The 57,671-nt window shown below is 52.3% G+C and carries 49 protein-coding genes, 4 tRNA genes and 1 pseudogene (2 of these 54 only partly in view); 18 read left to right on the top strand and 36 right to left on the bottom strand.

Annotated elements, in window-relative coordinates; translation table 11 throughout:
- From CPH80_RS01275 to CPH80_RS01240, 8 genes are all read right to left on the bottom strand, one after another.
- Positions 1 to 1,044, bottom strand: partial view of an IS4 family transposase gene (locus CPH80_RS01275; RefSeq protein ID WP_096281295.1) — the 5' portion only. 228 nt of this gene lie to the left of the window's left edge; 1,044 of the gene's 1,272 nt are visible here — the first part of the coding sequence; the start codon lies at positions 1,042 to 1,044; its stop codon lies off the left edge, out of view.
- 94 nt (positions 1,045 to 1,138) lie between these two features.
- Positions 1,139 to 1,483 carry a hypothetical protein gene (locus tag CPH80_RS01270; RefSeq protein ID WP_096275251.1) on the bottom strand — a complete coding sequence of 115 codons (345 nt, stop codon included), beginning with the start codon at positions 1,481 to 1,483 and terminating at the stop codon, positions 1,139 to 1,141.
- Positions 1,484 to 1,561: 78 nt separating this feature from the next.
- Positions 1,562 to 4,744 (bottom strand): UvrD-helicase domain-containing protein, encoded by a 3,183-nt coding sequence (locus CPH80_RS01265; protein ID WP_096275250.1) that lies wholly within the window; start codon positions 4,742 to 4,744, stop codon positions 1,562 to 1,564.
- Positions 4,741 to 7,383 (bottom strand): PD-(D/E)XK nuclease family protein, encoded by a 2,643-nt coding sequence (locus CPH80_RS01260; RefSeq protein ID WP_096275249.1) that lies wholly within the window; start codon positions 7,381 to 7,383, stop codon positions 4,741 to 4,743. The genes CPH80_RS01265 and CPH80_RS01260 overlap by 4 nt, the downstream gene beginning before the upstream one ends.
- Positions 7,384 to 7,412: 29 nt before the next feature.
- Positions 7,413 to 8,366, bottom strand: a complete 954-nt coding sequence (locus CPH80_RS01255; RefSeq protein ID WP_096275248.1) for a metallophosphoesterase — start codon at positions 8,364 to 8,366, stop codon at positions 7,413 to 7,415.
- 21 nt (positions 8,367 to 8,387) lie between these two features.
- Positions 8,388 to 9,035 (bottom strand): hypothetical protein, encoded by a 648-nt coding sequence (locus CPH80_RS01250; protein ID WP_096275247.1) that lies wholly within the window; start codon positions 9,033 to 9,035, stop codon positions 8,388 to 8,390.
- Positions 9,032 to 9,289: a hypothetical protein gene (locus tag CPH80_RS01245; RefSeq protein WP_096275246.1), complete on the bottom strand. Its 258-nt coding sequence runs from the start codon at positions 9,287 to 9,289 to the stop codon at positions 9,032 to 9,034. The genes CPH80_RS01250 and CPH80_RS01245 overlap by 4 nt, the downstream gene beginning before the upstream one ends.
- A 79-nt stretch (positions 9,290 to 9,368) precedes the next feature.
- Entirely contained in the window at positions 9,369 to 11,477 is a 2,109-nt protein-coding gene (locus CPH80_RS01240; protein WP_096275245.1) for an AAA family ATPase, read from the bottom strand.
- 175 nt (positions 11,478 to 11,652) lie between these two features.
- Here CPH80_RS01240 and CPH80_RS01235 point away from each other — a divergent pair, with 175 nt between their 5' ends.
- Together CPH80_RS01235 and CPH80_RS01230 are read left to right on the top strand one after the other, a co-directional pair.
- Positions 11,653 to 12,786 (top strand): PcfJ domain-containing protein, encoded by a 1,134-nt coding sequence (locus CPH80_RS01235; RefSeq protein ID WP_157746834.1) that lies wholly within the window; start codon positions 11,653 to 11,655, stop codon positions 12,784 to 12,786.
- Between the two features lie 38 nt (positions 12,787 to 12,824).
- A complete protein-coding gene (locus CPH80_RS01230; RefSeq protein WP_096275243.1) occupies positions 12,825 to 14,042 on the top strand; it encodes a DUF4236 domain-containing protein in 1,218 nt (405 codons plus the stop codon).
- A 154-nt stretch (positions 14,043 to 14,196) separates the two neighbouring features.
- Here the strand turns inward: CPH80_RS01230 and CPH80_RS01225 are convergent, their stop codons facing one another.
- Positions 14,197 to 15,159, bottom strand: a complete 963-nt coding sequence (locus CPH80_RS01225) for an IS1595 family transposase (RefSeq protein WP_096275242.1) — start codon at positions 15,157 to 15,159, stop codon at positions 14,197 to 14,199.
- Between the two features lie 120 nt (positions 15,160 to 15,279).
- Here CPH80_RS01225 and umuD point away from each other — a divergent pair.
- From umuD to CPH80_RS01210, 3 genes and pseudogenes are all read left to right on the top strand, one after another.
- Positions 15,280 to 15,730, top strand: a pseudogene (gene umuD / locus CPH80_RS01220) (translesion error-prone DNA polymerase V autoproteolytic subunit).
- A 67-nt stretch (positions 15,731 to 15,797) separates the two neighbouring features.
- Positions 15,798 to 17,084, top strand: a complete 1,287-nt coding sequence (gene umuC / locus CPH80_RS01215) for a translesion error-prone DNA polymerase V subunit UmuC (protein WP_096275241.1) — start codon at positions 15,798 to 15,800, stop codon at positions 17,082 to 17,084.
- A gap of 81 nt (positions 17,085 to 17,165) precedes the next feature.
- Positions 17,166 to 17,831, top strand: a complete 666-nt coding sequence (locus CPH80_RS01210; RefSeq protein WP_096275240.1) for an SOS response-associated peptidase — start codon at positions 17,166 to 17,168, stop codon at positions 17,829 to 17,831.
- 185 nt (positions 17,832 to 18,016) lie between these two features.
- Here the strand turns inward: CPH80_RS01210 and CPH80_RS01205 are convergent, their stop codons facing one another.
- The 3 genes from CPH80_RS01205 to CPH80_RS01195 form a co-directional block, all read right to left on the bottom strand.
- A complete protein-coding gene (locus CPH80_RS01205; protein ID WP_096275239.1) occupies positions 18,017 to 19,000 on the bottom strand; it encodes a hypothetical protein in 984 nt (327 codons plus the stop codon).
- The gene (locus tag CPH80_RS01200; protein ID WP_172898575.1) at positions 18,993 to 19,688 is read right to left on the bottom strand and encodes a hypothetical protein; all 696 of its coding nucleotides are present in this window, start codon (positions 19,686 to 19,688) and stop codon (positions 18,993 to 18,995) included. Before CPH80_RS01200 ends, CPH80_RS01205 begins: the two co-directional genes overlap by 8 nt.
- A gap of 515 nt (positions 19,689 to 20,203) precedes the next feature.
- The gene (locus tag CPH80_RS01195) at positions 20,204 to 21,202 is read right to left on the bottom strand and encodes a helix-turn-helix transcriptional regulator (protein WP_096275237.1); all 999 of its coding nucleotides are present in this window, start codon (positions 21,200 to 21,202) and stop codon (positions 20,204 to 20,206) included.
- 340 nt (positions 21,203 to 21,542) lie between these two features.
- On the opposite strand from CPH80_RS01195, the gene CPH80_RS01190 reads away from it, so the two are divergent.
- Positions 21,543 to 22,505: an IS1595 family transposase gene (locus CPH80_RS01190; RefSeq protein ID WP_096275236.1), complete on the top strand. Its 963-nt coding sequence runs from the start codon at positions 21,543 to 21,545 to the stop codon at positions 22,503 to 22,505.
- A gap of 202 nt (positions 22,506 to 22,707) precedes the next feature.
- Here CPH80_RS01190 and CPH80_RS01185 read toward each other — a convergent pair whose 3' ends face one another.
- The 4 genes from CPH80_RS01185 to CPH80_RS01170 are packed head-to-tail and all read right to left on the bottom strand — an operon-like array spanning position 22,708 to position 25,295.
- Positions 22,708 to 22,911 carry a hypothetical protein gene (locus CPH80_RS01185; RefSeq protein WP_096275235.1) on the bottom strand — a complete coding sequence of 68 codons (204 nt, stop codon included), beginning with the start codon at positions 22,909 to 22,911 and terminating at the stop codon, positions 22,708 to 22,710.
- Between the two features lie 6 nt (positions 22,912 to 22,917).
- Positions 22,918 to 23,868: a TraI domain-containing protein gene (locus tag CPH80_RS01180; RefSeq protein ID WP_096275234.1), complete on the bottom strand. Its 951-nt coding sequence runs from the start codon at positions 23,866 to 23,868 to the stop codon at positions 22,918 to 22,920.
- Positions 23,855 to 25,057, bottom strand: a complete 1,203-nt coding sequence (locus CPH80_RS01175) for an Arm DNA-binding domain-containing protein (RefSeq protein ID WP_096275233.1) — start codon at positions 25,055 to 25,057, stop codon at positions 23,855 to 23,857. The genes CPH80_RS01180 and CPH80_RS01175 overlap by 14 nt, the downstream gene beginning before the upstream one ends.
- Positions 25,050 to 25,295, bottom strand: coding sequence for a hypothetical protein (locus tag CPH80_RS01170; RefSeq protein ID WP_096275232.1), 246 nt, complete (start codon positions 25,293 to 25,295; stop codon positions 25,050 to 25,052). Before CPH80_RS01170 ends, CPH80_RS01175 begins: the two co-directional genes overlap by 8 nt.
- Positions 25,296 to 25,447: 152 nt before the next feature.
- On the opposite strand from CPH80_RS01170, the gene CPH80_RS01165 reads away from it, so the two are divergent.
- The gene (locus tag CPH80_RS01165) at positions 25,448 to 25,654 is read left to right on the top strand and encodes a helix-turn-helix domain-containing protein (protein WP_096275231.1); all 207 of its coding nucleotides are present in this window, start codon (positions 25,448 to 25,450) and stop codon (positions 25,652 to 25,654) included.
- A 251-nt stretch (positions 25,655 to 25,905) separates the two neighbouring features.
- On the opposite strand, the gene CPH80_RS01160 is transcribed toward CPH80_RS01165, so the two are convergent.
- Both CPH80_RS01160 and CPH80_RS01155 read right to left on the bottom strand, forming a co-directional pair.
- Positions 25,906 to 25,982 (bottom strand) — tRNA-Met (locus CPH80_RS01160).
- 90 nt (positions 25,983 to 26,072) lie between these two features.
- The gene (locus CPH80_RS01155; RefSeq protein WP_096275230.1) at positions 26,073 to 27,434 is read right to left on the bottom strand and encodes an acetyl-CoA C-acetyltransferase; all 1,362 of its coding nucleotides are present in this window, start codon (positions 27,432 to 27,434) and stop codon (positions 26,073 to 26,075) included.
- A 178-nt stretch (positions 27,435 to 27,612) separates the two neighbouring features.
- On the opposite strand from CPH80_RS01155, the gene CPH80_RS01150 reads away from it, so the two are divergent.
- A complete protein-coding gene (locus tag CPH80_RS01150) occupies positions 27,613 to 29,019 on the top strand; it encodes a 3-oxoacyl-ACP reductase (RefSeq protein ID WP_096275229.1) in 1,407 nt (468 codons plus the stop codon).
- Between the two features lie 24 nt (positions 29,020 to 29,043).
- Here CPH80_RS01150 and CPH80_RS01145 read toward each other — a convergent pair whose 3' ends face one another.
- Positions 29,044 to 32,343 (bottom strand): carboxyl transferase domain-containing protein, encoded by a 3,300-nt coding sequence (locus tag CPH80_RS01145; RefSeq protein WP_096275228.1) that lies wholly within the window; start codon positions 32,341 to 32,343, stop codon positions 29,044 to 29,046.
- A 166-nt stretch (positions 32,344 to 32,509) separates the two neighbouring features.
- On the opposite strand from CPH80_RS01145, the gene CPH80_RS01140 reads away from it, so the two are divergent.
- Entirely contained in the window at positions 32,510 to 33,160 is a 651-nt protein-coding gene (locus CPH80_RS01140) for a TetR/AcrR family transcriptional regulator (protein WP_157746830.1), read from the top strand.
- A gap of 67 nt (positions 33,161 to 33,227) precedes the next feature.
- On the top strand, positions 33,228 to 34,892 hold the full coding sequence (locus CPH80_RS01135) for an AMP-binding protein (RefSeq protein ID WP_096275226.1): 1,665 nt from the start codon (positions 33,228 to 33,230) through the stop codon (positions 34,890 to 34,892).
- 67 nt (positions 34,893 to 34,959) lie between these two features.
- On the opposite strand, the gene CPH80_RS01130 is transcribed toward CPH80_RS01135, so the two are convergent.
- The 5 genes from CPH80_RS01130 to CPH80_RS01110 all read right to left on the bottom strand — a co-directional run bounded on the left by CPH80_RS01130 (position 34,960) and on the right by CPH80_RS01110 (position 37,414).
- Positions 34,960 to 35,035: transfer RNA gene (locus CPH80_RS01130), tRNA-Val, on the bottom strand.
- A gap of 25 nt (positions 35,036 to 35,060) precedes the next feature.
- Positions 35,061 to 35,137 (bottom strand) — tRNA-Asp (locus CPH80_RS01125).
- A gap of 69 nt (positions 35,138 to 35,206) precedes the next feature.
- Positions 35,207 to 35,282 (bottom strand) — tRNA-Val (locus CPH80_RS01120).
- Between the two features lie 130 nt (positions 35,283 to 35,412).
- Positions 35,413 to 36,297, bottom strand: a complete 885-nt coding sequence (locus CPH80_RS01115) for a DUF2846 domain-containing protein (protein ID WP_096275225.1) — start codon at positions 36,295 to 36,297, stop codon at positions 35,413 to 35,415.
- Positions 36,298 to 36,448: 151 nt separating this feature from the next.
- The gene (locus CPH80_RS01110) at positions 36,449 to 37,414 is read right to left on the bottom strand and encodes a hypothetical protein (protein ID WP_096275224.1); all 966 of its coding nucleotides are present in this window, start codon (positions 37,412 to 37,414) and stop codon (positions 36,449 to 36,451) included.
- A gap of 150 nt (positions 37,415 to 37,564) precedes the next feature.
- On the opposite strand from CPH80_RS01110, the gene purE reads away from it, so the two are divergent.
- The 3 genes from purE to sodB all read left to right on the top strand — a co-directional run bounded on the left by purE (position 37,565) and on the right by sodB (position 39,849).
- Positions 37,565 to 38,059 (top strand): 5-(carboxyamino)imidazole ribonucleotide mutase, encoded by a 495-nt coding sequence (gene purE / locus CPH80_RS01105; RefSeq protein WP_096275223.1) that lies wholly within the window; start codon positions 37,565 to 37,567, stop codon positions 38,057 to 38,059.
- Entirely contained in the window at positions 38,056 to 39,180 is a 1,125-nt protein-coding gene (locus tag CPH80_RS01100) for a 5-(carboxyamino)imidazole ribonucleotide synthase (protein WP_096275222.1), read from the top strand. The genes purE and CPH80_RS01100 overlap by 4 nt, the downstream gene beginning before the upstream one ends.
- Positions 39,181 to 39,270: 90 nt before the next feature.
- Positions 39,271 to 39,849: a superoxide dismutase [Fe] gene (sodB, locus tag CPH80_RS01095; protein ID WP_096275221.1), complete on the top strand. Its 579-nt coding sequence runs from the start codon at positions 39,271 to 39,273 to the stop codon at positions 39,847 to 39,849.
- A gap of 232 nt (positions 39,850 to 40,081) precedes the next feature.
- Here sodB and CPH80_RS01090 read toward each other — a convergent pair whose 3' ends face one another.
- From CPH80_RS01090 to CPH80_RS01080, 3 genes are all read right to left on the bottom strand, one after another.
- Positions 40,082 to 40,999, bottom strand: a complete 918-nt coding sequence (locus CPH80_RS01090; RefSeq protein ID WP_172898574.1) for a hypothetical protein — start codon at positions 40,997 to 40,999, stop codon at positions 40,082 to 40,084.
- A gap of 200 nt (positions 41,000 to 41,199) precedes the next feature.
- Positions 41,200 to 41,910 (bottom strand): hypothetical protein, encoded by a 711-nt coding sequence (locus CPH80_RS01085; protein ID WP_096275219.1) that lies wholly within the window; start codon positions 41,908 to 41,910, stop codon positions 41,200 to 41,202.
- A gap of 42 nt (positions 41,911 to 41,952) precedes the next feature.
- Positions 41,953 to 42,924: an IS1595 family transposase gene (locus CPH80_RS01080; RefSeq protein ID WP_096275218.1), complete on the bottom strand. Its 972-nt coding sequence runs from the start codon at positions 42,922 to 42,924 to the stop codon at positions 41,953 to 41,955.
- 314 nt (positions 42,925 to 43,238) lie between these two features.
- On the opposite strand from CPH80_RS01080, the gene CPH80_RS01075 reads away from it, so the two are divergent.
- Together CPH80_RS01075 and CPH80_RS01070 are read left to right on the top strand one after the other, a co-directional pair.
- Positions 43,239 to 45,299 (top strand): putative bifunctional diguanylate cyclase/phosphodiesterase, encoded by a 2,061-nt coding sequence (locus tag CPH80_RS01075; protein WP_096275217.1) that lies wholly within the window; start codon positions 43,239 to 43,241, stop codon positions 45,297 to 45,299.
- Positions 45,300 to 45,322: 23 nt separating this feature from the next.
- On the top strand, positions 45,323 to 45,910 hold the full coding sequence (locus CPH80_RS01070) for a LemA family protein (protein ID WP_096275216.1): 588 nt from the start codon (positions 45,323 to 45,325) through the stop codon (positions 45,908 to 45,910).
- Positions 45,911 to 46,343: 433 nt separating this feature from the next.
- On the opposite strand, the gene gspD is transcribed toward CPH80_RS01070, so the two are convergent.
- From gspD to CPH80_RS01035, 7 genes are all read right to left on the bottom strand, one after another.
- Positions 46,344 to 48,287: a type II secretion system secretin GspD gene (gspD, locus tag CPH80_RS01065; RefSeq protein WP_096275215.1), complete on the bottom strand. Its 1,944-nt coding sequence runs from the start codon at positions 48,285 to 48,287 to the stop codon at positions 46,344 to 46,346.
- A gap of 32 nt (positions 48,288 to 48,319) precedes the next feature.
- Positions 48,320 to 49,177 (bottom strand): type II secretion system protein N, encoded by an 858-nt coding sequence (locus tag CPH80_RS01060; RefSeq protein WP_096275214.1) that lies wholly within the window; start codon positions 49,175 to 49,177, stop codon positions 48,320 to 48,322.
- On the bottom strand, positions 49,177 to 49,968 hold the full coding sequence (gene gspN / locus CPH80_RS01055; RefSeq protein ID WP_096275213.1) for a type II secretion system protein N: 792 nt from the start codon (positions 49,966 to 49,968) through the stop codon (positions 49,177 to 49,179). The genes CPH80_RS01060 and gspN overlap by 1 nt, the downstream gene beginning before the upstream one ends.
- A 127-nt stretch (positions 49,969 to 50,095) precedes the next feature.
- Positions 50,096 to 51,739, bottom strand: a complete 1,644-nt coding sequence (gene groL, locus CPH80_RS01050) for a chaperonin GroEL (protein WP_096275212.1) — start codon at positions 51,737 to 51,739, stop codon at positions 50,096 to 50,098.
- A 78-nt stretch (positions 51,740 to 51,817) separates the two neighbouring features.
- Positions 51,818 to 52,105 carry a co-chaperone GroES gene (gene groES, locus CPH80_RS01045; RefSeq protein WP_096275211.1) on the bottom strand — a complete coding sequence of 96 codons (288 nt, stop codon included), beginning with the start codon at positions 52,103 to 52,105 and terminating at the stop codon, positions 51,818 to 51,820.
- A gap of 227 nt (positions 52,106 to 52,332) precedes the next feature.
- A complete protein-coding gene (locus CPH80_RS01040) occupies positions 52,333 to 52,875 on the bottom strand; it encodes an FxsA family protein (protein ID WP_096275210.1) in 543 nt (180 codons plus the stop codon).
- A gap of 42 nt (positions 52,876 to 52,917) precedes the next feature.
- Positions 52,918 to 54,138: an RNA-guided endonuclease InsQ/TnpB family protein gene (locus CPH80_RS01035; RefSeq protein WP_096275209.1), complete on the bottom strand. Its 1,221-nt coding sequence runs from the start codon at positions 54,136 to 54,138 to the stop codon at positions 52,918 to 52,920.
- A 23-nt stretch (positions 54,139 to 54,161) separates the two neighbouring features.
- Between CPH80_RS01035 and tnpA the strand changes: the two genes are divergently transcribed.
- From tnpA to CPH80_RS01020, 3 genes are all read left to right on the top strand, one after another.
- On the top strand, positions 54,162 to 54,572 hold the full coding sequence (tnpA, locus tag CPH80_RS01030; protein ID WP_096275179.1) for an IS200/IS605 family transposase: 411 nt from the start codon (positions 54,162 to 54,164) through the stop codon (positions 54,570 to 54,572).
- 168 nt (positions 54,573 to 54,740) lie between these two features.
- On the top strand, positions 54,741 to 54,983 hold the full coding sequence (locus CPH80_RS01025) for a helix-turn-helix transcriptional regulator (protein ID WP_096275208.1): 243 nt from the start codon (positions 54,741 to 54,743) through the stop codon (positions 54,981 to 54,983).
- Positions 54,973 to 56,139, top strand: a complete 1,167-nt coding sequence (locus tag CPH80_RS01020; RefSeq protein ID WP_096275207.1) for a type II toxin-antitoxin system HipA family toxin — start codon at positions 54,973 to 54,975, stop codon at positions 56,137 to 56,139. The genes CPH80_RS01025 and CPH80_RS01020 overlap by 11 nt, the downstream gene beginning before the upstream one ends.
- On the opposite strand, the gene CPH80_RS01015 is transcribed toward CPH80_RS01020, so the two are convergent.
- Entirely contained in the window at positions 56,114 to 56,431 is a 318-nt protein-coding gene (locus CPH80_RS01015) for an MGMT family protein (RefSeq protein WP_096275206.1), read from the bottom strand. The two genes, CPH80_RS01020 and CPH80_RS01015, sit on opposite strands and share 26 nt — an antisense overlap.
- A gap of 5 nt (positions 56,432 to 56,436) precedes the next feature.
- Positions 56,437 to 57,671, bottom strand: partial view of an AmpG family muropeptide MFS transporter gene (locus CPH80_RS01010; protein WP_172898573.1) — the 3' portion only. 112 nt of this gene lie beyond the right edge of the window; 1,235 of the gene's 1,347 nt are visible here — the last part of the coding sequence; the start codon falls outside the window, past its right edge; the stop codon is at positions 56,437 to 56,439.

The raw sequence follows: 57,671 nt of genomic DNA, 5'->3' as shown, positions 1-57,671 counted from the left end.
GCGCTCAATGTCGGGCTGCTGTAGGGCCTGCATCAGCAGGGCCAGGTTCTTGAGCAGTTGGCAGGCGTGGATGTCCTGCTGTACGGCACAGACCGTCCGGCCACTGACGTTTTCCAGGCTCAGGGTTTGCTTAAGCCGGCGGTAGTCGGTTTCAATGCCCCAGCGCCGGTGATACAGGTCGGCAAAGAGCTCGGCGGGGAAGGCCTCGGTGTCCAGGAGCGAGGTGGCCAGCACTTCCGTTTCCCCGGTGGGCAGCGTCACCCGGATCAGCCGAATCCGCAGGGGTGTGTCCGGATCTAAACCGGACTGCCTACAGACCTGTCGGGATAACCGGGATCGGCACGTCATGGAGACGGTGTCGTCGTCTTTTCCAGAATCCACAAACGCGCGGACTTCTCGGGAATGGGTCAGTGTCAGGCGCATCAGGAATTGCTGTTCACAGCGCTGTAGCTCAACAAAGAGCCAGTGGGCGGGATAGCCCCGGTCAAACAGAATCAGGCTGTGGTCAGGAGCATGCTTCAGGTGCATGCTGGCACAGCCCCGCTCATCCACATCCGGCGTGATCAGGAGGGTGTGCAGAGCCTGATCGGACAGCAGGTCTTGCAGGACCGACACCCGGGCCACCGGCAACCCGTTGTGGGTTCCGAAATGCCGGGCCAGTGGGTCTTCCAGCGGCAAGTGCATGCTGGAGCCGTCCACGGCCAGCAGGCGCAGGCCCTGCCAGGTCTTGTGCAGCCCCAGCTCATCCATCTGGGCATGCAGGGCGCTGTTGAGAGCCTCAAAGACGGACGCGCTGAGCTTCTGGCGGGCTTTGCTGAAGGCTTGGGCGGTGACCACTTGGGTTTCAAAGGCCGAGCCATTGAGGGTCTGAAAGAAGGCATCCAGTTCGGTTTGCAAGGCGCTTTTAGGCTGATTCAGCAGAAACAGGATCAGATTGGGGAAGGTCAGATGGCGTTTGCGGGTAAAGTGCTTCGGATGGGTGCGATGCTGGGCAATAAAATCGGGGCAGCTTAGTAGGTTGGTTAATTTATGTACAATTTTCAGCCAGGACCTCGGTTGGGTTGTCAACCGTTGGTTTTTTATTGCGCTCCATAGGGCATTTCCTCGTTGGTGGTTGAGCTCTAATTATATGATATTTTTAGGGAAATGTCTTAAGTTGATGACATTGGCCTCCTACCAGCTGTGACCCTGAAATAATTAGTGCTTTGAACTGATCCCCTGGGTACATCTCAGCCATCTCGTCTAAAAATGGGAAATCGTTAATTTCTGCCTTTGCTTCGTAAAAAGAAGACCAGCTTGAGCTAAATTTGTCGGAAGCAAACATCGCCTGATCCGGCGATTCCTGGTCGAGGATAGCAACTATGATGGTTCCAACCGGAACCTGATCGTTTTCCCACTCGTCCACGTCAAAGTCAATAAAACGCCCGGTGATTGGGCAATTAATGCCATTGTGCTGATTGTAATCTATTTTAATGATTTCCATAATTACTCCTGACTAAGGCCTTTTAAAGTTAGTTTACGTACCGTGTCCATTCACCAAGCATGCATCTTCTCGAACTGGTCATAAACGGTTTATCTCAAATGTATTTTGCGCAGCCCAATTGATGGCAATCTTTTCTATGCCAGAAATAGCACTGTAATAACGCAACTGATGCCAATAGCTTGTATTTTTGGAACGTCTATCCGTTTTATGATCCACCAACCAACTTTCATTTTCTCCAACCAGTATCAAGTCTATTACCCCGCTACATACTTGTCCCTGTTGGTTCATTCCCACTACAGGCACTTCGTTACGCCACTGCACCACGCCACCCATGAGTTGATTCATGTGGGTTGTGAATGCCTCAAAATGCAGCATCAAAGCATTTTTTTGAACCTCGTCCGTGAGATAGCAGGGGTGCATAGCCATGGCTTTATCAATCAAGGCTGGTTCCGTTAGATAGACCTGATACAACCGATGCACCCAGATGCCTAGCTCATTAGCCGGTATCCCACTGAACGTATCGAGGTTAAGCCCTGAGCTGTAGGCAGTGGTTTGCGTCTCAGGCAGTTCCTGTCTTTCCTCGTCTTTGCTTAGTGAAGGGCTGATGGTGTGCTGGAGTTTCGTTGGCTGCTCGTTTTGGGCAATCAGCAGTTCAGTCCGCTCTACTGTTTTTACGGTGTCCTCACGCAAGTCGGCATCTGAGGAAATCACCTTCCTTTCCTCATACAGCGCACTATTACCCTGTTCCGCCCGCGCGCTTAGCAGCGGTTCGATATAGGTAAGCATCGAGCCATCGGTATAACCTTCCCAGCAAGGTAGGATGATCTGCTCTCGCGCCCTCGTTAAGGCCACGTAGTACAGGTTTTTTGTTGTCTCCGTTTCATCTTCTGCCAGTAATTCCGAGCAACGCTCTTTGGTGGCTTTATTGTCGAACTGGGGCAATATCTGCACAAAGCTTTGTTCGAGCATGGTGTCGATGCCACCATCGGGATAGGCCATGCTGATGTTGGGGAAGCGAGGCTCTGACGCCTTTTCAGCATCCAGCACCATAACCACCGGCCACTCCAAGCCTTTGGAGGAGTGCCAGGTTTTAAGCACAACGGCGTTCTCCGCCTGAGGGTCTGCCCCTGGTTGGTCATCGATGCCGTCTTTGCTCTGCTTCAGCCAAACTTGGAAGGTTGCGACGTTCTTGCCCGCAATGCCCATGGCGTTGAGTGTTTCAGGCTGCAGCGCCTCGAACTCATCTGCCAAGCCGATCAACTTGATCAGGTTTGCTCGATACTGCGGCCCTTGGGGTTGTGTACGCAAACTCTCAAAAAGCTGAGTTTCTTCGATGATGGTTAACAGCTGTGTTTTAACCGGCTGAGTCCGTAGAAATTTACGCAGCGGTATAAGTTGTTCGGTTAATTCGTTTTCAAATCTGAATTTTTCACGATAGCCGGTCAGCAGTGCCTGCAATCGATCGGTGTTTTGTCCTTTGATCAAGGGCGAGGTCAGTAAATCCAACCAGGCGTATTGATCTCGGCTGTTATTCAATCCTTGCAGGGCATTCAGCACCCACTGCACCGCATCGCAGTCTAGAAAACCCGGTTGCTGGATTTGAACGTCTATTCCTGCTGTGCGTAAGGCATCCGCAAACTTACGGAGTCGGCGGTGCCCTCTTGCCAATACGGCGATATCCGCACCGCGAATCGCTCGTTTGGTTTTTGTTTGCCGATCGGTGATTTCTTTACCACTGCACAGCAGATCTACAATGTGGTTAGCCAGCGCCGTGTTGCCCTCGCTCGTAAAGCCGAGCTTGGAGCTTCTGGAGTTGGCATCCAGGTTCCAACTGTCTTTGTTAAATCGTAGTGCTTGTAAGGCGGGCAAGTCAGATTGATAGCCGGCTTTGGGTGCCAATTTCTTATACTGGGCAGCGTAAAGCGTCTCGCCCATATCGTTGATGAAATCCATCAACTCCGGCGTGCTACGCCAGTTGCTATCCAATTCTTTAACCACCTCAGGCTGCTGATCGCTGTCATCCAACAAGGTGGCGAACAAACGGCTATCCGAGCCTTGGAAACCCATAATCGATTGCTTCAGATCACCCACTATGAAGGTGTGTTTACTGCTTTTTTGGAAGCGGCGCAGTAACGCGTACTGCAATGGGTTGGTGTCTTGGAATTCGTCGATTATCAGGCAATCGTATCCACTGGCGATTTCATCCAGCCATGCCGGATTGCTGGCCAGCATATCGTTGGCGAGGTGCACCATGTCGCCATAGTCCACTAAGCCCGCCTGTTCTTTTGTCTGCTGATACTCTGCCAAAACTTCCAGCACACCCTCTATAAGGCACTCGATGTGTTGTAAGGCATCGTTTAATGGGCCTGGATGCACACTGAGTTTTTCGGCAGCATTCCAAACAGCCTCCGCCAAGTCTGCGCGGGGGTGCTTCTCTTGGATTTTTTTAAAGTCTTCAGAGTGTTGAAGGCTTGCCCACAGCTTCCAATCACTCTCTAAACGCTGTTGGCTGGCCGCATAGATATCGCCTACAAACGCGCGAGTTTGTTTGTTGTTGCCCCACTCACTCTTTTGTTCAAGCTCTTTCTGATATGGATACTCAGTTTTAACGGCCTCAATTGCCCGCCACAGGTCGCCGGTTAATGCAGCTCCGTCATTCTGAACGTGGCCGTATACCTTGGTAATAACCGCTTTCGCCTGGCCGAGCAGTGCTTGCCGCTCCTCTGGCGACGTAGCAAAGCCTTTACCAAGGGAACGGAGTTTGCCGATAACGCTCAAAATGGTGCTAGTAAGCTGATCGACACCCTCTTGGTACTCATCCCCAGCGTGACCGCCGGTATACCCAAAATGCTGCAAATCCTCGAGCAGGGGCTGGATGGACCTCGCCTTATCTAGGGCCTCCCTTAGTAGGAAATTTTGTTCCTGTTCGGTTAGCTGTCTAGGTGTGGGTGAATTACCAGCTTCGTAAGCGAAGGTTTTCAGAATCTCAAAGCCAAAAGCGTGGATCGTCGAGATGGTCGATTTCCGCAGCAGCCGTGCGTCCTTCATCAGTCCTTCTTTTAAAAGGGCCAGGCGAATTCTCGTGCTCATTTCGCTGGCTGCATCGGTGGTGAAGGTTACTGCGAGTATTCGGTCGGCTTTTACCTGGCCCCGCTTGACCCATTCAGCAAGAGTGTTCTGAATGGTGTAGGTTTTTCCGGCACCCGCACCGGCTTTGATCAATGTGAGTTCTTGCGGGGAGAGAATCGCTGAATGACTCATACCGCCTCCTCCTCACTGTCTCGGGTGAAGCGCGTCACCACAGGATTGTTAGTCAGGGCGTACGCTTTTATGCCGCGCTTGTCCCAGGTTTTATCATCTGAGGTCTGATTGAGTTTAATCGTGCCGCTTTCCAGCTCACCGAGCCTTTGTTCGACCAGTTCAACGGCACTGGCAGACTGCTCATCTAATGAGAGGCTCGGCTGGACGACACTCAACCGATCGCTAGCACTCAATGATCGGTCGGCAAGCAGGGTGGTGTCATTCAGGGTGTAGTATCCACTCATGACTTGGCTGCCGGCATTCTTCTGTTGATACAGTTCGCGATAAATCAGGGTCTGCAGGTCGTAACCCGCTTCAAGCTGCTTCAACCGCTGCTTATGTTTTGACGTTTTGTAATCTACGATCAGCGTTTGATTGCCATTAGTGAGCACGGCATCTACAAATCCTCTCAGAGGCGTTCCCCATAGTTCGCCCTGCAGCTCTAGTTCGGTGTCCGAAATATCCCACTTTTCCTGTTCACACCAGCCACAAAAACCGTCCAAGGCTTTGTAGACCTTATTTCTGAGCTGTGTTCGCTTAAGTCGCCATTGGGGTGAATCCAAAAAGGACGCCTCTTGCTCTACTGACTGACTGAACAGCTCATCGAACAGCGCTTCGCTCCAAGGATCTCCTTGCTTGACCGAGAACAACTCAAACACCTTGTGAGCTACTGTCCCCTGCACAGAAATTGTGGGCGTTTGTGGCTCCCACACTTGAGGCTTGATGCCTAATCGATACAACAGCCATGCCAACGGTGATTGCATCAGTTTCTCAAGGCTACTGGTGGATTCCGGCTTGATCGTGCCATCCTGCTGGTGCCTGACAGCGTGTAAAAGTTCCTGTTCAAGCTGGAGGTTTTCCAACTTTGGTTTGTCTTGCTCATCCAGCTTAGAGGAGATGGTTCGTAGCAATGGATGACTAGACTGCATGACGGGTCGTTCTAGCTGTTCAGGGTCGAGTTCTGCCAAAGGCTGAAAACAAAGAGCCATATCTAGCAGTGTTTCACTTGGCTCCAAGCTTTTACCTTGATAGTCGTTCATCGCCCGTATGAATGTTATGCGGCTATCGACTCTGCCAAGCAGTTCCGTAAACTCTTTTTGCCATTGCTGCAGGCTCGTTTCTGCTGTTGGAATGGCGAGACCAACCGTGCTTGCCAGCTGGTCCCAAGCATCTCGGTGGATCGGGGCGGTATGCTCTGGCTGGTAACTGTAATGACCTTGATTGAACCCAATGACGAACAACTCGTCTACCTGAAAGGGTAGTGGCTCGCCTTCTTGGATGATATTGATCGCATGCAGGTAACGAACCCTGTCATCTTGTGATTCTAGGGTCGCCACTGGTGTTTGACGGACAACTCGTTTGAGCTGTTCCTCGAAGGGGAAGTCCCCGTAGAGCGCTAAGAGTCGGCGGGTGCTCTCTACAAGTGCTTTTAACCGCTGTTTGCCTAGGCCTTTTATACGTGCAGTGCCGCACTGCGCAACGACAGCGTTCAACCAACTCATAATCGCGGCCGGAGTCTGCTCAGGAAGGTTCTGCAAGAGTTCAAGCATGGCTTGGCCTTCGGCACTTAACTCTACTCCTGGGTCGAGCTCTCGCCCTTCTCCCAACTGTTCCGCCAGTTTATGGCCAATACTGGCGCTCCAAGGCATCAACGGATTGATCATTACGCTCATGCTGGCCATGGGAATATCGTTTTGAATCAATCCGGTAAGGAGGTCGTGAACTAGAGCAGATTGCCAATCAAAAACACCAGAATTAGAGCGCAGGTTGCTGGCAATAATGCCTGCATGCTCAAAGTGCTTTACCAACCAGGCCTCGTAGTCTCCACCTCGGGGTACAGTGACTGCGATGCACTCTGGGGCTGTGCCGTTATCTAGGGCGCTTTGAATCAAAGAAGTTACCGCTTCTACTTCTTGAACCTGGTCACGACAGGTTAGCCAGTACAGGTCATCGTTCGCGACGATGCCTGACTCGGGGCGAAAGAGCGTTTGGGCAAACTTCTGGATCGGTGCACTCTCACTCGCAGGTATCGGCTGCTGAATAAAATTGTACTTTTCTGGCTCCGGCGCTAACCAGCCCTTTTCCGCCAGGATATCGAGAACCTGTTGCTGCCAGGGATATAGACACTCGGTGTTTACCGGCTGATAGACATACAACGACTCAATACACAGCCCCTCGTGCTCTATCACCCACTGTTCCGCCAACTCGTCCTGCGCTGGGCGCTCCCCGATGTTCTTCAGCAGGCACACCAGGTCGTTGTAATAGCGCTCGTACCGACTAGCCGGTTCCAAGATTTCTACTGGCTGAATACCAAGAGGCAAATGGTTGAGCAAAAACCGCAGGCTGGCCTTTAACTCCGCAACGGTTGCTGGCTCGTCTACCTGAATGCTTCGAGCCCAAAAAGCACCCTGCATGGATAGCGCATACTCTTGGAGCGCAACATCCCAGTCCAACTCCGATGGTTCAATAAGCCATAGCTCGGCCAACGCTTCGAGTAGTACAGAAAAGCTGCCGACTTTTGCGCCCATGGTATTGCGCTGGGCGAGTGCATAGCGAGCTTCGCTGGCGGTTAATGCATCCGAGACTAGGATGAAGTCCATTTCGGTTCCTTTTTTTGTGGTTCTAGCTTCTAACTTTTTTGGGTTGGGCGTGTCATTCCATCAACCCATACAAAGCCCTGTGGACGTAAACTTGCTTCGCCATCGAAACGATACGCACAAAGCTTTCCACCGCGATCGCCCCCAGCCACGCTGTAATCTAAACAAGCAATGTGGTCGCTCAAGGGGGCCGGCTCGCCTTTTAGCCAATAATGCCCAACAAACACCGGCTTTTCGCCGTCATATCCAGGAAGGATGTCCGCTTCAACTGGGTCATGAGGAATTTTGTCGATCTCAGATCCCGGAACCATGGCAAGGTCGCGGTAGGTCAACTTTTCGGTTTGCCACCATCTGGTTCGTACATCAGTACGTTTATTTTCATCTTTGTCCAGAAAGTAGTGCCCGGGTGGCAAAGGAATTTCGAGGCCTTTAAGCAGGGTTTCGATCGTATCGTAGGCTTCGCTGCCTTTTCGGCTGCTGGCTTCCCATGCTTCTGGTAACAGTCGATTCTGATCATCCGTAAACTTGCCAATGGTTTTTAGATACTTGGGGTGCCAGCAGGCATGCACCACTCGCAGACCTGTCAAATCGAGATATATTGGCAATGTTTTAAACCATTCAGTCATGCTTCGGTGCAGATCACTCCCCTCACCTACTTGATCCAGAAACGCCTGGTGCTGGCCTAGATTCTTAGCGGTGTGGGGCCGTAGATATTCATCGGAGTTTTCGGGGTCTGGCGTAGCCCAACAAACAGCGTTGAATTCATGGTTTCCCATCACGGCTAGGGCGTTACCACTTTCGACCATGTTCCGAGCAACCCTAACGGTTTCTACCTGTTCTGGCCCACGATCCACGAAGTCCCCGAGGAAAATCACCTTGCGTTCAGGGTGCTGCCAAACGCCGTCGATTTCTTGGTAATCCATTTTAGCGAGTAGTGCTTTCAGCTCGGTAGCATAGCCGTGAATATCACCAATCAAATCGTACATTGTCAGTATTTCCTCAGGCTATTATTGCTGGGCTTCACGGGTGCTAGGTGCAATCACATTAAGCTCTCGGCTACCTATGGCTTGGTTTGGCACTGGGCCAATTTGCTTCCCAATCACCTCACCATTACGAGCTAATAAATAGGCAGCGTCTTTTTTATAGTAAAACCAATACTGCTCGATCCCACCCCAAATTCCAAGGTCTGTGCCGGTTCTATAGACATGTTCACGAACCATACACTGCGCACGACCCAATTGTTGGTCGAGCGCCATACGCCAAAACCCCTTTGCAAAATGCAAATAACGCTGGTGTTCGCAGGCTGCCAGCGCAAAAAGCGGCTGACTTTTACGTTTGAAGCCGGTATCTACCCAGAGGTAAGGCTTAAAGGCCGTCTTCTCTTCTGCAAGGCGCTTTTTCAGCCGGATGATACGCTGGTTCGTCAACGCCATGTCCATGCCGACAACCGTGCACATGGCTCTCAAAAAGCCTTCGCTACTAAACTTAAAATCAAAGCCTCCATCGCTCAGCCCAAAATCTGGGCAGTCCATTACACCCTGCAGGCGTTCTAGGTTTGCCGAGGTTGGCTTTTGATAGCCCACAGCTTTAAGGAGTTCTTCTCGGGGTATGGCGGCCACACGAACCACCAAATCGGTTTTGAAGTTATCGATCATTGCCAATCCTCCCTGAGTAGCTTGAAAGCAAGGGTCAGCCTACTGACATCGAAGTGCGCGCCGTCAAAAAACCATTTCGAGACTTCTTCGACCAATGCTTGGTCGAGACTCAATCCCTCGGCTAGCCTCTCTGTCACCGTTTGGGCAACGCGGTCGTACTCATCGAAGCAATCGTTCTCTCGGCAGCAGGTGTTCATGGGATCGGCTTCGAATAGAGCTTTGGAGATTTGCTTAGGCGTGAAGTTTGCGTTCATAAGACCCTCCTGTTTGATATGATCATTATGCAACGCGGATGTGACGGCTTATGTCGCACATTACGCGCTATCGCTTAGTTCACTGCACAAAGCCAATTGGTTGGCCAATAACACCATCGGTCTGCTGGCTCTGTTCGGCTTTTAGTGCTTCCAATAGCCGTTCTGTACGCGGCTTGAAACCTCGTAAGCGAAGGCCCTGAACCGCTCCTCGCACCAGGCCCGGTGTCAGGTACACAAATTGCGCGAGTTGATCAGGTCGCAACGCTCGGGCTTTGTCCTTGTCCATCACGCAGGCTTCGATAAGCTCCTTCAGTTGGTCGGTACTGAGGTATCCGAGCTTCACCTTCAGGTGGAAGCGGCGCAGGATGGCTTTGTCCAGGCTGTCGAAGCGGTTGGTGGTCGCCAGGAGAACACCTTCAAACCGTTCCAGGCGAATCATGAACTCATTGACTGCGCTCACTTCCCAACTGCTCTGAGCCATACCCCGGCTGTAGAGGAACGTGTCGGCCTCATCGAGCAGCAAGACAGCACCGGTTCTCTCCGCTTTGTCGAACATAGCGGCGATATTCTTCTCGGTCTCACCAATGAACTTGTCCAAAAGGTCACTTCCGGACTGGAGCATAAAGGGCTTTTCCAGACGCTTGGCCAGCTCCTGAGCATAGGCGGTTTTACCGGCGCCGGGCGGGCCATACAGGCACACTTTAGCGGCCCCTTCCTTGCGAACCAGGCGTTCCACGTTTTTCAGAGTCGGCTTGGTGTTAATCCATTCCTGCCGGAATTCGGGGAAGTCCTGTGTTTGTTTTCGTTTCAATAACTGTGCTGGCTTGCGCTCTCCCATGGCAGACAGGCGCTGGTGCATCAGGGTTTCCAGACGCTGCTGGTTACGGATGATCTGTCTTGCGGGCAGGTACTGCGCGACTTCTAACAGGTTTTTGGCCAGTGCCGGGGTCATCCAGGATGTGCGGGCCGCTTCTGTTATCCAGGCTTGGCTAACGGGCAGAGCCGACAGATCACGTTCAAGCTTTTCGGCCTGTTGATCCGTTCCAGACCCCTCCACTTCAAAAATGAAATCAAAGCGGCGCAAGAAGGCCGAGTCCACCGCGCTGATGTTGTTGCTGATCCAGATCGCAGGGGCTTGGTTTTCTTCCAGTAATTGGTTGAACCAGCCTTTTGCAAGATCATCCGCTTTACGGAAGGCGTCTTCCATTTCATCGAACAGCAATATTGCACCCAAGCGATCTTCCAGAAACATCTGAGCCAGCTTGGCCGCGTCCAGTCGAATACGGCCGGTCATAGCACCGGAGCGACCGTCTTTGGTTGGTACTTCGTATAGAGGAGCCGACAGCTTTTCGGCCATGGCCCGGGCCAGCTGGGTTTTGCCAGTGCCTGGCTTGCCGTAAAGCAGGATGTTCTTGCCTCTGGCCTTGGTGGCGAGCGCATTCTGCAAATAGTCGAGCATCAACTGTAGTTCCGGCACGCCCTGAAACTCGCTGATCTGGTGTTGAGCTTCCGGCCCAGGCGGACAAACATGGCGAAACAACATCTGCTCAATGTCACTTTCGCTTTGGCCTTTCTCACCGTCAGAAGTAGCCAGTACCAGCTGGCCAAGCAACGGGCCGGCTTCCACCAAATCCCAGATATCACTGCCGCGATTGGGAGTTTCAAACAGCCGAATCTGGCGCAGCATGGAATCGTCCTCCAGCGCACGGGCAACTGTGCGGGAGGATTCACGCATAGCCCTGGCCAGTGCATTCACGGAATTGTTGAGCTCACTTATTTCGAGCTCCCGAAGCACCGACTGAGCCTGCGGGTGTTTGAGCAGCAACATCGCATAAACCAACAGCTTGGTCTCCACCAGGTTGGGTTTTAAGAGCTTCACCAAGCTTGCCAGTAGCGGCTCGAAGGAAAGTTTCGGCTTGCCTTTGAGCGAGAATGTCAGCGCCTTTTCCCGCTTGCGTATGATGTTCAGATGCGCTCGTGTGCCCAGGGTATCAGCGTCTTCCGGCGGTTTAATACCGAGAAACGCCAAGCTTTCTTCAGCGTTAAACAAGCTCAGGGTGTTCTCGTATGCGGGGGTGAGGTAAAGCCTGCAGAGATAGATCTGAAGCAGCCTCAGATCATCTTTGGACGCGGTCGTGTCTTGTTCCAGTTCGCGGGCTTCATTAATGAGTTCGTTCCACAGCAGCATAGGCAGGCCTCCAGAATCGTTAGGAGTATTGTACGATCCGTATGCGACAGAAAATGTCGCTACCCTCCTATATCATCTGAATTATCGAACGCTTTTGGCGCAAAGAACGTTTATTGTCTATCACGGTAATCAAACCCGACGACGGAGCTATGGAAAGGTGGTCACGAAAAAGGCAATGCATCCAAAAAGCCAGGTGGTTTTCGATCTCAGCGCCATCCTCAACTACCCCATTCAATTGGTTGTTCACAGTTGGCATTCCGCCCGGCCGCTTCGTTGGTTCAGCAGGAATGACGACGGCATCGTGGCCGAGGGTCGTTTTCTGGAGGCGCCAGGGCTGCCCTTGTTTACGCTGGAAGATGACAGGGGAGCGCGGGTTTCAGACGGCATACCCGAAGGCATATTGGTTATTGCCAGGTTAATGCCTGCGATGGATTTCGAGCTCGCACAGGCCTGTGCGGTATCAGAGGCTGCCTGGGAGTTAGCTGAAAACTCCCCGCTGCTGTTCATCCTTCTGGTGGATTACGCACGCAGGCAAGCGCTCTGTGTTGAAGAGTTCGAGCAATTGTTAGCCCTGAAGCGCACCGTCATTCTTGATAAGGTCGGCCTGCCAGCCAGCAAATCTTTGGTTCGTTTGATTAATCGGATTGAACTCTCCCCGCTGCTTCCTTGGGAGCTTGAAGATGTTGTCAAATCGCTGAGTCAGCCTGAGTTTCTGTCGCTGCTCAGGCACCATCCGAGCGTGCACCTGAATCACCTGCGCTTTCTGCTCCGTCAACGGCAGCCTCTTTGGCCGGGCATGCTGTATCTGGTCGATAAGCACTCTTCAGCTTTGGACATCACATGGCTATGCCGAATGATTCGGGACACGCTGAATATGGCGGCAGGCAATAGGCAGATGCTGGAGCGGGTGAGCTCACGGCAGGCGCTGCAAGAACTCCACGACCTTTTGGTCGGAAGGTTTAACAGCATGGGATCCGATGCCAAACGCGCCGCCCATGCTGAGGCGCTGGTGCAGGAACATGGAAACTTCCCGGCTCCACCCTTCCCTATCATTGACGGCATTGAGCCTCTGGCGTCGTGGCTAGAGTTGTTGGAAGAAGGCTCTTCTATGCGTCACTGCGTGGGTAGCTACGATACGTTCGTCGCGCTGGGTGAGGTGTTTATTTACCGCATGATGCAGCCAGAGCGCTTGACCATTTCACTGGAGTACCGCAATAACCGCTGGATTGTTGGCGAAGTGCGGGGGAGCCGTAATGCTAATCCCTCGCCTGGGGCACTGGATATTATTCGACGTTGGGTCGAGCGTTGATAGTGAGGTTTTTCGTTTAATAACAGGCAAGGTTTTTCATGGCTTTTAGATTTCGCAGAACAGTGTCGATTTTCCCTGGGTTTCGCCTCAACCTCGGCAAGCGCGGGGTGAGCGTTTCGGCGGGAATGCGCGGCGCCAATGTCACTTTAGGGCGCAATGGGCTTTACGGTAATGCGGGCATTCCAGGCACCGGTTTCTCTTATCGTGAAAAACTTTCAAAGCCAAATACTGCGGCTGGCAGAGCCGGAAGCCGAAACGCCCGGTCGACGAAGCCGGCGCCGGCGCTGCCACCAATTGCCGAAAAGATTGCTCAGGTGCAGCTGAATACGAAAACCGGTGACATCACCATTCTGGATGCCAACGGTGATGATCTTGGCGATGAGGCCATTGAGGTAGCTAAAACCTACGCTCGGGAAGATCTAGAAAATACGCTACAGCAGCATGTGGATAACCATAACCGGATGATGGCACAGATCAGTGATATTCATCTGGGTACACCACCGCCCCATACTTTCCCCACGTTTGTGCCCACGCCATTTGAGATCACCGAGCCCAAACCGCCAGGGTTACGAAAACCGGATTGGCTGGCGTACTTGTGCCCTGCCCGGCGCAGAGCTTTTTCCGATTCCAATGAACAGAAACGTAACCAGTATCGGCAACTGCGCGAGCAATGGGAAAACGAGAAGCGCTCCTTTGAGCAGGTCGAGTCTGAACGTGAAAACCTCTACAGGAACGCGCGGCTTGGGGATGTCGCAGCAATGGAGTCTGTGCTGGACGATCACATGCAGGATATTGACTGGCCCCAGGATACCGAACTCTCGTTCGAGCTGTCCGACGACGGCAAAGCACTGATGCTGGATGTGGATTTACCGGAAATTGAAGACTTTCCCACGACCGAGCTGCGCACGTACAAACGAGGTGTTGGCGTTTCTGTTAACGAGCTTTCAGATACGGCCTCTCGTAAGCTCTACATGGCCCATGTTCACGGTATGGGTGTTCGGCTAATGGGTGAGTGCTTTTCTTGTGCGCCTTCAGTTGAGCGGGTGATTTTGTCGGCATTCACTCAGGTATCTAACGCCGCTACCGGCGGAGTTGAGGACAAGTATCTCTATAGCGTGAAGGTAAGCCGTGAAGCCTGGGGCCGGATCCATTTTGGTAATCTGGAAGCGGTGGACCCGGTGGAAGTACTCGCTGCGTTTGACCTGCGACGGGATATGACCAAGACCGGCATTTTCAGGGCTGTTGAGCCTTGGTAGCCGGGTTAGAGGAATCCAAAAAATCCGATATGCTGACAAGCGGCATTCAGCTCTCCTAGATGTGGTCCTACCAATCTCAGATAATATGCCAAGTTTCTCACGTTACTGAATTGACCCAAGGGGAAAATCACACCAGAATACTGTACATATAAGGCTATGTTGGTATCTGCTGTTGTTTTATTCCTATCGCAGAACGAAGCCATGCCTCTTCTGATGAATCTCCGTTTTCAAAAAGCCGCCGCCAAGCTAGGTAGTTAGGCAAATATGCTGTACCCACGCCACGGAAGCGCGCAATCCAACCCTTCAGTCGGCTGATATAAGCGTTGACGTTCTGAATGTGGTATTCCTTGCCAATCACTCGCTGATGATCGAGTGTGATCAGTCGATGATGCGCGATGTCATGCTCGGCAGAGAAGGTTTTATACCAGCTGTGCCCGTCCGAACACAAAATCGAATCATGGTCTATGATCGGCTCCAGAAATGCGTGGACAGCTGATTTACTGAGCGTCGGACCTACCAGATCACTGATATGGCCGTTGCGATCACGAGCAATAACTACTTGAACCTTATCCGCTTTCTTCTTTTTGCTGCCTTGCCCACCGCGCTTCCGTGTCATCCGATGCGTGAGGCGACGCTTTCCCTTACAAGATTCAAGAAACCACGTTTCATCGACTTCAATGATCCCCGATAAGGCGTTGGCATTGGTTTTGGCGGCAGAGGCTAAAAACCGGTGCCGCCAGCGAAATGCGGTTTTTAGATCGATGCCCAAGCGCTTCGCCGTGATGCGTAGCGTTAAGCTATCCAGCATGCAGCCTAGATACGCAAACCACTTATCACGGTGATGCAGTTTGGCTAGGGGCGTACCGGTGAGGGTGTTAAATGTTTTGAGGCACACTGGATTGTGGCATCGATATCGCTGTAAGCCACCAGAACGACCCCATTTGACTGGGTGCTCATTGCCGCAGTGAGGGCATAAAGGATGAGGTCTAGCCGTTTCGATTAGGGTGTCAGCCTGAGCGTTAATTTGCCCAAGAAGTTGATTGGCGAAGTATTTTTTGAGCTCAACAGGGAGGCGGGACAGTAACTGTTCAATGGCGTTGATGTCTGTTCGCTTCATGACGTACTCCAGGGAAAACTGGATATACAGTATTTTATACAGTATTTTATACAGTAATGTATAAATACGCCAACAGCAGATACCAACATAGCCACATATAAACAGTATTTAAGGTGAAGTATGCCCTGCACATTTCTTGGTGACTACCAATCTTTCTCCCGTTTGGGTATTCCTCTTTTTTTGGAGCGCGTGTCGGCTGGTTTCCCATCTCCGGCTGAAGATTACGTCGAGAAGACCCTCGACCTGAACGAACTGTGCATCCAGCATCCAGCATCCGGCAGCCACCTTCTTTGTGCGGGTTCAGGGAGAGTCCATGATCGAAGCGGGAATTTTTCCAGACGATGTGCTGGTAGTTGACCGGTCGTTACGAGCCACACACGGCGACATCATCATCGCCAGCCTGGAATCAGAGATGACGGTGAAGCAGTTACACCTGACACCTCCTCCTGTTCGACTGCTGCCCAGAAATCCCCTCTACCATCCCATTACCATTGAAGGCGACATGACGATGGAGGTGTTTGGTGTAGTCACTAACGTGGTTCGATCACTCAAGCGCGGAGGTAAGTCATGATCAGTCACAGCCCGGCTTCCTTCGTCACGGTACGACGTGGGTTTTATCAGAAACAGGCTAAGGCGGGATGAAACAACCAGTCTTTGCATTGGTCGATTGCAACAACTTCTATGCTTCCTGCGAGAAGCTGTTTCGGCCCGATTTGCGGCATACACCGGTCGTCGTACTGTCCAACAACGACGGTTGTGTCGTTGCACGCTCGAAGGAATCCAAAGACCTGGGTATCAAAATGGGTGTACCAGTACACCACATCAAACAGGAGATTCGACAGCATGGAATTCAGCTGTTTTCCTCCAACTACACTCTCTATGGCGACTTGAGCCATCGGGTGATGATAACGCTGGAAGCGCTGGCACCCAGAGTGGATGTGTATTCGATTGATGAGGCTTTCCTGGATGTCACCGGTATTGACCGGTTGGTGTCCCTTGAGGACTTTGGCAGGCAGATAAAACACACCGTGTACCGGAACGTGGGCCTTCCAGTGTGTGTTGGCATTGCACCCACCAGAACTCTGGCGAAGCTCGCCAATTACGCCGCCAAGAAATACCCAGCAACCAAGGGTGTCGTAGACCTCACTGATCCAGCGAGACAAAGAAGGCTTTTGGCCCGAGTGCCCGTGGAAGAAGTTTGGGGCGTAGGCCGCAAGATCTCAGCGAAGCTTCATGCCATGGACATTGTCACGGCTTTACAATTGGCCGACACCGATTTCGGTACCTTACGAAAACGCTTCTCTGTTGTGCTAGAACGTACTGCCCGGGAATTAAACGGTGTGCCCTGTCTGCCGTGGGACGATGCACCGTCACCTAAAAAACAGATTATGTGCTCCCGCTCCTTTGGTCAGCCCATCCAGTCTCTGGCGAATCTGGAAGAGGCCGTGGCACACTTTGCAGTAAGAACCACCCAAAAGCTTCGGAGCGGTCATCAATACGCCGGCGAGCTGATGGTGTTTATTAGAACGAACCCCTTCAAGACTACTGCACCACAATACTCAAGAAGTGCGAGTGTTCGTTTGATCAATGCGTCCCAGGACTCCAGAGTGATCGTGCAGCAGGCTCTCAGGCTTCTTCGGCCTATGTATCATGAAGGGTACGAGTATGCGAAAGCTGGGGTAATGCTGAGTGAATTAGTGGATGAAACGGGGTTGCAGGACGACCTGTTTGAGTCAGTGGCAACCAATACACCGGACAGTGCCAGATCAGAACGCCTGATGACAGTGATGGATGAGATCAACCGGAAATCCCAGGCAACGGTCTACATGGCTAGAGAAGCGGGACCTGCGGTTTATGCAATGCGAAGGGGACATTTATCGCCGGCCTACACCACCGCCTGGTCCGAGCTGCCTACAGTCCGCTGATCTACACTCTATGGATGCGCTGAGTGTTTCTCACAGCCGGCAAGTATCAGAATGATTTGAGTGTTTGATTGAGAGGATTCTATGTGCGGCCGATACAACGTTACAGACTCACCTGAAATCAGAATACTGATGGAACAACTGGGCCTGCCTAGCATAACACCCAGGTTCCAGCACAACGTGCCACCCGGAGGCACTGGTGAGTTCGTGATTCAAGCGGCCGATGACCGGTATCTGCTTCCAGGTATTTGGTCTTTGCTGATTGAACCCAGACCTGAAGGCCACAGTTACCGACCCAATCCGAAATTTCACACCTTCAATGCCCGAAGTGATCGACTGACCAGCAGCGCGCTCTGGAAGAAAATATATCCCTCAAAACGTTGCATCGTACCGGTAAGTGCCTTCCATGAATGGCAAGGCAAGCAGGTCTACAATATTCATCCGCAGAATGAAGCTACAGCCCTGGCAGGCCTCTGGCAGTCGTGGCACTTTGGGGATGAGCAAGTAAATTCTTTCACCGTAATCACGCTTCCACCGCATCCTAGGTTCAGCCACATCCATGCCAAAAGTATCCCGCTGATGCTAAGGCCTGATGATTTTGATCTTTGGCTGGATCCCGATTTCCATCAAATGGATGCGTTTCAGAGTCTGATGCAGACGCATATTCCCGCGCCATTGGTGTGTGAGCCAGTGCACGGCCCGAAGGATTTGAAACTGACAGGGAAAGCGGAACTGCTGCCTGGAGATTAGGGTGGGAAGGCGCTTGTCTCGAGCGCTGGGTAGTTGTAAACACGAATATATGAGCAAACTACTTTTCAAACATTATGCTTATTATAAGCAGCTAGAAGCACTCTCAAAAAAGGTGGTGCTGCACCTATTACTTGAACTCAGGAGTCCGGAATAGAAACAATCTGTGGGATCAATATCCAACACTGCTAATCTGAAAACTGTAACAGAACAATGGGCTCCTTGGTTTCGTTACGTAATGCAGAAAGGTAATCTGATCCAGCTATGCCTCTTCGCCCAAGCTCTTCTATAAGCACCGGTTTGCAAAACGCTGAATCAGTGATATCTCGCAAGCCGGCTACAAGGTGACTAGCACCCACAGTGATGTTCTCTGCCGTCTCTCTAGCTTTTTCACGAAGATCAATACTTCTCAAACGCTTTTTTTGCTTCAGGTCAAACGGTGTTATGTCATCGAACAAATTACAATAAGATTCAGAAATCGAAGTGGCAGCATGATGGGCAGAATCGTATTCTTCAGCCACGATATACGCTTCAACCCTCGCATTGTCACTCATCAACATTGCCCGAGTGAGCTGAGTAAATAAATATTCATCAAACGCCGGTAGTTGAAGCTGATACTCCAACTGACCTCGCATTATAGAACTGATCTCTGTAAGTCTGGAGCCTGCAGACATAAGTTCAGATTTTGGTTTAGATTGCCTTCTTACTGACTCAATATGTTCTAAAACCCCACGAAGGGTGTAAAAATCTCTGCGCAACTGATGTTCGTACAATTCGACAAAGCGTTGATCAATTTTACTAGAAACCCTTTCAATCGAAGATTGAATGTTCTTGAGCTTCTTATTGACCACTGCAAAGCCAACAACACTAACACCGACACCGGTTAGCGCAACGCCTAGATTGGCATATTGCAAGACTTGTAAACCTTCAACCATCCTTTTTAACTGGCCTAACTGCACATTAGCGGCAAGCGACGAAACAGCTTCGAGGGGTGAAAAGGGAGAAGACGCCAACGAGCTGAATATTTGCTGCCCCAGCCCAGTTTCTTGCACGTGTGCCACAATTTTCCCGGTCTGGGTATTTTTTATAATTGAGCCAAATCTCGTCAAGCTTCTATCAGCAATGCCTGGCATTAAAAATTCTGGAATTTTGAAGGTAAACTCATTAAGCACTCTTCAATTCCTCCATATAAGCGGCTGCCGCTGTTCTTATTTTTTCTTGAAGACTAATCGTTAGTGAAGATTTCGTACCATGAGTTGCCAATACAGCTGACCGAAGTCCAGCTTCTACTGATCCCTTGAAGTCCTGAATAGCCTTCTCTCTGTGTCTCGCTAACTTGGTGCCGCCGAATACAGCCATTGTCCCTAGAACAGCTGCACCTCCCAATATAGCAGGCCAGCTGATCACAGTTACACCAAGCAGGCCAAGCCCCCACCCAGCAGACACCGTTGAGAAAGCTTGAACCACAGGTATGCCCAATACCGCCGCACCAGCACTCCCCGAAGCAATGCTCAGATTTACGACATTTTTACCTGATGTGTCCGATGCAATCCAATATTCAAGATTCGAGTTGTAGTCAAGAATGTGCCTATCTATCGACTTCAGATCCTTATGAGCCAGATCCATGATATTCTGAGACGCTCTTACGACCCAGGACTTATAGATTGGCTGAATATTTTTCTCTGCGTATTTTCCAGCTGACAGTGTTTCTTTAAAAGAGATCTGATCAATCTGGGCATTGAGTAGCGCTAACAGACACGAAAGCTCACGATCCAGCACTACAGGAATCTGTTCCATCCACTTGTCACGCCAATCTAGAACCTGACGGCGCAAGATCGCAACCTCAACATTTTGCATCATTCTCCTCACGATGCTCTGCTTAATAAATATGGGCTATATGCCTGACTATGAAGACAAACATATCCAACTGTCAGGTTTCATTAACTTTTTATAGCCTGATCATAATGCTTGATCCGCTTTAAAATGCCAAGATTTTACCCGCTGTAAAACGCATGATGTTCCCGTCTATTCGACGGCTAAAAACCATCAACAACCGATTTTCGGACAAATATAGCGTTTCAACAAACTTGGGTTCTGCCTCGCTTCCATGGTGTCGAACCCATTCATGGTTGACCGCTAGAACAATGGCTTGCTCAAAGCTCTATGCAACCATTGCGCAGTACGACGAAATGGCCAAAGCTTCCTCAGCTACCTGGCCTGCTCTCAGCAGTCTTATGGCTCCGGGATTAGAGACGCCCGCTGTGCTGAGGCAAATGGCGTCATTGAGTGCTCGCAGAGTTACCACAACCCGCCCAGTTGGTGATTTCGCCTAAATTCATATCAGATTGAGAGGTATGCGAGTTGTTATAACACGCTCAGGTTTTCCTGACGCGCTCCAGCCCCTCGGCTAAAACCGCTTCAATCTCATCTCGCAGCCACCCAGGCTCTAAAATGTCACAGTGAATTGCCTGTGCCGTCAACCACCAGCGCAGATCCTGGGTATCGTCTACAGTTACCGAGATTTCAAAGGTGTCGTTATCAATCTCAGTAGTGAGCTGATCAAAACCCAAGGGTGACTCGATCAGATGGTTCAAAACGGGCTTGTCACAGCGAAGCCTCAGAAATACTGGCTCGTTTGATTTGAGAATTCCCATGGCACCCGAATGGATATAGAGGTCCAAGTCAAAGTCTTCCGGGCGCTCTACCGGCTGTTCGACCAACTCCCCGGTTGTTGCTCGGTGCAATACCAGCTGGCGTACGCCTTCCCTGCCCTCAATGGTTCCGATTAGATACACATTCGGATCCCGGAAGACCAGACCCAAAGGGTGAACGATAATATCCTCAGGTTCCGACCAGTTGCGTGCCTGGTATGTCAGTTTGCATTGGTACTCACGCAACAGAGCTTCGGTCACAGTTTCCAAAACATCCGCATCTATGGCTGGGCGACTCCCGCTTAACCCTCGGTTGATAACACGCACGCGGTTCGGCCATTGCCCCAGAGGGTTACTCTCTCGCGACAAGGTACGGTGCGCTTCTTTAAAGTGAGGTTGGAGATGCGACAAAGCCCTGGGCGGTAGCATGGGTGTGAGGTAGGCCTTGGCCAGCTCAAAGGTCAGTGCCGCTGGTAGATCCAGAGCCGGGATGATGTCCATGGTGGCATCCCGGTCGAATGACCAACGGAAAGGTCTCGCGCGCTCGTCCACCAGAAGTGGGAAATCCGCACTCAGCTTTTCCAAGTCCCGCTGAATCGACCGCATCGTGACCGAGAAGTCCTGCTCGTCCAGACGCTGTGCCAGCTCAGTTGTGGTAATGGTCTTAGGAAAGCGAGGCACCATTCGTAGCATGGTGAGATAACGGACAGCGGTGCTCGACATCACAGGATTCCTTGTCTGGCTCGAAGACGGGACGCTCGACTTTTGATCGCAAGACTAACCCACCTACCGCAACGGCTTCCAGTGACATGTACGCTCCGGCGACAATTATGTAGAAACCAGGCCAAACGCCGCGAATTTCACGAGCCCTATTGCCTTCACTAACGAAGGTGGTTGACGGGATCATTTAGGACAACTGAAATTTTGTAAAGACCAAGCGGGTGGGGGTCACCTGCTTTACATAAAATACTGTCTGCATATGGCTATGTTGGTTTTCGTTGTTGGTGCGGCTCAATAATACTGTATATACTACTGTATAAACAGTCCTTCGGTGGAGAGCACCATGAAGCGAGCCAACATTACTGCTATTGAGAAAACCTTAGCCAACCTTCCCGTTGACCTCAAAAAATATCTTGCTGATCAGCTTCTTGGGCAAATCAATGCTCAGGCTCATGCATTGCTCGAAACGGCCACCTCGCACCGCTCCTGCCCTCATTGCAGCAGTCAATATTTCGTAAAATGGGGCTATTCTGCCGGCCTGCAGCGCTACCGCTGCCAGAACCCGGTCTGCCACAAGACTTTCAATGCTGTTTCACGAACACCACTGGCTAGGTTGCGCCACCGTGATAAGTGGTTTGATTATCTACGGTGTATGCGAGACAGCCTGACCCTTCGGGTGTCGGCGGCCAGGGTAGGTATTGATTTGAAGACGGCTTTTCGGTGGCGCCATCGTTTTTTGCTCGCCAGCGCCCATGCAAACGCAAATGACCTTTCCGGCATTATTGAAGTGGATGAGACCTTCTTTGCTGAGTCCTGCAAAGGTAAGCGTAAGCTCACGCATCGCAGTCCCAGAAAGCGTGGTGGGCAGAGTAATCGGAAGTATAAAGCGGACAAAATTCCGGTACTTATTGCAAGAGATCGCAACGGTCATATTAGCGACCTAGTAGATCCGGCGTTGAACAAATCGACGGTTCATGAGTTTCTGACGCCGATCATTAATTGTGATTCGATTTTGTGTTCAGACGGCCACAGTTGGTATAAAACCTTCTCGAAAGACCATGGTATTGCGCATCATCGACTGATCACGCTCGACAATCAAAGGGTGATCGGCAAGGAATACCACATCCAAAACGTAAATAGTTATATCAGTCGATTGAAGGGCTGGATGGCTCGCTTTCATGGGGTGGGGACTGCTTATTTGCCGAGCTACTTAGCTTGGCGACGGCTGTTTGAAAGTGAACAACCTTCTGAAGAGGCTTGGCTGCGCACTGCGATAAGTGCAAACCAACAACGAAAACCAACATAGCCCTGCATATACAGTGTACTGAATGACGGCAGTGACCGGGTCAAATCAAGAGGCGACTCGGGAAACGATCATTCACTCTAAACTAAGAACCTGTATCGCGGGGCGAGCTCTATGAACAGCATCATTTTGATGTTTGGTGGCGGTTTGGTTGGCGGCATGATGGGGCCCATTCCTGCACTTATTGGCGCCATAGCCGGCTTCCTTATCGGGCGGCATGTTCCCGAAGCATTTCCAAGGACTCTTCCATGCGTTCAAACCGATGACTGCCGCCCGGGAATGCATGAATAGAGTAATAGTCGCCAAGAACACCGGCGGTAATTGAGGTAGGCAAGAATGGGCGAAAGAGGTGTGGCACGTCGTTGGCCCACACCTCTTGCCTGTGGAGTTTTGTTTTGACTTTGGCCATCACAAGTCAACGGGCTTCCAGCGAAGGCAACCAGTAGGCATTTCTTCCCAAACGGGCAAAACCTTGGGGTTCGCGGCGCTTGAATGCCTTTCTCTGGTTATCGGCCATAGCGCTTTGTCCGTCCGCATCGCGAACATAACGCGCCAGCGTCATGGCAGCCGGCATTCCGTAGCGGGCCCCTGGTGACGCACTGGTCCAAATGTGACGAAGCGTGATGGCTGCCTGCGGATCCACCTTGTCGAGGTATGCGAGGCCAAAGGCGCAAACTTCCAAGGTAAGATCATCGTGTGCGCAGAGGCGAGCAGCGGCGGTCGGTCGACCTTTAACATCGCAGGTAAAGGTTTTGCCAATGTCGTGAAGGAGCCCCGCGACAAAGCCGACTTCTTGCAACGCCCTGGGCATGTCTGGCTCATTAATTCGGATCATGTTCAATACGCCTTTGGCGACTTCCAGCGAATGCACCAACAAGCCACCTGGATCGTTGTGGTGGTAGCATTTACTTGCCGGTGCTTTCAGAAAAATCTCCAGCCGATCCCGGCGCTCCAGCACTCGCTTGATAAAGACCTGCAGGTGTTCGGACTCCAGTGCTCGCACGCTCTCAATCAACTGATCTAAGTGTTCCGGTTGTGGGCAGAAGGTTCGCGGCAATGTTTGCAGGGCTGGCAACCGGGCTACTTCGGTTCTAAGAGGCCGGCGAATGTCCGTCAGCAGAATCGCGCTTTCCTCAACCCCAATACAGACGTGTCCTTTCACCACGACCAGTTCCATATGGCTCAGTCGCTCGGGAATGGCCATCGCATTGATAGCCGCAAGCACCACAACATCGTCAGTACAGCTGCTCAGGCGTAGTTTTGAGTACGGGAAGCCATCGTCATCGAAGCACGTGACTCGTCCAGTCAGACGATAGGTGCCAGTGAAGGTCTTCTTCTGAATCGGGCGTAGATCATTCAGTTTCATTGTCCATCTCCCCATTGGTGGCGCGACCTTGCAGCAAGCGCTCGAATGCCGAACCGTCCATGCGAGTGACGTTCGGGATATAGCGTGAATACACTTTGAACAGCATTTCGGTAGATGAGTGGCCTAAAACCCTGGCAACCCATTCTGGGTTTTCGCCGGAAGCCAGCAGTAACGTGGCTGCGGTGTGGCGAGTCTGATACGGCCGCCTTTTCGTCAACTTCAAGACTTCTAGGAGCGGGTACCAAACCCGCTTGGTCACGTTGTTGTGATCCAGTGGTTTAGCCTCGTTATTACAGAACACAAACTTGCTCAGTTTGCCTGTTGCCTCGTATTGAGTTTTTAGCGCGTTGTAGACTGGGCCAAACATGGGAACCTCACGTTGGGAGCCATCTGTTTTGGTGTACTCAGTCTCACCGTTGATCAGTGTTTCCCGTACGAGAATTTCTTGCCTGGCAAAATCCACGTGCTCCCACTTCAAACCGTCAATTTCGCCGGTACGCATGCCGGTGTAGAACCGCAACAGATAATAGATGCGGTAGTCTTCTCGGACGTACTTACAGATGCGTTCCACCTCCGCCAGCGAGAACGGCTCGATATGAACTTTCTGTTGCTTCAGTGGTTTGATATTCCGGTAGGGGTTATCAAACTCAAACCGCTCTGCCGCTTCGGTCAGGATCATTCGCAGAATGGTCAAATGGCTGTTAATGGTCTTGGGAGCCATCAGACCACTGGCTCCCCTACCCTTGCGCTTGGCCATTTTGGTGCGGGCGGCTAGGATGTCTGCCTTTGTGACGTCCCCTACGCGCTTGCCCTTAAAGGACGGTTTCAAGGAGCTTGAAAGAATCGACTCCACGTTGCGCGTATGGGAGTTGCGCCATTGGACTTTGGACTCCGCAAACCATTGATCAGCAAAATCTACGAAGAGTGGAGTCTGATTCTCCCCTGCGTCTTCAGCCGCTCTGGTATCTCCAAACCTAAGTTTTTTAAGATTACCGCTATCCGGAAACTGCTCTGCATAGTCGAAGTTCCCCAACAGAATTTTTGCCTCAATTTTCTGAAGCAACGCTTCAACCCTCTTACGATTTGCAGATGTATCTGGCAAAGCAGTTTGCTCGCGACAGCGAACGCCCTGACACATGAAGTCTAAATAAAGCCTGCCGGTCTCTTTGCGGGTTCTTACCTTACCCATGGCAAACCACCCCACTGGCCATCGGAATAGCCAAGGCTTCATGAGCACGAGCCCCTGTCAACATTTCTTTCTCAACCTCTTCCCAGAGAAAAAGGATTTTCCGGCGGCCAAACGGCTTGATGTAGTGACGTCCCTCCAGCAGTACGGTGTCTTTCAGGCATTGGCGAATCGTGCGACTGTCGTACTTAATACGACCAGCTAGTTCTTCGGTCGTCAGATAGGTATAGGAGTTATCCATCGAAACATTCCTTCTGTTGCGCTATCCTAAATAGCGAAAAGACATTCCTCGTATCAGAATGCCACTCTAAAATACATTTTAGACAACAAAAGTACATTTGCAAGCGTTTTTTGTCATTCTGGATAACATTTTTATATTAAGGGTAGCTTTTAATGATCCGTTGCCACCTAGCTCGACTGATGGGCGAGCGCAAAATGAAGATCGTGGATGTAGCAAAAGAGACGGGATTGAACCGGAATACGGTGACTCTGCTATACAAAGAAACAGCACAGCGCATCGATCTGGATGCGCTCGATAAACTCTGCAAACTTTTTGAGTGCGAAGTCGGCGAGCTTCTGGAATTTCGACAAGATGACTAACTGGCTGGATTAGCCAATTTGGACAAGGCGCAAGCGAAGGGAAAAGAGAAAATGAGCGGGGTTACGAAACGTACTTTGAGCTCGATGACGCTTGTGCCACAAAGTGACTTACGGTCGTTTCGACCGGTACATCAAATTATACTGCTAGAGCGTTTGGCACATATGTGTCACATATACGTCACAGAGCTTTTTTGACGCCCCAAACGCAAAAAAGGCAGACCAGTAAGTAACTGATCTGCCTTTCTTTTATATGGTAGCGGGGGCAGGATTCGAACCTACGACCTTCGGGTTATGAGCCCGACGAGCTACCAGACTGCTCCACCCCGCATCAAACTGGTTGGTGTCTCTCGATCACCGTGGCGCGCATACTACGGCGCCGAACCGAGCCTGTCAAAGACTATTACGGCTTTCTCGAAATTTATCGCTCCAGAATAGCCGTTACGCCCTGGCCGCCCGCAGCACAGATGGAAATAAGCCCTCGGCCGCTGCCTTTTTCTTCCAGCAACTTGGCCAGCGTGGCCAGAATGCGCCCGCCGGTCGCGGCAAACGGGTGACCTGTCGCAAGGCTGCTGCCCTTTACGTTCAGCTTAGCGCGATCGATGCTGCCTAGCGGCTTGTCCAAGCCCAGCTTGTCTTTGCAGAATGCAGGATCTTCCCAGGCTTTGAGCGTTGAAAGAACCTGAGAAGCAAACGCCTCGTGAATTTCATAGAAATCGAAATCCTGTAACGTAATTCCGGCTTTCTCAATAAGCTGAGGCACAGCGTAAGCTGGCGCCATTAACAGCCCTTCTTTCTTTTCAACGAAATCCACAGCTGCGACTTCTGAGAACGTAAGCCAAGCTTTCACTTCAAGGTTATTGGCCTTTGCCCACTCTTCGCTAGCCAGCAGCACGCAAGAGGCGCCGTCCGTCAGTGCGGTGCTGTTAGCGGCTGTCATGGTGCCATTCTCACCACCGAAAACAGGCTTCAAGCTAGCCAACTTCTCAAGCGTTGTGCTTGGGCGCAGTATGTTGTCTCTATCAAGGCCGGCAAGCGGCGTGATCAAGTCGTCAAAGAAGCCCTCTTCATAGGCTTTCATCAGCTTCTGGTGGCTTTCCCACGCCAGCAGGTCCTGCTCGTCTCGGGGGATAGACCATTCACTCGCAGTCACCTGCGCGTGCTCGCCCATGGACATGCCAGTGCGAGGCTCGCCGTTCTGCGGCAGCTCGGGCTTCAGGTCGCTCGGACGAAAACGGGTTAGAATTTTTAGTCGCTCACCGGTGGTTTTGGCCCGATTCAGATCCAACAAAATTTCCCGCAGGCCTTCACCCACTCCGATTGGTGCATCGGATGTGGTGTCTGCACCACCCGCAATCCCGCATTCAATCTGCCCCAAGGCGATCTTGTTGGCCACCAGAATGGCCGCTTCCAAGCCAGTACCGCATGCCTGCTGAATATCGTACGCCGGCGTTTCCGGTGCAAGGCCACAGCTCATCGCCGCTTCGCGGGTAAGGTTAAAGTCTCTGGAGTGCTTAATCACAGCACCGGCAACCACTTCACCAAGACGCTTACCCTGAAGATCATAACGGTCTACCAACCCACGCAAGGCCGATGTCAGCAATTCCTGATTATTGATCTTGCTATAGGCTGTATTGGAGCGTGCAAAGGGAATACGGTTGCCACCAATAATGGCAACGCGGCGAACGCCACTGGTGCCCTTCTCTACCGCTTTCGGGGCTGCAGATTTCCTCTGATGAGTCTTCTGATGAGTCTTCTGGTTGGTCTTCTGAGCCTGTGCCATGATGCTATCCTTTCTTTAGCAGTTTTCTGGAGATGAGGGCAGTCTAGCGCCAACTACCAATGTCTCATTGGCATGCCTGACAAAGCCTTACATGCATTGAGTCAATCACATAGCTGGTGGAATCTTTACTCTAGCAACCAACATGCTCCACACATCAAAGCAACGCAAGGACGAAGCCATGTCTGATATCTATCTAAAACTTGTAAATACACCCATAGGAAAAACCGCCGCGCAATCCCTTGGATTACCCTCACCAGTGCCTCTCAAACGACTCAAGCGCGCGGATCAGCCGTTTATTGAAGGCGATGTTTTGGTGGGCGCTGGTAACGGCGGCAAAGCCATATCGACCATCGGCAATGTTTTAGGCGCCAGTGCCGCGACGCTTTATCACGCCAGCGGTAAAGAAACTCTGGAAGATTCAGCAAAAGCCGGAAATAAAGCGCAAGCATTGGATTTGGCTTCGGGCACCGAAACCAAATTTTCAGCCCTAGTGTTCGATGCCACAGGCTTGAAAGGGCCAGAGGATCTGCGCGCCCTATACGACTTTTTCCACCCTACCATCAAAAAACTCGGCGCTAACGCCCGTGTTGTGATCATCGGCCAGGATCCGGCAACGTGCCGCAAAGCACCCCAGGCAGCAGCACAGCAAGCTCTGGAGGGCTTCACGCGCAGTGTGGGCAAGGAAATTGGCAAGAAGGGCGCAACCGCTAACCTACTCTGGATAGCACCCAACGCCGAACCGCAGCTGGAATCCAGCCTCCGCTTCTTCCTCTCTGTTCGATCAGCCTATGTTTCCGGCCAGGTTGTGCGCATTGGCAAAACCACCAGCGCGCCAGCCACAAACCCGGTTGCACCACTTACTGGAAAAGTTGCGTTGGTAACGGGTGCCTCGCGGGGCATCGGCGCTTCGATTGCAGCTACCCTATCTCGGGATGGCGCTACGGTTATCGGGCTGGACATTGAGCCTGCCATGGAAGAGCTCGAGAAAGTCACAAACGCCATCAAAGGCAAAGCCCTAGCCTGCGACATTACCGCGGCAGATGCCCCCAAGAAGATCGCAGACTTTGCGGAAAAGCACTTTGGCGGGCTGGATATTGTTATTCACAACGCAGGCATTACCCGTGACAAAACATTGGGCAACATGCCAGAGCACTTCTGGGACATGACCATCGCCGTGAATTTGACAGCCGAAGAACACATCAACGATGCACTGATGGAACGGGGACTGCTGAAAGAAGGCGGCCGTATTGTGTGCATCTCTTCCATCAGCGGCATTGCCGGTAACTTTGGACAAACCAATTACTCCACCGCAAAATCCGGTGTGATTGGTTATGTAGAAGCCATGGCCAAGCAGGTAAAGAACGGCGTTACCATCAACGCGGTAGCCCCGGGCTTTATTGAAACCCAGATGACGGCTGCTATGCCTCTGACCTTGCGCGAAGCCGGTCGACGCATGAACAGCCTGTCCCAAGGCGGCCAGCCGGTAGACGTGGCAGAAACCATTGCCTGGTTCTGCAGCCCCGCCTCCGGTGGCGTTAATGGCAACGCTGTACGCGTGTGCGGCCAGTCGCTGATCGGAAAGTAACGCTCAGCTCTGTGATTTGGACGTTTACCAGGTATCCACCATCGGCCGGCGACGGCCATGGCGGGGGCCTGGTTTTTTCACGGATTTCAGCCCGCGCAGTATCCAGTTGCGGGTGTCTGCTGGATCGATGACAGCATCGATCTCTAGCGACACCGCCATGCTTAAGGCTTTGCCTCTCTCATATTGTTCCGCAACCAATTTCTCGAACATGGCTTTTTGGGCAGCTTCGTCGCCAGCGTTGGCGATTTCATCGCGAAAGCCCAAACGCACGGCACCTTCCAGACCCATCCCACCAAACTCACCCGTAGGCCAGGCAGCCGTGAAGAAGGGTGCATGGAAAGAGCCAGCCGTCATACCCATGGCGCCTAAACCATAGCCTTTGCGCAGCACCACTGATAGCACGGGGATCTGCAGACTCGCAGCGGTTACGAACATGCGAGTGGTGTGACGTACCAGCCCGGTTTTCTCCGCCTCTGGGCCAACCATGAACCCCGGTGTGTCGCACAGGCTAAGCAAGGGTACGTCGTAGGCGTCGCACAGCTGCATAAAGCGGGAGGCTTTGTCCGCGCCATTAGCGCAAATCGCACCCCCAAGATGCCTAGGATCGTTTGCAATCAGGCCGATTGGCCGACCTTCAATACGAGCGAAGGCCGTGACCATTCCTGGGGCGAAACTCGGGCGAAGCTCTAAGAGGCTGTCTGTGTCTACCAGAGTGCTGATGAGCGCACGAATATCATAGGAGCGCAGGCGGTTTTCGGGAATGCTGGATCGCAGTAGCCGCTGATCGGCACATGTCGAATCAGGGAGACTGCCCTGAAAATAAGACATTAGCTTGCGGGCAACCTGGGCCGCTTCCCGCTCATCCTCAACCAGGCAATCAACGACACCATTGGGCACCTGAACCGACATGGGGCCAACCTCTTCCGAGGTATACACACCCAGCCCTCCGCCTTCAATCATGGCGGGGCCCGCCATGCCCAGCGTGGCGTTCTTGGTGGCAATCAGCAGGTCACTACAACCGGCAAACACTGCGTTGCCCGCAAAGCAACGCCCGGCGACAATACCAATTCGGGGAGCTAAGGCAGTCAGTCGGGCGTATCGCAAAAAGGTGGCGTAGCTGAGCCCCGCCACTATGGTGCCATCGTCTGTATCGCCGGGCCGACCGCCACCGCCTTCGGTGAAAAATATGACCGGCAGCTGCTGCTCTTCAGCCACCTGCAACACTCGGTCAGTCTTCCTGTGGTTCATCGTGCCCTGAGTGCCCGCCATTACGGTGTAGTCGTAGGCCAACACGGCACAACGCGCTTGGTCTTCATCAAACGTTTCGCTATTGACCGCACCTATGCCGGCAACCAACCCATCTGCTGGTGTTGATCGAATCAAATCTTCAACGTCTCTGCGCCGGCGCTGAGCGGCAAACGTAAGCGCCCCATATTCCATGAAGCTGCCCGGGTCGCAGATATTGGCAACGTTCTCCCTGGCGGTGAGCATATTCAGTTTGTGGCGTTTGGCGACAGCACCTGGGCGAGCCTCATCCAAGGTCAAGCGGTGCCGTTCGAAAGACTCCGCCAGGTCTGGCCGGATATAATCTAGGTCGATTTTTTGTTCAATAACTTCTTCTTGTGAATCACTGTCACTAGGCTCGATAAAGGCAATGACTTGGCTTTCGCTGACATACTCACCATTGGTTATCGGCAAGCCACGGATAATGCCGGCGGTGGGCGCCTTAATCTCATGCTCCATTTTCATGGCTTCGAGAATGGCTAGGGTCTGGCCATTGGCAACAATATCTCCCTCAGCCACCAGTGTGGCCACCAGCTGGCCCTGCATGGGTGCTGGGATTGACGTTGAGCCTTCTGGAGCTATAACGGCTTGAGTCCCCGCACGACTACCTGCGGTGGTTGGAGTGGCTCGAAACAGCCGAGGGTGCTCCTGTTCACTTTCCGCCACTAGGCTTGCCATCTGGTCATCCACATACCGTGTGTAGACCTGGTTCTTGCTTACTTCCTTCCGAGATAGCAGGGCCTGCAAGAAGGATGTATTGGTTTTCACTCCCTCTACCCGGAACTGGCACAGGGCACGATAGGCTTTGCGAACGGCTTGAGTGTAATCACTGGAACGGCTGTGAACGATAACCTTTGCGAGCAGCGAATCGAAGTGAGGGCTAGTGGTATAGCCGCTGTAGCCGAACGTATCCACTCGCACGCCGGGCCCCGTGGGGGGCTCAAAAGCCTGAAGCGTGCCACCGCTGGGCTGGGTGGCACCAGAGGCGTCCATGGTCTCCATGTTGACTCTGCACTGAATGGCATAGCCATTGGCTGCGGCAATCTGATTCTGGGTGAGGTTCAAATCCGCCAGGCTGGTGCCGCCCAGAACGGCGATTTGTGACTGAACCAGATCAACCCCGGTGATTTCCTCGGTAATGGTATGCTCAACCTGAAGCCTGGGGTTAGCTTCAATAAAGAAGTAGTCGTTGCCATTGGCTGCCACTAAAAATTCAAAAGTGCCTAGACCGGCATAATTGACCTTTCTGGCCATTCGCAGAGATGCTTCCAGCAGGTTCTCTCGGGTGCTCTCAGAAAGCGTGGGGCTGGGTGCGATCTCGATCAGTTTTTGGTTGCGCCGCTGCAGGCTGCATTCGCGCTCCCAAAAATGTACGGCATCACCTTTACCGTCACCAAGAACCTGAACTTCAATATGGCGACCGTGCTGCACCAAGCGTTCTACATACAGGCTATCATCTCCAAATGCCGCCTTGGCCTCACGCGCGCACGCCTCATAAGCCGCCTCTACATCCTCATTTGGCTGAACAATACGCATGCCCCGGCCACCGCCACCGGAAATAGCCTTGATGACAACAGCCACATCGCCACCGAGACCGGCCATGAAGTCCTTGACCTGCTCGACCGTGGTTTGGCCTTTGGAACCAGGCACCACGGGAACGTTACAGAGCTCGGCCAACTGACGTGCCGCGGCTTTATCGCCTAGCGTGTCGAGGGTTTCTGGCTCGGGCCCAATAAAGGTAATGCCCTCTGCCTTGCAACGCCTAGCCAGTTCAGAATTCTCACTGAGAAAGCCATAGCCAGGGTGCAAAGCGTCCGCGCCAGATTCTTTGGCTGCGGCAATAATGGCATCGATATTCAGATACGCGTGGGCACCCTTGCCTGGTATGAGCACCGTATGGTCAGCGTGGCTGAGGTGAAGTGAGGCACTGTCATCCTCTGAGTATACGGCTACGGATTCCAGCCCCATATCCCCAGCGGCCCGGGCAATACGTACGGCAATTTCCCCACGATTGGCAATGAGTAACTTATTGAATTTCACAGGAGCCTCTTGTCTATTTGTCGTTGTTGTCGTTGTTGTCGTTGTTGTCGATCAAGCTTCACACTTACTTGTATGTCAGTAAGCTTTGTACAAAACCAACTGACTTGCAAGTAAGTAAGCAAGTTGCAATGATAAGAACTCAATAGCAATGCTTACAGGAGAGCTCATGACACCGGCTTCAGCATCACCAAGCCCAGCTCAGCGAAAGCCCGGACATGCCCGGGCTCGATTACTCGAGGTGTCTCGGCGACTCTTCATTATGCGGGGAATTGATGCCGTAAGTTACGGTGACATAGCCAAAGAAGTAGGGTCTACCAGAGCAAATCTCCACTACCACTTCGGCAACAAAGCTGAACTGATAAAAGAGGTGTTCGCGGTAACCTTTCAGGAGGTACGGGCGGGCCTTGCGGACATTTGGCTAGTACCTAGCCTGTCACTCGGGGCACGTATCGACTTGTTATTCGAAGATGCCAAAGCACGCTTTGAGAAATTCAATCAGCCCGAAACTGAACGCACCCCCTGGAGCCTTTCATCCCGAGCCCGCCTGGACTTCAGCGCCATGGATGCGGAAGTGGCTGAGGGAATCTCCGAGATGTCAGAGTACTTCGAGAAATGCGTGGCGCACGCGGTGCAGCTGGCTGTTGGCACCGGTGAACTTCGAGCGGATACACCTGTTGAGGATGTCGTTTTGATGATCACACCTCTGTGGTATTTCGGCTCACCGATTACCCAGTTCTCCGGAATCACGCGACTGCAAAACCACTACGAAGCCGCAAAGCGAACCCTCAAGGCTGCCTATGGAGCTCCCGCCAAATAAGAGCCGAGCCCGGCCAAGAAGGGCCTGCAGTCTTCTCAATCAAATCACAAAAACAAGGAGTGCGAGAATGAGTCTTTCTAATGCGCAGTTTTCTGAAGCGGCAAAACAAGTGGCCTATCGCCGCGGCCCCAAACCGATGCACGATTACCTATTGCTCAACGCCGCCGAGGCGCCGCATCAAATTGCGTACGTTTTCTACGGACGCGAGATCAGCTGGCAAGAAGTTGCAGACTCAACCCGGAGGCTTGCTGCCTTTCTGCGGGCCAAAGGCGTTGGCAAGGGTGATCACGTGGGGATTTACCTGCAAAATTGCCCGCAGTACATCATTGCCCACTATGCTATCCAAATGCTGGGTGCAGTGATCACGCCACTTAACCCTCAATACAAGACCGCCGAACTGGAATATCAACTAGATAGTGCTGAAGCCAAGGCGGTAATTTGTAGCAACGATCTTTACCCCATGCTCGAAACCGTACGGGACAAACTCGGGAAGCTGGATTTGGTGATAACAACCCGCTATATGGATTATTTACCCCAAAACCCTACCCTGCCAGTTCCAGAAGAGTTGGCCCAGACACAAGGGACTCCTGAGAACACTACGGATCTGGTGGGTGCTATTCAGCAGTCCCAGCCAATCGACAAACCCGAGCCAGTAGACTTCGAAAACGACATCGCGCTGATGACGTTTACATCTGGCACCACCGGTCGCCCCAAGGGCGCCATGCTGCCGGTGGGGGCTGCAACCTTCAAGACCGCTGCTCTGTTTCAGGCTAACGGTTTGGATGAAGCCACCACATCATTGGCCATTGCGCCTTTCTGCCATATTGCCGGTATGTGCCTTGGGGTTTACGCCGGCGTTTATGGCCGCTGGACAACCATAATCTTGTCCCGCTTCGATTTGGAAGCCACTGTCCAAGCCATAGAAAAGTACAAGGTAGACATGTGGTACAGCATTGCACCTATGAACAGGGCCATCCTGAGCCTGCCCGGCATCCAGTCGCGAAACCTGACATCACTGCGCTTCAACCCTTCGACCAGTTTTGGCATTCCTGTCACACAAGGCTTGGCGGATGAATGGAAATCTCTCACCGGTTGCCAGATGCATGAAGCCTCCTACGGCCTCAGCGAAACCCACACTATGGATACCTACATGCCACAGGGTGCGATTCGGTGGGGTAGCTGTGGCAAACCCATGCCTGGCAACGACATCCGGATAGTCAGCTTAAGCACTGGCGAAGAGCAACCTGCGGGAGAATCCGGGGAAATCCTGGTGGGTAACGCCTTTGTTTTCACGGGCTACTGGCAGCGACCAGAGGCCACGAGCGAAACACTTCAAAAAGGATGGGTATATACCGGTGACGTAGGGTATTTCGATGAAGACGGCTATCTTTTCTTCACGGGGCGCATCAAGGAAATGATCAAGTGCTCCGGTTACAGCGTTTTCCCCGAAGACGTGGAAGCTCTGATGCTGAATCATCCCGCCGTTGCGCAGTCCGCCGCCGTGGCTGTACCGGATGAAAAGCGAGGCGAAAGCGTCAAACTCTTTGTGGTGCTCAAGCCCGATTATCAAGGCAAGCTCAGTGAGCAGGACATTATCGACTGGGCGAAGGACAATATGGCGGCTTACAAATATCCGAGGCACGTCGAGTTCCGTGACTCGCTGCCCGCCAGCGGGACCGGTAAGCTGCTTCGTCGCTTACTAAAAGACCCGCTTCCACCTGCGTCCCAATAACCGTTCACGCCTGTGCAATGAACCAAAAAAAAGGGCAAGTCCAATGGACTTGCCCTTTTTCGGAATCTGGTGGGTGGTACTGGGATCGAACCAGTGACCCTCGCCTTGTAAGGGCGATGCTCTCCCAGCTGAGCTAACCACCCGGGAACAATATAACAATAATAAAAGTGGCGGAGCGGACGGGACTCGAACCCGCGACCCCCGGCGTGACAGGCCGGTATTCTAACCAACTGAACTACCGCTCCGCATCGATCCGGCATTAAGCCTGAATCGTGCACCGAACTCAAGTGCTCGATGCGTACCTTGAAAGAAAGTGGTGGGTGGTACTGGGATCGAACCAGTGACCCTCGCCTTGTAAGGGCGATGCTCTCCCAGCTGAGCTAACCACCCACTTTGTCACCTTTCAAAGGTACTCACTTGAAAATGCTAATACTGCCTGCGAACAGACCTCATTGCTCAATCAAGTGAGAGGCGCATTTTAAGCATTTGCCCGGCGGTGTCAAATCTTTTTCCGGAAACTCTAAAAAAACCACCAACCATCCGATTCTGCCGCTTCACGGCGCTCGCGCTCTAACTCCAGCTCCGCATATTCCTGCTCCAGCTGTTCCATTTTTTGGTCTGTCGCAAGCGGAACCTTAGAGCCGCCACCAAAAGGCCAGTACCAAGAGGCTGATTCGTACTGCCCTTCGCGCTCAAGCCTTTCAATTTCCACCTCGCGCTCTTCTTCCAGAAGCGCCATACGCCGCTCGTAATCCGCGTCCTCATTGGACTCGACAATGGAAACCGCGGCATGGTTCGGGGCCAGCAAATCGCTGTTCAGGAAGCGGGTTGAAACTATCTCCTGCCCCTGCATGGCGTAATCACGCGTGACCAGTTGCAAATCACCCTGAGCGAGGGGGTGCTCGGGATCTAGCTCCGGATTGGCCTGGGTCGGTTCGGTTAGCTCGTTATACCTCAGATAATAAATACGGCCAGGTTCAACATTGAAGGTGGCATCGGCAATCAGGCTTAAACTGAACGAGTTCAAACCCTCAAGACCAAGCAGCGGCCGGCGCATGGCGATATGACGCTCTCCGGGGCTCACCACAAGCCAGGTGAAGCTGTCGTTGCGGATATTGAAATAGTGGGCGTCATCGATATAAACACTGGGCGCTTCAATCTCATCGGCGGCCCACTGAGAGTGGGTGCGATAAAAATACAGAACCGCATGCTTGCGATCCCAGCTGTCGTTATCAATGTGTACAAAGTCGTGGCCAGAAACCGGGTGCAGAAACGACCCGACACTTTTACCAATAGACTGATAAACCGTGCAACCAGATGCGGACACCAACGACACGACTAACAGTACACGGAAACAAAACGAGCGCAGCTTGAAGGGCTCAAAAAAAGACACTGGGGTTTTCATTGTTGTTAACTCTTCATCCTTTGGTGAGTTGCCTGATCATAGCAACTGCCAAACCGTATAAATGAGAGCTACCGCAAGGGATGGATAACAAACCGTTACAGAACCGAGCGCCCGCTTCCGTGCAACGGCGCCCGCATTAACTTCAGATCAGCTACTGACCAGACACCTGGCTGCGAAGCTGATTAACCTCTTCCGACAAACGCACAAGGCGCGACGTAACCTGAGCACGAGACGAATCAATAGCCTGAACATTCCGCTTCAGTGCCGCCAGCTCATTCTTGAGCTCTTTATCTCCATTGCTGCCAGACAGCTTTTTCTCAAGAGCAGACAAACGCCCTTCTATGCCACTGATTCCAAGCTTCTGCTCCTGCTCAAAACGACGCACTCGCCGCTCAACCACCTGGTCCACATCCGCCAACTGCTTACTTAACTTGGTCAGCTGCTCCGCCGACTGGCGGTTAGAATCTTCCAAGGCCGCAACCGAGGTTTCCGTCTGCTTCTTCACCGCCGCAATGTCGCTACCTAAAGACGTCCGAACCTTCTCGACCGTGGAACCCACATCCGCCAATGCCTTCTTACCTTCCGCAAGCCCCGCCTCTGCAGCCGCAATGCGCTCCTGCTGATCATTCAGCTGCTTTTTGTTACGCTCGTTTGCGATCACCCAAAGCTTACGAATCTCACTATCCGCCGCATCAAGCTGCTTCTTCTGGGCTTCAACCTGCTCAGCCAGCGACGCACGACTCTGCTGCAGACTCTCCCCCGTTTCCGAAAGATCCCCCTCAAACCGCGCCATCGCCAACTTACTCTGCCGCGCCCCGTAATCCGCATCCTCCAACTGCCCTTCAAGCACCTGAATCCGCTGATTCTGCGAATACCACCCCGCCACTAAAGCCACAGCCACAGCAATAACCAACAACCACAGAACCGCCAAGCTCGACCGACCACTACCCCCACCGTTGTCATTCCTACCGCCCTTGGCCGCCTTCGGTGGCTTCGGCTTACCACCCGCACCCTCAGCTGCCGACTTAGGTTTCTTCTGCGCTGGCGCCTTCATATCTGGCGCACCAACAGGCCGTTCGGCTCTTAGCTCATCGTCATCTGGACGGATGGGTTCCATTACAGCTCCTGAATATGGACGGTTCAATTAATTGCCATCGATAATACATGCACTTGTTCGTAGGTTGAAATGACGAGGCCGCCTTCCTTGCATGGTAGATAGCCAAAACATACAATGTCCGGCTTTCCAATTATCACAGGACAGTTGCGTATGCAGCCGCTTGTAGGACTTATCATGGGCTCAAAATCCGACTGGCCCACCATGGAACACGCCGCCAACATGCTCGACAAACTCGGCGTCGCCTACGAAACCAAAGTCGTCTCAGCCCACCGCACCCCGGACCTGCTTTTTGACTACGCCAAAAGCGCCTCCGACCGCGGTCTAAAAGTCATCATCGCAGGCGCCGGCGGCGCAGCACACCTACCTGGCATGGTCGCTTCCCAGACATCCCTGCCGGTACTGGGCGTACCCGTACAATCCAAAGCCCTGAGCGGCCTTGATTCGTTACTCTCTATCGCCCAAATGCCCGGCGGTGTTGCTGTAGGTACCCTGGCTATCGGCAACGCCGGTGCCACAAACGCTGGCCTGCTGGCCGCACAGATTATTGGCACCGCCGATGCAGATGTCCGTAAAGCTATTGATGAGTTCCGGGCAACACAAACCCAAACGATCCTAGACAACCCAGATCCAAGAGAGCACACATGAGAATTGGTGTATTAGGTGCCGGCCAACTGGGAAGAATGCTCGCCCTTGCCGGATATCCGCTGGCCAAGACCTTTGTTTTCTATGACATGTCAGGCAGCCCCAGCGCTGGACTGGGAGAAGTCATCATTGATCGCGAAGGCAAATACCTAGACGACTTTTTGTCACGGGTAGATCGCGTAACCTACGAGTTTGAGCACCTCCCTGTAAGCGTTGCCGAAAGACTGGCGAAAGAAAAGCCCGTTCACCCCTGCCCTCGCGCGCTAAAGATTTGTCAAAACCGCGAAGCCGAAAAAACACTGTTCGGTGAACTTGGCATCCCCACGCCACAGTGGAAAATCGCAGACAGCGCCGAATCCCTCAAAGAAGCAGCGCAAAGCCTGGGCTGCCCAGTCGTGGCAAAATCCAATACCGAAGGCTACGACGGCAAAGGCCAGGCCATACTGAAGAGCCCAGAAGATGCAGAAGCCGCCTGGGAATCCATCGGCCATCCTCAGCTGATGGTCGAGAAATTTATAGAGTTCAGCCGTGAAGTATCCATCATTGCCGTGCGCGCCGAAGATGGCCAAATGGCCTTTTATCCCATTTCAGAGAACGTTCACCACGAGGGCATTCTGCGCTACTCCATTGCCCCGGCGCCGAAATTGGAAAAGCACGTTCAAGAAGATGCAGAGCACTACACCAAAACTCTGCTAAACGAGTTGGAATACGTAGGCGTACTTGCGCTCGAACTGTTTGAAACGGCCACCGGCTTGATCGCAAATGAGATGGCTCCGCGGGTTCATAACTCAGGGCACTGGACTATCGAAGGCGCGATGACGAGCCAGTTTGAGAACCACATTCGGGCGGTGAGTGGGCACTCACTGGGTAGTGTTGAGCCGCGCGGCGTGAGCTGTATGATTAACATCATCGCAGAGCATGGAGATGTTGAACGCCTGCTGGAACTCCCTTACGCTCATGTACACCTCTATAATAAAGGCGAACGACCTGGCCGCAAGCTTGGCCACGTAAACGTTCTAGCAGACAGTTACGCCGAACTGGTGTGGCGCGTGCGAACTTGCGTGCAGTTTTTGCCCGGCAGCCCTCAGTTCAGTAGCTCGCTAGACGCTGACAGCAAGGGCTGAATTGCGTTACGGGGTTGATATCGCTCAAATCGACCCTATATTAGAGTAGTGACATTAAATTATAACTAAGAGAAACAGGGAGACGACCTCATGGCATTTGAACTTCCAGCACTGCCTTACGAAAAGAACGCACTGGAACCACATATTTCTGCTGAAACCCTCGAGTACCATTACGGTAAGCACCACAATACTTACGTCACCAAGCTGAACGGCCTGGTTGAAGGTACCGATAACGCCAGCAAGTCGCTCGAAGACATCATCAAAAGCGCCAGTGGCCCGTTGTTCAACAACGCAGCCCAGGTATGGAACCACACCTTCTACTGGAATTGCCTGAGCCCGAACGGCGGCGGCGAGCCCACAGGTGCAGCTAAAGAAGCTATCGAAAAAGCTTTCGGTTCATTCGATGACTTCAAGAAAGAGTTCAACGACAAGGCGGCCAACAACTTCGGTTCAGGCTGGACTTGGCTGGTTAAAAAAGCAGACGGCAGCGTTGCCATTGCTAGCACCAGCAATGCAGAAACACCGCTGACCGGCGCTGACAAGCCAGTGCTGACCGTGGATGTGTGGGAGCACGCGTACTATATCGATTACCGCAACTCCCGCCCGAAGTATCTGGAAGCGTTCTGGAACCTAGTAAACTGGGATTTTGTGAACGAAAACCTGGCCTAATTCGGCAAACCGGTTTTCCAGATGCAGCCGGCAACGGCTGAATAGAAACGCCCGCTACTAGTCAAGCCATTTACCTTAAGTGTGGCTGAGCTTGGGCAAGCCAAGTAAGAAAAGCCAGTGACCAAAAATCACTGGCTTTTTTTCATTCAAAATTTCTGAACGCAGACGTTTTGGCATCCCTGCTTCCCAACGAAAAAAGCCTGAGCTTTTGGCTTGAATTAGCCGGTCAACTCTATCCAGCATATCGATTGTAATAAATGATTTTCTCGACAGTGACTGGGGCTTTTGCAAGCCCCAGTTTCATGGCGGGTGTGTCCTTTTTCTTTGATCTTGTGCAGTAGTTGTAATGAATCCTGAATATGTCACCCACTATGGTGTACATCTCAGGGTTATATGCAGAGTATCCGTGCCAGATACGCCCCATCCCGGTGCCTGACTGGAATGGCCTTTCAAAGTACATAGACATCCTGCGGATATTCATAAAAAAGCGATCTACTGGAGCTAGGGTCACCATGCGGTAGAGGTTGGCCTGGTGCAGAATGTCGTACCTAGACACATTCGTCACCGCAGCCACCATTTTCTCCGGCTCTGCCTTGGACACCCATGGATGCTCAATCCAAAACTCAGGCGAGTTCGGAACCTTAATGGGTTTCTTTAAACGCTCCGCGATAATTCCGTTAGTTACATCCATTAGGATTTTGAAGGTCAGCTGTTTGACTGGGGTTCCTGACATTTTGGAAACCATGCGTTTGAAATTTGCTACCAGCTTTTCTTTCTCATCATTTGTTTTATTTTTCGAAGCCCTAACTAAGAACCCATCGGATCGGCCTTCTCCAATTTCCTCACGAAACGCAGAAATATAGGCCGTCTTCATCCCGCTATCCAGATCCAGAAAGAAGCGAGTTTTCCCTGTGCTCCTGAAAAACCGTTTCAGTAAAAAGAAGTGAGCCAGCATGGTGTATTCGTTATGAACCAAGGCACCGCGATTAGGAAGACTTTTTGTTTGATCGATGTTCTCCGACGAATCGGGAACATTAGAGCTTTTTTCGATCAGAGCTCTGATCTGAATTTCATCTCTAAGATTTCCGGCATATGGTAACTTCTCTCTAGGTAAGCGATTCTTTACAGCGTCATTGAACTCCTCGCTCAACCAGACTCTAGCGTGTTTTCGGTGGTGTTTTGGTCTTTCGTGATCACCACTATCAACTGAGTCCCGCTCTGCCAAACTGGAGTCCACAGAGCCATCGTAATTAAAGTTGAAAGCGAAAACGTAGCCTGAGTTCAAGCATGCCGTGGCAATTCCGTAGAGGTCGCAATTCCTTTTGTCACCTCGTTGAGTCCAGTTGGTCATCAGAACTTGACGGTCTGTTGAAAGATAAAATCGCTCAAAACTCTGCTCTCAAGTCTTCTCTCTCGCTCAGAAACAAACGATAAACACTGGCGATGAATAAATCTGATTTTGTCGTAAACCGTTTTTTCTGAAATATCCAAAACATCAGCAATACGGTTGATCGGTTGTTTGTTGACCAGGAGCTTGAATAGTAACCTGTTTAAATGAGGCTTGGAGTGCTTGCGAGCCTTCGGTTTACCACAAAAACTCTTCCGACAGTGGAGGCAAATATACCTTTGGTTTCCGCTAGTCGTTTTGCCATTCTTTTTGACGGAAATAGGCTTTTTATCCATATTGCTTGAGCATTTTGAGTTTGGGCAGATAATTGATTTTGGATCTAGGTGGCTCGATATCCTACTAAGCTCTTCGTGGACAGCCTGATTACTCTTTAGAGCGGTTGATACAGCATTAACATCTTCACCCAGAGCTTTTTTCTTGGAGCAAATCTCACAAATCAGAGATGCCTTGGCTTTACCCCTTCCAGATAGACGATAGGATCCGCCGCCTCTCTGGAAGGCTTCAGGAATACCCCCTTCACATCCATCAATATTTTTGATCGGACTAAGCGTTAAAAAATTCTCACACGTCGGATTTCGACATCCATTGACTTGAATACCTTCGAACGGGAAGGGAATGCGGGGCGGTTTATTCTGGAAAGATTTCTTTCCCATAAAAAGAAGCGCCTATACTGTCTGTATATGGCGCTGTTGTGCTTACCTGTTGGTAGGCCATTCCAAACTGGGAATCGCCTCCCGAACCCAAACAATATCTTGAAACTCCTCCCTTTCGTCCATAAAGCGGAACCACGCCAGGTAATTGTCCACGCGGGCCGTTCCGACACCGTGGAAGCGCTTAAGCCAACCCTTCCAGCGTTGGGTAAAATTGTTCAGGGTCTGGATGTGGTAAACACCCTCAACAACCCGGCTGTTATCCTTCGCAATCAATCGCTTATGCTCAAGATGGTCAAACGTCTTCACCATTTCTACATAGGAAAGGTTGCCATCTGTGCACAAGACGGAGTTCTCGCGGATCACTGGGGCCAAGGCTGCGATAATTTCCTCCTTAGTGTCGTGCTCTAGAACATGGTGGGTAATGTGTCCGGAGCGATCCAGCGCCAATGCGATGGGCACCTGAGTCACCTTACCGCCCCCACGTTTACGGGCTGGCCGAGGCATCGTCTTTTTTCCCTTGAAGGACTCCGGCAGGAATGTCTCGTCGGCCTCGATGATGCCGGACAACGACGTAGCCTTATGATCTCTGGGACTGCTTAGAAAGGCATGACGCCAGCGAAAGGCCGTGCGTAGGCTGACACCGGTCACCTTGGCCGCTTTGCGTAGGGATAGGCCATAGCGCATCGTTTCCACATACTCTAGCCAGAGCTCTTCTTTACGCATGCGGTACAGCGGGCTACCCACCAGCGCGTTGAAGGTCTTTGCGCAATGTTTACAGCGGTAGCGCTGGCGCTCATTCCCGGATGATCCCCAGCGAATAAACATCTTGGACTGACAATAAGGGCACTGGGTAACCGCCTCTTCACTGGCCGTCAGCGTCTCGTAAACAGCATCCAGTTTGACGCGTTTTTCAATATGATGCCGTAGCTTTTTCAGCTGTGGGGTGGTGAAGTCAGGAACGCGGCGTAGAAGGTCGTTGAAATCATCGTGCTGCACGGTAGCCTCCAAATACATTCAGGTATGGAGTAAGTGTAGACCACCAACAGGTAAGCACAACAGCGCCCTGTATATACAGTAGTATAGGCGCTTCTAGCGGTTTTGTCAGTAACCTCAGCCACACTTAAGGTAAATGGCTTGGCTACTAGTGGGCGTTTTTTATATGACCATTCACTAAATTTACAAATTGAAACGACAGTACCCTGAAGTATTTAAAAAAATCGCCGATACTCTCCCTACACAGTAGTTTAACGTGAACCATAATCCGCGTTGTCGGCAATGTGTTCTACAAGAATATGGGCGCCTGACGAACAGGCTAAAGACAGGTCTGAATGCACAAATCTTTTAAGGTAGAAAACCGCCTTGACTACCGCATCCTTCGGTGGATACTTGCCGTCGCACTGATCAGCGGTGTGATTGTCAGTGCCATACAGGTAGTACTCGATGCACAACGCGTTTCGACTGACCTGGACAACCAGGCCAGCCAGACCATCGCCATGGTTAAAGATGCGTCCACGCAAGCTGTGTTCAGCATCGACGCCGACTTGGCAAATCAAGTCGTCGACGGCCTTTTTGCTCGGGAAGCAGTACGCCTAGCCCAGATTCTTCACGCCAACGGCGAGCCCTTGAGCTCCCGAGAGCGGCCTTTGACCGAAAGCGTATTCCGCCCGTTGATTAACTGGATGTTTGGTGCCGAGCGCCAATTCCGCACCGAACTGATGCGCAACGGCAATTCAGACACCGTATACGGCTACTTTGTTGTTCACTACGATACCGCGCCGGCTGCCAACATTTGGCTGGGTCGTGCCATCGTCACATTCACCTCCGTCATTGCTACGGCTGTGATCTTGGGAATGGTGCTGTACTTCGTTTTTTACATGCTGCTTACCCGTCCACTTTTGCGCATTGTAAATTCCGTGAAACAGGTGGACCCTGCGCACCCGGATGACCGCTTGATTGCCACGCCATCTGGTCATGAAAAGGACGAACTTGGGCACTGGGTTAAAGCCACGAATACTCTGCTTATTGCCATTGGAAAAAGCCAAGAACGCCAACGTGAAGCGGAAGACAGAGTGAGCCGGCTCGCCCGCTACGACCAGCTTACCGGGCTGCTCAGCCGGGACAGTTTTATGGACATGCTGCAGGCGGATATTGAAGAATCTAAGCGCAACCACACTCTTTTATCCGTCATTGTTTGCGGCATTGATGACTTTAAATCCATTAACGATCAATGCGGCTTTCGCACTGGCGATCTCACCTTACAAACCGTCGCAGACCGGCTTATGAGCTGCCTGAACGGCTCACGTTTCACCATAGCCCGCCTTGGCGGTGATCAGTTTGTTATTGTTGAGAAAGGGCTCAAAGACGGTTTTCAGGCGGCAGATACCGCGGAAGCCATTCTGGCGAGAATCAGTGAAACCATGGGAGTGGAAGGCCATAATGTTTCCATGACGGCAACCCTGGGTATTGCTCTATACCCCTCCGACGCCATCCAGCCAGATCGACTACTCCAGAGCGCGGAACAGACCATGATGCTGGCCAAACAAAAGGGCCGGGATCATTTCCAATTTTACGTGGCAAGCATCGACCAAGAAATCCGCGACCGCAAACAGCTCGAAAAAGACCTTTCGCAAGCTCTGGCAATGGACCAGTTTCACCTGGTTTACCAGCCCCAGATAGATCTTCAAACGAAACGGGTAATAGGCGCAGAAGCCCTACTCCGTTGGGAACACCCAGTGCGCGGGCTGGTGCCGCCGGATTACTTTATTCCAGTTTCAGAGAACAATGGGTCCATCGTTGAGATAGGCCAGTGGGTTCTGGAGCAGGCCTGCCTGCAAGCCAAGCTGTGGGCAGACAAGGGGTTACCCCTACGCGTCGCTGTGAATTTGTCTGCCGTACAGTTACGCCAAGATCGCATTGTGGATGACATCCTAGGCACCCTGAAGCGCTACGATATTCCCGCAGGCCGCCTAGAGCTGGAAGTCACAGAAACCAGCTTTATGACCAACCTGTCAGATGCAGTCGCCAAACTTCACGCTCTGAACCGGGCGGGCATCAGCCTTGCGGTAGATGACTTTGGTACCGGCTACTCATCTCTTACCTATCTCAAGAAAATGCCGGTACAGCACCTGAAGATCGATAAGCAGTTTATTCGGGATCTGCTCATTAACGAGGAAGACACCCGTATCACCAACACCATTATCGATCTCGGCCGAAGCCTCAACTTGACCGTCGTTGCTGAAGGTGTGGAAACGGCAGAACAGGAATATTACCTGAGCCAGCGCGGCTGCAAGCTGGCACAGGGATACTTCTTCAGTAAACCTCTGCGCCCTGCGGTTTTTGAGACGTTTGTTCAGGGATTCCACCAAAAAATCATAGAAAATAACGCCTGATTCATTACCTGTGAGGAGTTGCCATGGGAACCACCATTATTGGCCTGATCATTATTGCTGTCGCAGCAATCTATCCGGTTTTTATCTACAACCGCCTGGTGTCTCTGCGCAACCAGTTCAAAAATGGTTTTGCCCAGATTGATGTGCAACTCCAGCGTCGGCACGATCTTATTCCCAACCTGGTCGAAGCCGCAAAAGCCTACCTTGTGCACGAGAAATCAACGCTGACCCAGGTTATGGAAGCCCGGAACAACGCCGTAAGTGCCCAGAAAGATGCCGCCAAAGACCCAGGAGACGGCACCAAGATTCAACGCCTCAGTGGCGCCGAGAACCTACTTACCAAGGCCCTTGCTAATTTTTATGCGGTGGCTGAAAACTATCCCGACCTGAAAGCCAACGAAACCATCCAGCAACTGATGGAAGAGCTTTCGAGCACAGAGAACCGGGTTTCCTTTGCCCGCCAGGCTTATAACGATGGCGTGATGAGCTACAACATCTACCGCGAGCAATTCCCCAACAACGTGATCGCTGGCATGCTCTCATTCAAAGAAACCTCGCAACTGGAACTTGAGACGCCAGAGGCCCGACAAGTGCCCAAAGTGGCCTTTTAAGGCCCTGAAACATGGCTCATCCAGGATTTTTCCAGGCGCCAGGCCAGTGCCCGGCGCAACACCAGCCTTCTCGTGCGCCTTATTGCCCTGCTTTCTGGCATTCTAATGATCGGCCAGATAGGCGGCTTTCTGCTTCGCTCGTCGTTTTACAGCGGCGGGCGAGGGCTGACCATCAGCTGCATCAGGTTTTGCCAGCACACAAAAGTTATCGGAGCGAGTCGGAACAATCAGCCCGGAAGGCGAAGATTTTGCTATTAAGCTATTGCAGCGCCTGCCGTCAACCTTTCGTGGCTTGCTGTATACCCGGGCGGGTGCCATTCAACTCTGCTACGCCCTACTTATCAGTGATTTGAACGAGCAGCAGAAAGCGGAATGCCTCAACTTACTTCCGAAAAAGGTGGTGTGAAGAAGGTAGTGTGAGTAGAAAGCTGGCTTACTGGGCCAACTCACCCTCCCCCGGGCTGAAAAGCGCATCAACGCCCGGGTTAGCTCTTCGTTCTGGTAGGCCGAGCTTATCGCGGATATCCAAGTTTACCTTCCAGAGTTTATTGAATTTCTCCGCTGTTGCAGCAACCGCGTCACCCTTATCCAGCAAGATCTTCGGACGCAAAAATACCAACAAATTGCGCTTTACCCGGCGCTCAGACTCTGATGAAAACAAGCGCCCAATATAGGGAATATCGCCCAGCAGCGGAACCTTGCTCGTGTTTACCATGTAGTCATCACGGGTAAGGCCACCCAATACAATGGTTTCACCATCATCCGCCAGCACGGTTGTTTTGATTTCACGTTTATTCGTCACAATATCCGAAGCATCTTCAATACTATCGGCCACACTCTCTGTGGTCTGCTCCACCACAAGCCTCACCAAGCCATCCGCACTGATGGTTGGGGTCACCTTCAGGGTCAGGCCAATATCCCGACGCTCAATCGTGGTAAACGGGTTGGCCAATCCATCGCCCGCCACGCTGGACTGCCCGGTGCGGAACGGAACGTTCTGGCCTACAATAATTTCCGCTTCCTGGTTGTCTAGGGTGATGAGACTCGGCGTCGACAGCAGGTTGGCGGCTGCAGAAGTAGAAAGCGCCTGCAAAAGAATGCCCCAGCTTATGCCATTTTCGTTTCGCTGGCCGGCTCCTACGGTGATACCCCCAATGGCTGGCGCAATGGCAGATTCCGTGAGTATTGCGCCAAGCACATCGCCCAAGCTCTTACCTACGTTACCAAAGTTTGTTCCCATTACTGGCGTGGAAGAGCCAGACTCATCACCCAAGGCGACCTGAGCGCCAAGATCCTGCCCCAGCTCATCGCTAATTTCTACAATGGCGGCTTCAATCAATACCTGCGCACGGCGCACATCCAGCGCGGCAACAATTTCCTCGGCTTCCTGCATCAGAGAAGGCTCGCCACGAACCACCAGGGCATTCAGCCCCTCATCTGCAAACACCGCGAAATTACCCTGGGGCTTGTTGCTGGCGCCGCCACCGGCACCTTCCTTAGTCAGCTCACCCATCACGCCTGTCAAAAGCTCAGTAAGGCTCTTCGCATCCGCATGCTTTAGGCGGATAACCTTGGTCGCCCCGCCACTGGCAGAGGGCTGATCCAGTTGCACGATCAGGCCGCGCATCTTACCGCGGAAGGTTTCATCGCCCCGAAGGATCAGGCGGTTGCTACGCTCATCGGCGGTAACACTGTATTTTCTCGCAGAATTGTCGTTACCCCCGCGACCTAACTCATCCGGAGCCAGCTCTTGCAACAGAACCACCATATCGCCCACCCAAGCTTCCTTAAGCTTGATCACCTCCACTTCGTACTTGGAGGGGCTGTCCAGCTCGCGAACAATCTGCTCCATGCGCTTAATGTTGGAAGCGTGGTCACTGATAATCAGGGCATTGGCTGCGGCCACACCGGCAAGGTGGCCATACTTTGCCACCAAAGGCCGAAGAATGGGCACCAGCTCCAAGGCGTTGGCGTTATCAATCTGGATAACCCGGGTTATAAGCTGCTCAGAGGGAACGCTAGGGAAACGGCTTAGCTCTTCAGCAGACTGTTTGGCATCCACCTGTTGCACAATCTTGATGACCTGCTCGCCGGGAATAGCGGTAAAACCATGCACATTCAGCACCGCAAGGAACAGATCATAAATCTCAAACTTGTTCATCGGGGCACTGGAAAGCACGGTAACCTTCCCTTTTACCCGGGGGTCCACCACAAAACTGAAACCGGTAATATCTGCCACCTGAGTAACAAAGGCACGTATATCCGCGTCTTTAAGATTCAGCCGCCAGGTTTCATCCTGGCCATACGCTGCCGACATCATTGGAAGAAGAATAAGCAGAGCGAGGGCCCGCAGAAAATTTGTCTTGTGGTTATACATCTGGCGATATCGTCCTGTATCGATGAACCCTGTCAGCGCCACTGCTCAGGTATGGCATAACTTATAGTGAGGAAAGACCCGTCACGTTCGATTTCTATATCCAAACTGGCTTGGCCGCGCCAGCTTTCCAGCAGCGACCTATCCTGTTGCACATCACCCAGGCGTTGCCCGTTGATGGCAGTAATCACGTCTCCGGCTTTGAGATTCACAGCGTTCAGCATGGCATTAGAGCCGTCATACACGTAGCCCGAACCACCGCTGTCATCCGCAGGGCTAAGGCCATAAGGCGTCAGTGCGGCGGCACCTGCGCTGTCTAGTTGTTGCCGGGCATTATCAAGAAACGCTTCCGGTGATGATTCTGCCGGCTCTTGAGCCACCTCTGCAACCATTGTGGACACGTCATCCTCTTCAAAGGTCAAGGATTCGTAGCGGCCACCACGGCGGATCAGTATGCGCCCCGGCTCCACCTCTGCCAACTCGATATTGCCGGGCATCAAATCACCCACACGGTACCACATGGCTTCACCGTCGCTTCCGGCCACTATAGCACCAGAGTCTTCCGGGCGCTGTCCTACCAGAACGCCTTCAAGCCGCAGCCTTAACCCGGTTTCAGGGGCAGAACGTTTAACGGCATCGGCCACTTCACCTAGGGTTTCTGGCCGGCCAAAAAACTCATAGCTAGCTATGGGGTAACCGCCCGAGCTCGCAAAAGCCTGAGCGCCTGCTGCGCCTCCCGCCGGAGCAACCGCAACCGGTTTGTCCTGCCAGGCAAAAAGCCAGGTGATGTTCGCCACAGCCACACTTAGGTACACCACCAGCCACACAAGCAAAAGATTGGCGATTACTTTCGCAATCCTGTGCTGGGTTTCTTGGGCCGGCATAGCAACCATCAGCGCGCCCCCGGTAACAGCGGCTGCCTTACACGGAACACAACATCATCGGGGCTCGCGGAATCTGGCCAGGGTTGGCCGGCCAGATCAATCATGCGCTTGTAAACCCGCAACTCCATCATCCCGTTCCATAGAATATTGGCATCTGCAACTGGGCCATTACCCGCCTGCTCCGCAACCACCAACGCCACACCACCGTCTGTGGTGTCCAAGTTGACCTGCATGGGCGGGAAATCTGCCTGGCCAGTCTGGCTTCCCATGGGCCAACTCACCCGGCCACCTGCCCATCGGCCAAGGCCATCCGCGCGCACAATGCGATCGTCGGCCCACGCCAATTCCAGGCGGTCGATGCTCACATCGCCTTCAATCATGGCGCCACCACTGCGGCGAATTAAATCTTCAAACTCTGCCACTGCAACCTGGCCACGAGCATTCACCCGCACATTTGCCGGCCAGCCAAGGGCTATATCACCGGAAACAGACGACTGCAGAGATTCCACCGAAATTCGCACTGGCTGCTCCAGCGCGGTAATAGATGGCCAGCCCAGTTGCCATTGAACACGTATCGGGAAGCCCGAAATAACCACACCAGCCGCACCATCCCACACCCTGCCAGCCACCTGTTGCACCTGCACCTGAGGCGGTAACGAAACATAGGGAGAGGCCTTATGCCAAACCCAGCCAGCGGGAATAAAAGCTATGAGTGCACCTAGGTAAACAAACAGCCCGAGCAACACAAGCAAAAATAGCTTGCCAGGGCGAAGAAAAGGTTTTGGTTCAGCGTCACTCATTCGGTTACACACAGACAGTTTGACCGGTTGCCGAGTCTAACAAACAAGCCGGCCAAGTCCATGACAAAAAAACAAAAACCCCGCGTCAGTGTGAACCAACGCGGGGTTTTTTAAAGCGTGACCGGCATTACATCATGCCGCCCATGCCTCCCATTCCACCCATATCTGGCGCACCGCCACCGGATGTGCCGTCATCTGGCTCATCTGCAATCATCGCCTCAGTGGTGATGATCAAAGATGCGATGGACGCAGCAGCCTGCAGCGCAGAACGAGTTACCTTGGCAGGATCCAAGATACCCATTTCCAGCATGTCACCGTACTCTTCGGTAGCCGCGTTGTAGCCAAAGGCGCCTTCGCCGTTGCGAACCTTGGCAACGACGACAGAAGACTCGCCGCCAGCGTTGGAAACGATCTGGCGCAGAGGAGCTTCCATGGCGCGGCGCAGGATGTTTACACCGGCTTTCTGCTCTTCGTTGATAGCATCAACCTTGTTGAGCGCTTCGATAACGCGGATCAGCGTTACACCGCCGCCCGGTACAATGCCTTCTTCAACAGCAGCACGGGTAGAGTGAAGAGCGTCTTCAACGCGGGCCTTCTTCTCTTTCATTTCCACTTCGGAACCAGCGCCTACCTTGATGACAGCAACACCGCCAGCCAGCTTGGCCACGCGCTCTTGGAGCTTCTCTTTATCGTAGTCTGAAGTACTGTCTTCAATCTGCTTACGCACCTGTTCAACACGGGCTTGGATATCAGCCTGTGCACCAGCTCCGTCGATGATGGTGGTGTTTTCTTTGGTCAGGTTTACGCGCTTGGCGGTACCCAGATCGTCCAGAGTGGCGTTCTCAAGGCTTAGGCCCACTTCTTCCGAAATCACAGTACCGCCGGTCAGAATGGCGATGTCCTGCAGCATTTCCTTGCGGCGATCACCAAAGCCTGGCGCCTTAACGGCGGCGGCTTTCACAATGCCACGCATGTTGTTCACAACCAGAGTCGCCAGAGCTTCGCCTTCAATATCTTCGGCGATGATCATCAGCGGCTTGCCAGATTTGGCAACAGATTCCAGCAACGGCAGCAGTTCGCGGATGTTGGAAATTTTCTTGTCAACCAGCAGCATGTACGGGTCATCAAGTTCAACAGACATGTTGTCTTGGTTGTTGATGAAGTACGGAGACAGGAAGCCGCGGTCGAACTGCATACCTTCAACCACGTCTAGCTCGTCTTCCAGGCCACGGCCTTCTTCAACCGTGATCACGCCTTCTTTACCCACTTTTTGCATGGCATCAGCAATAAGCCGGCCAATGGTCTCATCGCCGTTGGCGGAGATAGTGCCTACCTGAGCAATGCTGCGGCTGTCGTCGCAGGGCCGAGCCAGTTCACGAATGGCTTTTACGGCTTCTGCAGTCGCCTTGTCGATACCGCGCTTCAGATCCATCGGGTTCATGCCGGCAGTCACTGCCTTCACGCCCTCGTTAACGATGGACTGAGCCAGAACGGTCGCAGTGGTAGTACCGTCACCGGCGGTTTCGTTAGCCTGGGAAGCAACTTCCTTCACCATCTGGGCGCCCATGTTCTCGAACTTGTCTTTCAGTTCGATTTCTTTGGCAACCGATACACCATCTTTAGTGATGGTTGGAGAGCCGAAAGACTTCTCCAAAACCACGTTACGGCCTTTGGGGCCGAGAGTTACCCTGACTGCGTCTGCCAGAATATTTACGCCTGCAACCATACGCTTGCGGGCGCTATCACCGAATTTGACTTCTTTTGCTGACATGTAATCTATCCCTGTTCGTTAAACCGAATTCGTTGAATCAATCGGGGGAATGACTGTTCGTGCGAATTGCTTCCGCGATCACTCAAGCACGCCGTAAATGTCGCTCTCGCTCATGATGAGCAGCTCTTCACCGTCGATTTTTACGGTGTTGCCGGCATATTGGCCAAATACCACGGTATCACCCGCTTTGACTGCCACAGCAAGAGTTTCACCATTTTCCAGAACGCGACCGTTGCCCACGGCTATAACCTCACCCTGAGACGGCTTCTCTTTAGCGTTACCTGGCAGCACGATGCCACCCGCAGTTTTCTCTTCTTCTTCTTTACGGCGTACAACAACACGATCGTGTAACGGACGAATCTTCATTGCTCGGTGTCTCCAATAGTCAGATTAATGTGGCAATGACATTTGCTGTTTATGGCCGGATTTCCTCATGTGGCCCCGGCAAATCGGGGCACGCTTCTTGCGGCAATCCGACAAAAATGCTCGGCTTCTAACCTGCTGTTTTCGAGCCGGTATCAGCCTGCAGCAAACTTGTGAATCCTATGTGGGGCTGGCACCGGGCTTTTCAACACCCGATTCGATAAATCTTTTTACTTTTTATCAAGGCGATCATGGTCGGTTTTGGTCTCATCCCGGTACTCCCCTTCAATAATGTCGCCGCTGCCATCGCGATCAAACGGGCGCTGCTGACCAAAGGGGTTATTACGATCACCAAAGGGCTCTTGCCCAAACGGGCTTTGGCCACCACCGGCCCGAAAATAGAACCCGCCGCTCTTGCTTGAAGCCACCATGCGCCTCAAGGCCAAGGCAGATAGCCAGTATCGAGTAAAAGGAATGAGACAGAGAAACCCGAAGGCATCGGTAATAAATCCAGGAGTGATCAAAAGCACACCACCAACAGCCAAGATCAACCCTTCGGCCACTTCTTTTGCAGGCAGTTCACCGCTGCTAAGGCGCTGGTTAGCCTTAAGCAGCGTTGCCATACCTTGCTGGCGAAGCAGCCAGGCACCAATAACCGCCGTCAGTAGAACAAAGCCAATGGTGTTGAACACACCAATCATGCCACCAACCTGAATGAGCACCGCCATTTCAGCAATCGGCATGATAATGAAAACAAACAATAATATAGACATCAGGCTCTCGTAGTTGGAATTTGGGCATATAAACTACCGCCACTAAGCCACACTTAGAAGCGGTTTTGCAGAGTGACCTGCATTGGGCGAGTTTCCGCCCAAACCTAAAGCCCACTTGATAGCTACAAGGCCGCTCGCCGCGTCACGCGGCATGGTACAGCCGCAATCGCACTGATGCGTTCGTTCGCTGAGCGTCTTTTTTACGACCTCCCAGCAGGCAGGGCAACGCTGACTCGGCTTTGCTTTTCGAGTGGGTATTTCGACAAACTCACCACCAGTTTCTTCGACTTTGTAGTGAATCATGGCCAGCAACTTTGCCGGCGCGGTGTCTAGTATCTCCCGGTTTAACCCGGACTTCTGCTTGACCATTTTCCCTGGCTTTTCGAGTGTGCCTTTTGCCGTTCGGGTCATGTTCCGAATGGTCAGTTTTTCCGTGGCAAAGAGCGTGTATTCCTTCGCTAGATCGTGACTCAGTTGATGGTGATCGTGGTGGCGCTGCCGGGCAACCTTAGCTCTGGCTTGAGTCAGAACTTTACAGGCCCGCTTCCACCGGTTGGAACCTCGCTTTTTGCGTGATACAGCCTGCTGCATCGGCAGCAAGCTCTCTTTGGAGTCCCGGTAGTAACGTGGGTTCTCGATCGCGTAATGCTCGCCGTTTTCGTGCGTAACCGTGCCTAAATACTCCACGCCCCAATCGAACCCGCAAGCTTTCTGGCCTTTGCAGGCCCGCACAGGCTCACATTCGACGGTGACTGATAAGAACCACTGCCCGTGCTTATGGATAACCTGGCTAGTTTTGACCTTTCCCAGAGTTCGAGCCTTCCCCCGAGCCTTGATGCGGCCAATGCCGTTGATCGAAAGCCTGCCGTGCTTACCGTTCGCCTCGGGAATAAACGCCCAGCCGCTGCCACCGCACATCTCAAAACTGGAAAACCGGCTGAGTGAGCGAAAGCGGGGGAACCCCGGAGCCTGGCCTTTCTTTACGCGCTCAAAAAATGCTTTGAACGCTTTGTCCAGGCGGCGAAGCGTCATTCGGGTAATGTAAACCGGAATGGCTTTGTATTCGGGATGGTCGGCGCGGATCTGAGTCAAACTGGCTTGTTGGTCGTTATAGGATATCGACTTTCCGGTTTTTCGGTAACAGTCGATACGCTCTTGTAGTGCGGCATTATAAAGTTGTTGGTGTAAGCGCAAGCTCTCAAGCAACCGCTCAGATTGCGATTGGCTGGGGTAGAGCTTGTAATTGATTTTGCGCTTATCCATGAATCCTAATATAATTGGTTCCTATGTCTAAAACAACCCTGAAAGCTCAGCACCATTGCGTATACAACACAAAGTATCACTTGGTTCTTGTGACAAAGTATCGAAACCCGGTCATTAACGAGGGCATATTAGCTCGCCTGTCTGAACTGATTTCTGAGCGTGTGAGCGCTTGGGAGGGGGAGCTTTTTGAGGTAAACGGCGAGCCTGACCACATCCATATTTTGATGGAACTACCCCCCAAATACGCCGTAGCTGATTTTGTGAACGCCCTGAAAACGGGAACCTCTCGAAGAATCAGGAAAGAGTTTGCCGACCACGTTAATAGCTATTACTGGAAACCAGTTTTCTGGTCGAAAAGCTACTGCGTAATCACCTGCGGTGGCGCACCGCTTTCGACTATAAAGCAATACATCGAAAACCAAAAAGGCGCTTAACCCTCACCAAACTTCGTATGGAAAGGGAATGCAGCGCTAACGCTGTTCAAGATTCCGTGATTGCAATTACCGACTGCCAGCTGGGCCCAAGCTCAAAAATGACCAAAATACTTTACAAATCAAGAAATGTCATTAGTATGTGAAGTATATTAGCCAATCGTGAGCAAAATGGACTACCAAGCCCTAGGGCAAAAAATATCAGCCTTACGCCAGCAGCACGGGGTGTCTCAGCAAAAAATGGCTGAACACCTCGGCATATCCCGCGCGACCATCAACGCGCTTGAAAATGGCCGCTCGGGTGATATTGGTATAAAAAAAGTCATGAAAGTGCTGGATTATCTGGGTAAAGAATTAGCCATTCGGGACAAGTCACCCTTCCCTACGTTTGAGGAGCTGAGAGATGAGCAGTGAGCTCAACGTATGCGTTGATCGACAGCAAGCAGGGAAGCTATTTTCGGAAACCAAAGAGTTCATATTCCGTTACAGCGAAACTTCGCTCCCCGAGCAGTTCGTTTCGCTGACCATGCCTATACGTCAAAAAGACTATAGCCACCATCGCTTACACCCTATATTCGAAATGCACCTGCCCGAAGGCTACTTGCTCTCGATTATAAAAAAGCAGTTTGCGAAAATTACTGATACCGATGATTTTGGGCTTTTGAAATTGCTTGCCCCCAATTTTCGTGGGCGTGTTGAATATGTCCGCGATAACCAGCTTGAGAAATCACCACTTCACCTAGACACACTTCTGCACTCCGATAACCCGAGCCTATTTGATGAATTGGTGTCACGGTTTGCACTGCGCTCAGCGTTGAGTGGCGTACAGCCCAAAGTACTGGCACAGCTTCAGAACAAAGCGACTTTGCAACTGGATGACTTCATCGTTAAAGCTTGGGGCCCAGACTACCCTGCCCTTGCGCTCAATGAATACTGCTGCATGCTAGCCAGTAAATATGCGGGAATTCCGGTGCCGGAGTTCTACCTCTCTGATGACGAATCGCTGTTTATTATGAAACGGTTTGATCTAAAGGAGGACGGCAGCGCGCTTGGCTTTGAAGATATGTGCGTCCTTCAGGCCAAAAAGCGAGAAGACAAGTACACGGGAAGCTATGAACAGGTCGCAAAAACAATAAAAATCTTTGTGAGCCCTGAAAACAAAACGTCTTCTTTAGAGCAGTTCTTCAAAATCCTCGTAATCAGCAACGCGCTTCAAAACGGAGATGCGCACCTGAAAAATTTCGGCCTGGTTTACGAGAACACTGAATCCATCAGGCTTGCACCAGCTTATGACATCGTCTGCACTACAGCCTATATCAATCAGGACATACCGGCGCTAACGCTCGCAGGTAGCAAGAAATGGATCGCTCGCAATGCACTGGAGCGCTTCGGTATGCAAGCCTGCGAACTAACAGCATCCAGAGCCGGAGAGCTGTACAACGAGTGCCTACAAGCACTTGATAAGCTATCGACTTACATCGAAACCCGGCTGGCTCAGCCCCTCAACAATGAGCAGTTAATGGTGCTTAAACAGCTACAAACGCTTATTGCCAACGAAACAGCCGCATAACCACCCGGCCATTTACCACTTCCACGCCTTCAGCTTCTAGCAAGCCAACCTGCTCGTTGTAAATCTCAGAGCCTTCCGCAAAGGCTATCTGGCCGTTGCTGCGGATAACCCGGTACCAAGGAACAGAATGGCCTTGGGGAAGCTTGCCTAGGGCGCGGCCTATGTAGCGGGCCTGGCGCCCGAGGCCGGCCATTTCGGCTACCTGGCCGTAGCTTGCGACCTTGCCCGCAGGGATCGCGATCACGACCTGCCAGATCTTTTGATCTTTCCCCGGTTCCGCTGGCTGCCCCATAGCGTCTACCCGCCTGCTGTCTGTGTAACGTCTGCGCTACCACCACCCGTGTGATCAGGTGCCAGCGCATCCAGCCTCTCGCCCTGGCGAATCAGGAACCAGGCCAGAAGAATGGCGGGAATCCCCATCAGACCAGCCACGAGGAAGAACTCCGCATAACCAAAACCGGCAACAATCATGCCCGAAAAACCGCCCAAAAACTTTCCCGGCAACGTCATCAAAGAGCTGAACAGCGCATACTGTGTGGCGGTAAAAGAGGCACTGGTCATGCTGGAAAGCCAGGCAATCAATGCCACATTAGCAATGCCGCCGCTGAGGTTATCGGCACTTACCACCGCTGCCAGAGTGGCGAGGTTCGGCGGGTACTGAGCCAGAAACACAAACAGCAAATTCGTAGCCGCAGTCATAATGGCACCCGCTAGCAAGACCTTCCTTGTGCCGTAGCGCACCACCAGAACACCCCCTGCCAAGGAGCCTACAATGGTCATGAAAAACCCGAAAATCTTGGTAACATCCGCAACCTGGGTTTTACTGAAGCCCATAAAATCCAGATAGAACGGGTTGGCCATCACGCCCATGGCAATATCAGAAATGCGGTACACCGCCACCATCAGCAAAATCGCAATGGAAAGCTCTTTGTAGCGCTGGAAAAAATCCAGAAAAGGCCCGGCAATGGCGGCATAAAACCAGCCTGCAAAGCGGGCTACCCGGGGGCCGAGATGAGTGCGCTTCGCGGTTTCCTGCTCGATTTTGTGTGCAATGTCCTTGGCGGCCGCAAAATGATTCACCTCCGGCTCGCGCACAATCAGCACGGTTAACGCGCCAACGCCAACCAACGCGGCCATCACCTCGTAAGACACCTGCCAAGACCAGAACTCCGCCAAATACAGAGCGCCCGCACCGGCAACCAGCAGCGCCAGCCGATAGCCAAAAATATACGTTGCCGCCAAAGCCGCCTGAAGCCGCTCTTCGGCGACCTCGATACGGTAGGCATCAATGGCCACATCCTGAGTTGCAGAGGAAAACGCCACCAGCAACCCGCATAACGCCATGGTTTCGGGTACCGCGATGGCATCTACATGAGCCATCAGGTACAAACCGGTGGCAATACCCACCTGCGCCAGCAATATCCAGCTTCTGCGCTTGCCCAACAGCTTGTCCAACACCGGCAGCTTCAGCCGATCCACCACCGGCGCCCAGAACACCTTGATAGAGTAGGTAATCCCCAGCCAGCTGAAAA

Origin of the sequence: Marinobacter sp. LV10R510-11A (assembly GCF_900215155.1) — a bacterium.
Lineage (GTDB): Bacteria > Pseudomonadota > Gammaproteobacteria > Pseudomonadales > Oleiphilaceae > Marinobacter.
The sequence above is the reverse complement of the archived record's forward strand: the minus strand, read 5'-3'. Positions and strand labels throughout refer to the sequence as shown.

Excerpts from the sequence above, each read along its gene's own strand:
- CPH80_RS01270 (WP_096275251.1), bottom strand. The coding sequence starts at position 1,483 with ATGGAAATCATTAAAATAGATTACAATCAGCACAATGGCATTAATTGC.
- CPH80_RS01265 (WP_096275250.1), bottom strand. The coding sequence starts at position 4,744 with ATGAGTCATTCAGCGATTCTCTCCCCGCAAGAACTCACATTGATCAAA.
- CPH80_RS01260 (WP_096275249.1), bottom strand. The coding sequence starts at position 7,383 with ATGGACTTCATCCTAGTCTCGGATGCATTAACCGCCAGCGAAGCTCGC.
- CPH80_RS01255 (WP_096275248.1), bottom strand. The coding sequence starts at position 8,366 with ATGTACGATTTGATTGGTGATATTCACGGCTATGCTACCGAGCTGAAA.
- CPH80_RS01250 (WP_096275247.1), bottom strand. The coding sequence starts at position 9,035 with ATGATCGATAACTTCAAAACCGATTTGGTGGTTCGTGTGGCCGCCATA.
- CPH80_RS01245 (WP_096275246.1), bottom strand. The coding sequence starts at position 9,289 with ATGAACGCAAACTTCACGCCTAAGCAAATCTCCAAAGCTCTATTCGAA.
- CPH80_RS01240 (WP_096275245.1), bottom strand. The coding sequence starts at position 11,477 with ATGCTGCTGTGGAACGAACTCATTAATGAAGCCCGCGAACTGGAACAA.
- CPH80_RS01235 (WP_157746834.1), top strand. The coding sequence starts at position 11,653 with ATGCATCCAAAAAGCCAGGTGGTTTTCGATCTCAGCGCCATCCTCAAC.
- CPH80_RS01230 (WP_096275243.1), top strand. The coding sequence starts at position 12,825 with ATGGCTTTTAGATTTCGCAGAACAGTGTCGATTTTCCCTGGGTTTCGC.
- CPH80_RS01225 (WP_096275242.1), bottom strand. The coding sequence starts at position 15,159 with ATGAAGCGAACAGACATCAACGCCATTGAACAGTTACTGTCCCGCCTC.
- umuC (WP_096275241.1), top strand. The coding sequence starts at position 15,798 with ATGAAACAACCAGTCTTTGCATTGGTCGATTGCAACAACTTCTATGCT.
- CPH80_RS01210 (WP_096275240.1), top strand. The coding sequence starts at position 17,166 with ATGTGCGGCCGATACAACGTTACAGACTCACCTGAAATCAGAATACTG.
- CPH80_RS01200 (WP_172898575.1), bottom strand. The coding sequence starts at position 19,688 with ATGATGCAAAATGTTGAGGTTGCGATCTTGCGCCGTCAGGTTCTAGAT.
- CPH80_RS01195 (WP_096275237.1), bottom strand. The coding sequence starts at position 21,202 with ATGTCGAGCACCGCTGTCCGTTATCTCACCATGCTACGAATGGTGCCT.
- CPH80_RS01190 (WP_096275236.1), top strand. The coding sequence starts at position 21,543 with ATGAAGCGAGCCAACATTACTGCTATTGAGAAAACCTTAGCCAACCTT.
- CPH80_RS01185 (WP_096275235.1), bottom strand. The coding sequence starts at position 22,911 with ATGGCCAAAGTCAAAACAAAACTCCACAGGCAAGAGGTGTGGGCCAAC.
- CPH80_RS01180 (WP_096275234.1), bottom strand. The coding sequence starts at position 23,868 with ATGAAACTGAATGATCTACGCCCGATTCAGAAGAAGACCTTCACTGGC.
- CPH80_RS01175 (WP_096275233.1), bottom strand. The coding sequence starts at position 25,057 with ATGGGTAAGGTAAGAACCCGCAAAGAGACCGGCAGGCTTTATTTAGAC.
- CPH80_RS01170 (WP_096275232.1), bottom strand. The coding sequence starts at position 25,295 with ATGGATAACTCCTATACCTATCTGACGACCGAAGAACTAGCTGGTCGT.
- CPH80_RS01165 (WP_096275231.1), top strand. The coding sequence starts at position 25,448 with ATGATCCGTTGCCACCTAGCTCGACTGATGGGCGAGCGCAAAATGAAG.
- CPH80_RS01155 (WP_096275230.1), bottom strand. The coding sequence starts at position 27,434 with ATGGCACAGGCTCAGAAGACCAACCAGAAGACTCATCAGAAGACTCAT.
- CPH80_RS01150 (WP_096275229.1), top strand. The coding sequence starts at position 27,613 with ATGTCTGATATCTATCTAAAACTTGTAAATACACCCATAGGAAAAACC.
- CPH80_RS01140 (WP_157746830.1), top strand. The coding sequence starts at position 32,510 with ATGACACCGGCTTCAGCATCACCAAGCCCAGCTCAGCGAAAGCCCGGA.
- CPH80_RS01135 (WP_096275226.1), top strand. The coding sequence starts at position 33,228 with ATGAGTCTTTCTAATGCGCAGTTTTCTGAAGCGGCAAAACAAGTGGCC.
- CPH80_RS01115 (WP_096275225.1), bottom strand. The coding sequence starts at position 36,297 with ATGAAAACCCCAGTGTCTTTTTTTGAGCCCTTCAAGCTGCGCTCGTTT.
- CPH80_RS01110 (WP_096275224.1), bottom strand. The coding sequence starts at position 37,414 with ATGGAACCCATCCGTCCAGATGACGATGAGCTAAGAGCCGAACGGCCT.
- purE (WP_096275223.1), top strand. The coding sequence starts at position 37,565 with ATGCAGCCGCTTGTAGGACTTATCATGGGCTCAAAATCCGACTGGCCC.
- CPH80_RS01100 (WP_096275222.1), top strand. The coding sequence starts at position 38,056 with ATGAGAATTGGTGTATTAGGTGCCGGCCAACTGGGAAGAATGCTCGCC.
- sodB (WP_096275221.1), top strand. The coding sequence starts at position 39,271 with ATGGCATTTGAACTTCCAGCACTGCCTTACGAAAAGAACGCACTGGAA.
- CPH80_RS01085 (WP_096275219.1), bottom strand. The coding sequence starts at position 41,910 with ATGGGAAAGAAATCTTTCCAGAATAAACCGCCCCGCATTCCCTTCCCG.
- CPH80_RS01080 (WP_096275218.1), bottom strand. The coding sequence starts at position 42,924 with ATGTATTTGGAGGCTACCGTGCAGCACGATGATTTCAACGACCTTCTA.
- CPH80_RS01075 (WP_096275217.1), top strand. The coding sequence starts at position 43,239 with ATGCACAAATCTTTTAAGGTAGAAAACCGCCTTGACTACCGCATCCTT.
- CPH80_RS01070 (WP_096275216.1), top strand. The coding sequence starts at position 45,323 with ATGGGAACCACCATTATTGGCCTGATCATTATTGCTGTCGCAGCAATC.
- gspD (WP_096275215.1), bottom strand. The coding sequence starts at position 48,287 with ATGTATAACCACAAGACAAATTTTCTGCGGGCCCTCGCTCTGCTTATT.
- CPH80_RS01060 (WP_096275214.1), bottom strand. The coding sequence starts at position 49,177 with ATGGTTGCTATGCCGGCCCAAGAAACCCAGCACAGGATTGCGAAAGTA.
- gspN (WP_096275213.1), bottom strand. The coding sequence starts at position 49,968 with ATGAGTGACGCTGAACCAAAACCTTTTCTTCGCCCTGGCAAGCTATTT.
- groL (WP_096275212.1), bottom strand. The coding sequence starts at position 51,739 with ATGTCAGCAAAAGAAGTCAAATTCGGTGATAGCGCCCGCAAGCGTATG.
- groES (WP_096275211.1), bottom strand. The coding sequence starts at position 52,105 with ATGAAGATTCGTCCGTTACACGATCGTGTTGTTGTACGCCGTAAAGAA.
- CPH80_RS01040 (WP_096275210.1), bottom strand. The coding sequence starts at position 52,875 with ATGTCTATATTATTGTTTGTTTTCATTATCATGCCGATTGCTGAAATG.
- CPH80_RS01035 (WP_096275209.1), bottom strand. The coding sequence starts at position 54,138 with ATGGATAAGCGCAAAATCAATTACAAGCTCTACCCCAGCCAATCGCAA.
- tnpA (WP_096275179.1), top strand. The coding sequence starts at position 54,162 with ATGTCTAAAACAACCCTGAAAGCTCAGCACCATTGCGTATACAACACA.
- CPH80_RS01025 (WP_096275208.1), top strand. The coding sequence starts at position 54,741 with ATGGACTACCAAGCCCTAGGGCAAAAAATATCAGCCTTACGCCAGCAG.
- CPH80_RS01020 (WP_096275207.1), top strand. The coding sequence starts at position 54,973 with ATGAGCAGTGAGCTCAACGTATGCGTTGATCGACAGCAAGCAGGGAAG.
- CPH80_RS01015 (WP_096275206.1), bottom strand. The coding sequence starts at position 56,431 with ATGGGGCAGCCAGCGGAACCGGGGAAAGATCAAAAGATCTGGCAGGTC.